Below are 55,220 nucleotides of genomic sequence, written 5' to 3'. Positions count from 1 at the left end.
TTGGGTGGTGGGAAGGGGCCGGCGGGACGGACATGCAAGCCCGATAGAATCCAAGTCAAGATTCTAAGGGTTCACCCCTGTCCGCCTGCATGCAATTTACTTCGACCCAAAAACGTACAGCCGCCTGGTGCCTGATCGCTGCCCTGGTGATGCTGGCGTTGTGGCTGCTGGGACCGGTACTGACGCCGTTTGTAGTGGCGTCGGTGCTTGCTTACGTGCTCAATCCGGTGGTCAACCGGCTTGATGCCCTGGGCCGCGGACGGATGCCGCGCGTGCTGGCCGTCCTGATCGTGGAGACCCTGTTCCTGCTGATCCTCCTGTCCATCCTGCTGCTGGTGGTGCCGATTTTTGCCAAGGAACTGCCGCTGCTGCGCGAACAGTTGCCGCTGCTGGCCGATCGCGTCAACACGTCGCTGGGGCCGTGGCTGGCGCAGTTCGGCATCACGGTGTCGCTGGATGTGGGCAGCATCAAGGCCTTTGTCGTCAAGTACCTCAGTGCCAACTTTGAGGACGCCTTTGGCTCGGTCCTGTCCTCGCTCAAGCTCGGGGGCAGCGTGGCGCTGGCCATCGTGGGCAATGCGGTGCTGATTCCGGTGGCCCTGTTCTTTCTGCTCAAGGACTGGGACCGCTTTGTGGCTCTGCTGATGGAACTGGTGCCGCCCAAGCTGCGTGTTTCGTTTGACAGTTTCATGGACGAGGCGGATACGGTGCTGGGCCAGTACCTGCGTGGCCAACTGCTCGTGATGGGGGTGCTGGCGATTTATTTCAGCGTGGCCCTGACGCTGTTCGGGTTCGATCTGGCCGTGCCGGTGGGTGTTTTCACCGGCCTGGCGTTTTTCATCCCTTACCTGGGCTTCGGGCTGGGGCTGGTGCTGGCGCTGCTGGCCGGCGTTCTCCAGTTTGGCGGCCTGTATGGCGTGCTGGTGGTCGCCGGCGTGTACGGTGCGGGGCAACTGGTCGAGAGTTTTTACCTGACCCCGCGGCTGGTCGGTGAGCGTATCGGCCTGCACCCGCTGGCCGTCATTTTTGCCCTGCTGGCTTTCGGGCAGCTGTTCGGCTTTCTCGGCGTGCTGATTGCCCTGCCGGCCAGCGCCGTGCTGTTGGTGGCGATTCGCCGCCTGCGGGCCAGCTACATGCTCAGCAAGCTGTACCAGAATTGATATGGCCCCCACGCTTGTCACTTCGTGTACTGCGCTGCCCCCCGGGGGGGCGCTGCGCCTGCGGCCCGGCAAAGCCGGTTCCGCGGCCCGTGCTGGTGAAGAGGGAATTCCTATGCTCTCTACTGCGTTTCTGCCTCGTGCCATGAACCGCGCCAAAGGGGGTCAAAGATGAAGCAGATTGCCCTGGACATCGGGCTCGCATCGCCGCCGTCGTTCGCCAATTTTTTTGCCGGCCCCAATGAGGCGGCGCTCAGGCATCTTGAACTATGGGCTGGCAACAGCCTGCGCTCCCCGGTGCCGACGTATCTGTGGGGGGAACCCGGCAGCGGCAAGACCCATCTGCTGAAGGCGGTCAGCGAGGCGCTGCGCGAACAGGGTGCGGCGGTGGGCTGGCTGGATGCCTCCATGCTGGAGCCGCCCGAGTTCAATGAAAAATGGGCGGCGGTGATCATGGACGACTGCCACCTGTACACCGCGGTGCAGCAGCAGGCGGCCTTCAACTGGTTCGTCAATGCGCTCAATGCCGCCGACGGTCACCCGCGCTGGGTGCTGGCAGCCGGCAACGCGCCACCGGCCGACCTGGCCCTGCGCGAGGATCTGCGCACGCGTCTGGGCTGGGGCCATGTGTTTGCGTTGCAGGCCCTGACCGAGACCGAGCGCCGTGCGGTGCTGCGCCAGGAGGCCGACGCGCGTGGCGTGTTCCTCAGCGACGAGGCCATGGATTTCATCCTGAGCCGCTTCTCGCGCGACCTCGGCAACCTGATGCAGCTGCTGGACCAGCTTGACGCCTACGCGCTGCAGACCCAGCGCGCGATCACGATTCCGCTGATCAAATCCATGCTGGAGAATTCATGACTTCTGTCCCAGCCGCGGACGAGCGTTTTTCCGCCGGGCCGCCCCAAGGAAAAACAGCCCCCTTGGGGGGCAGCGTATTACACGAAGTGAAAAGCGTGGGGGCACGTCGTATCGCCCTGTTCGACCTCGACCACACCCTGATTCCCATCGATTCCGACTATGAATGGGGCGAGTTCACGATTGCGCTGGGCTGGTGTGATGGCCACGAATTCAAGCGCCGCAACGCCGAGTTTTTTGCCCACTACCAGGCGGGTACGCTCGACATCCATGACTATGTGCGGTTTGCCACGCAGGCCATCCGGGAGCAGGGCGCTACAAAATCAATAGCTGCTCACGCCCGGTTCATGAGCGAAATCGTGCAAAAAGGCATACAAACCGCGGCGCTGGAGCTGGTCCGCAGCCACCAGGCAGCGGGGGACGACACCGTCATCGTCACCGCCACCAATGAATTTGTGACCCGGCCGATCGCCAAGGCCTTCGGGGTGGCCGAGTTGATTGCGGTGGAACTCGATCGTGACGCCGCCGGCCTGCTGACCGGCGAAATCCGTGGCACCCCGTCTTTTCGCGAAGGCAAGGTGGCCCGGGTCGAGCAGTGGCTGGCTGACCGCGGGCTGCACTGGACCGCGGTGGAAAGCACTTTTTACAGCGATTCCATGAACGATCTGCCTTTGCTGGAAAAAGTCACCCACCCTGTCGCCACCAACCCCGACGAGCGCCTGCGCGCGCTCGCCACCGAGCGCGGATGGCGCATACTTGAGCTGTTCTAACTGCCGGAGACCGTGCCCCTTGCCCTGCAAGCGCGGCCAGCCCGGCAAAATCTCCTGATTCCATGATCAAAAAATTTATCGACAAGCTGTTTGGCAAGTCTGCCAGTCCCGCCAGCGGTGCCACCCGGTCCAAAAAATCAGTTTTCGGGGAGCGCCGCGAAGTCGGCCCGCAGGACCATGCGATCAACCCCAAACTGGTCGATGAACGCGCGATGGACGTGGTGCACACCCTCAAGCGGGCCGGCTACGAGGCCTTCATCGTGGGCGGTGCGGTGCGCGACCTGCTGGTCGGCCTGCGCCCCAAGGACTTCGATGTGGCCACCGACGCCACGCCCGAGCAGGTCAAATCGCTGTTCCGCCGCGCCTTCATCATCGGCCGGCGCTTTCGCATCGTGCACGTGATCTACGGCCGCGGCCGCGAGCACGAGGTGATCGAGGTCTCGACCTTCCGCGCCCATCTGGACAGCAGCCTGGCCGAGCAGGTCGGCGGCAACGAGCGCACCAGCAAAAGCGAACTCGCCGGCATGAAACACGCGGTGGACGCCTCCGGCCGCGTGCTGCGCGACAACGTCTGGGGCCCGATGGAGGAAGATGCCGCGCGGCGCGACTTCACCATCAACGCCATGTATTACGACCCGGAGACGCAGATCGTGGTTGACTACCACCACGGCATTCGGGACGCGAAGAAAAAAATCATCCGCATGATCGGCGATCCGGCCACGCGTTACCGCGAAGACCCCGTGCGCATCATCCGCGCCGTGCGTTTTGCCGCCAAGCTCAGCGACCTGGGCTTCAAGTTTGAAGACAAGACCGTGGCACCGCTCAAGACCATGAAAGGCCTGCTGGCCGATGTGCCGCAGTCGCGCCTGTTTGACGAAATGCTCAAGCTGCTGCAAACCGGCCACTCGCTGGCCAGCATCGAGCAACTCAAGTTCCTGGGCCTGAACACCGGCATCTACCCCCTGCTGGATGTGGTGGTGGATACGTCGGAAGAGCCCTTCCTGCAGCTGGCCCTGCTCGACACCGACCGCCGTGTCGGTGAAGGCAAGCCGGTCGCGCCCAGCTTTCTGCTGTCCTGCGTGCTCTGGGCCGATGTGCGCGAAGGCTGGGCCCGGCGCCTCAAACGCGGCGAGCACACCATGCCCGCGCTGCAGGACGCGATCGACGATGCCTTCAACGCCAAGATCGGCGACGTCTCGGGCCGAGGCAAGCTGGGCACCGACATGCGCGAGATCTGGACCATGCAGCCACGTTTTGAAAAACGCACCGGCAGCTCGCCTTATTCGTTGCTGGAGCAGCCGCGTTTTCGGGCGGGCTTTGACTTCCTGCGCCTGCGCGCGCAGACCGGCGAAATTGATCTGGAGCTGTCCGAGTGGTGGGAAAAATTCAGCACCGCTTACGACGACGAGCGTCATGAAATGATCGAGCAGATGCGGCTGGCGCAATCACAAAAGCCGCAGCAGTCACGCAGCCGCGTCAAGCGGGCAGAGCCGGACGATCCGCGCAACCTGGAAGCGGCAGAGGCAACGGCGCCGTCCCACCCATCCACGGAGTCTGGTGAAGCAGCGCCCGCCAAAAAACGCAGGCGCCGCCGCAAGCCGGCCAACCGCGAAGGCGGAGCGGTGGCCGGCCCGCCCTCCGACGCCCCGACCGACTATTGAGCGAGGCGGCCATGGCGACGGCCCTGCACGCTGATTCGCCCCGTCCTGTCACGGCTTACGTGGCGCTGGGGGCCAACCTCGGTGATGCCGGCGCGGCAGTGCGGACGGCCATGGAGGCCCTGGCACACCTGCCGCTGACCGAGGTCACCGGCCGCTCCAGCCTGTACCGGACCGCGCCGCTGGCCGACGCGGGCGACCCGCCCGGCCCGGCTGCGGGCGGTGACTACATCAATGCGGTGGCGGAAGTACAGACGGCCCTGAGTGCACCCGAACTGCTGGCGCAGTTGCAGGCCCTGGAGCAGGCCGCCGGCCGCGAGCGGCCCTACCGCAACGCGCCGCGCACGCTGGACCTTGATCTTCTTTTGTATGGCAGCGGGCGCATCGACTCGGCGCAGCTGGTGCTGCCGCATCCGCGCATGAATCAGCGCGCTTTTGTGCTGGTGCCGCTGGCGCAACTCGCGCCGGCGCTGGTGCCGCAGGCGTTGCTTGATGCGGTGGCGAATCAGTCAATCCAGCGTCTGGATCCCTGACGGTCGCCGGATTCAGGGCGCCAGGCGCTCGCGCAGCCAGCCCGCCCCGTCCTGGGTGTAGCGCAGGCGGTCATGCAGCCGGCTCTTGCGGCCTTGCCAGAACTGCCAGTTGTCGGGTTTGAGCCGGTAGCCGCCCCAGTGCGGCGGACGCGGCGGCTGCAGCAAAAATTTGGCGCCATATTTGGCCGCATTGGCCACCAGCACGCTGCGGCCAGAAATCACTTCGCTCTGCGGGCTGGCCCAGGCGCCAATGCGCGAATCCAGCGGCCGGCTGTGGAAATACTCGTCGCTTTCCTCGGCAGACACTTTTTCGACCTGACCTTCAATGCGCACCACACGCTCGAGCTCGACCCAGTGAAACTGCAGCGCGGCGAAGGGGTTGGTGGCCAGTTCCTGGCCCTTGCGGCTGTCGTAATTGGTGTACCAGACCATGCCGCGCTCGTCATAGCCTTTGATCAGCACCACCCGGGTGGAGGGGCGTCCATTGCCGGCCACCGTGGCCAGGGTCATCGCATTCGGCTCAGGCACCTTGGCAGCGATGGCTTCCTTGAGCCACTGGTCAAATTGCTGCATCGGATCGGCATGTGAGGCGTCTTCGTTGAGTTCGGCGCGTTCGTAGCTTTTGCGCAGGTCGGCGATGTTTTGGTTGGGCTCTGACATACTGGAAGTATAGGTAGTCCCCCATGCCCCTGTTTCCATCGCCCGTATCCCCCCCGCCCTCTGCACTGCCCACTGTCCTCGTGCTGGCAGCCGGTCGCGGTGAACGTTTTATCGCCAGTGGAGGCCGCACGCACAAGCTGGCAGCACTGCTGGCGGGCAAGCCGGTGCTGCAGCATGTGCTTGACGCAGTTCACGCCAGTGGCTTGCCACACCATGTGGTGCAGGCCGATGTTTCGCGTCCCGGCATGGGTGACTCCATTGCCGAGGGGGTGCGTTCCACGCCCGATGCGGCCGGCTGGTTGATCCTGCCGGCCGATCTGCCCTTGGTGCGGGGTGATTCACTGCTGGCGGTGGCCGAGGCCCTGAAGCGGCACGCGGTGGTGATGGCCTCGTACCAGGGCATTCGCGGTCACCCGGTCGGGTTTTCGCCGGTGTGCCGCGACCAGCTGCTGGCTTTGAAGGGAAATCAGGGTGCAGCCCCCGTCGTTCGTGCGCAAGCAGCTATGAATTCAGTAGCGGTTCTTGAGCTGGACGATGTGGGTGTGGTGACCGATATCGACACGCTGGACGATCTGGCACGCGCCGAAAAGTTACTGGCGGCGCGCTGACTGGTTCCACTCAAGCCGGGGCCGCGGAACCGGCTTTGCAGGGCCGCATGCGCAGCGGCCCCCTGGGTAGGGCAGGGCGCGACACGAAGTGCGCCACCGTGGGGGTGCTAGCTGATCACCGCACAGGCGAGTCGCGGTCCGGCGTTGCCGGTCGGCTGGGTTTTGTAGTCATCGGGGTCACGGTGAACAATCAGGCCGCGGCCGACGATGTTGGTCACGCCGCTGCCGACAGCCAGGGAGCCTGATTCGAAGTTGAAGCGCGCGACGCCGCCGGCATCGGCTTTCAGGCTGGGCAGGTCGCCGGTGTGGTGCATGCCCATGCCGTGGCTGCCGTGCGGCGCGCCGGTGGGGTTGAAATGCCCGCCCGCACTCATGCCGTCGCCGCTGGAGCAGTCGCCTTTTTCATGCACATGAAAGCCGTGTTCGGCATTCGGCTTGAGGCCGCGGATTTCGCCGCTGACCAGGACTTTGTTGCCCGACTGGACAAAACTGACGCTGCCGCTGGCGGTATTGCCGATGGTGGGCTGCAGCTGCGCGGTGGCGCGCGGGCCGCTGGGGGTACTGGCGCAGGCGACCAGCAGGGCGGCGGTCGCCACGAGAAGAAGGGCTGTTTTCATGAGGTCTCCAGAGTGGGGCGTTGCGGAAGAAATGGTTTGACTTTAGGCCTGCGGCCCGTCGCTGGCAATCCCTGCCTGCGAGAGTTTGAGCAGGCGCGCCAGCCGGGCATCTGAAATGCCGTGGTTGTGCAGGCTTTCGAGCGTCTGGCGTGCATAGTCGTGCGTGGTGCCGTAGCGGCCGCAGGCGTTCGAGAAAATCTGCCGGTAGTGCGTTTCGCTGAGTTCGCCGGTGAAACTGGGGCTGCCCCGTGACAGGGTGAAGGCCAGCGCCTGGACCGATCCTTTGTCGGTGTTGCAACGCAGCAGGCGCGGGTCATACACCGCAGTGACCATTTCGCGCAGCCAGAGCCTGGCGACCACCTCCGGGACTTCGTGCTTCGGTACGCGGTACACCACACCGTGGCAGCTGCCGCCCGAGAGCAGGGCAAACACCAGCCCCGGACACTCGGGCGTGCCGCGGTTGATGCGGCTCCACATCTTCAGTGCCCTGTGCCAGCCGTGCACCCGCGCGCGCCGCAGTTCGGCAAAGTCGAAATCGGGACGCCAGATCAGCGAGGCGTAGCCGAATATCCAGAGGTCCTCGCGGCCGCCCCACTGGTGCAGAAAACGATCAAGCATGGGCGCCGGATCACGCATGTGGCGCAGGGCAGGAGGCGGGGGAGTATCCACAGCCAGACTTTACAATGAGCGGCTCTCACCGGCGACACTGCCGGTTATTTTTTGCAGCCGGCACAGGCGGCTTCGCCAGTGCCGTTTCACGGAGTTTTACCCATGCCTTCCTCGTCGGATGATGAACAGCTGGGCCTGGTGCTGGGCCTTGTTTTTGCCATCGTTGCCCTGGTGATCGCGCTCGTGATGAGCCTCGCGCTGCAGCGCCGGGGCACACCGCCCTTGCCCGCCCCGGCAGGGGCTGCCGGGCTGCCGGTGTTGGCCGCGCCGGTGGCCCCTGCGGCAGCGCCCCTGGCGCCGGCGGCACCCGCGCTGTCGGCTCGGGATGTATCGGATGCCGCGAGCATCACGGTGGAATACGGTGTGGTGAAGTTCTATTTTGCGTCCGGCAAGGCCGACCTGGCGCCTGGCGCCGGTGCGGCCCTGGTCGATGTGGTCCGGGCTGCCAAAACCGGCAAGAAGGTGGTCATTGCCGGTTTTCACGATCCGAAGGGCAATGCCGCAGCCAATGCAGAACTGGCCCGCCAGCGCGCACTGGCGGTCCGTGATTCGCTGAGGGCCGCAGGTGTGGCAGACAGCCAGATCACGCTGCAAAAACCCGAGCAGGTGCCTGGCACCGGGAGCGACGCAGAGGCGCGCCGGGTCGAGATCACCCTGCAATAGGGATCAGCGTGGAGCACTGGGGTGCGCATTGGGGCCGCGGTAGCCGCGCTTTTTGTCCCTGCTTGGTACCCGGTCTGTAATCCGCGTCTTTCCAAAAGAGGGGTAAACAAGTACGATGAACGTCGTAATAAAGTTACCGACTCATCTTCAGCCACCTGTTTGGCCCACATCCCCCATGACCCTTCATTCCACCGTCGCGGACGTCACCGCGCGTATCCGCGAGCGCAGCCTTGCGACGCGCAGCGCCTACCTTCAGCGTCTGGACGGCGCGGCCACGCGGGCCATCAGCGTGGACCGCATGGGCTGCGGCAACATCGCCCATGCGGTGGCCGGCATGCCGCTGGACGACCGTTTCAAAGTGGTCACCGAACGCGCCCCCAACATCGGCATCGTCACCGCTTACAACGACATGTTGTCGGCGCACACGCCGCTGCAGCCGTATCCGGACCTGATCAAGCGGGAAGCGCGCCTGTACGGCGCCACGGCGCAGGTGGCCGGCGGCGTGCCCGCCATGTGTGACGGCGTCACGCAGGGGACGCCGGGCATGGAGCTCAGCCTGTTCAGCCGCGACGTGATTGCCATGGCGACGGCCGTATCGCTAAGCCATGACATGTTTGACGCCGCGCTGATGCTGGGCGTGTGCGACAAGATCGTGCCGGGCCTGCTGATAGGCGCGCTGCATTTCGGCCACCTGCCCATGGTGTTTGTGCCGGCCGGCCCCATGACCTCGGGCCTGCCGAACAAGGAGAAAGCCCGTGTGCGCGAGCAGGCCGCGCAGGGCCTGGTCGGGCGCGCGGAGCTGCTCGAGGCTGAACTCAAGTCCTACCACAGCCCCGGCACCTGCACCTTTTATGGCACGGCCAACAGCAACCAGATGTTGCTCGAAGCCATGGGCCTGCATGTGCCCGGCACTGCTTTTGTGAACCCCGGCGGCGACCTGCGCGACGAACTCACGCGCGAGGCGGCGCGTACGGTGCTGGGCATCGTGAAGTCGTCGAAACGTTTTTCGCCGATAGGACGCATCGTGGATGAAAAGGCCATCGTCAATGCCATGGTCGCACTGCTGGCCACCGGCGGCTCTACCAACCACCTGATCCACTGGGTGGCGGTCGCGCATTCGGCCGGCATCGTGATCGACTGGGATGATTTTTCCGCCTTGTCTGCGGTGGTGCCCCTGCTGACCCATGTCTATCCCAACGGCAGCGCCGACGTGAACCAGTTCCAGGCGGCCGGCGGCACGGGTTTTGTGATCCGCGAGCTGCTCGACGCCGGCTTCATGCATGAGGATGTGCTGACGGTGCGCGCGGGCGGCCTGCGGGAGTACACGCGCGAGCCGGCCATGGTGGACGGCAAGCTGGCGTGGCACGAGATGGGTGCGAGCAAGGACGAAGCCATCGTGCGTCCGGCCGCTGCACCCTTCAGTGCCAGCGGCGGCCTCAAGCTGCTGCAGGGCAACCTGGGGCGCAGCGTGATCAAGGTCTCTGCCGTGCCCGATGATCGCCATGTCATCGAGGCGCCTGCACGTGTCTTTGATTCGCAGGAAGACCTGCATATGGCTTTCCGTGCCGGTGAGCTGGATCGCGATGTGGTCTGTGTGGTGCGCTGGCAGGGACCACAGGCCAACGGCATGCCCGAACTGCACAAACTTACGCCACCACTGGCGGTGTTGCAGGGCAAAGGCTTCAGGGTGGCGCTGGTGACCGACGGGCGCATGAGCGGCGCCTCGGGCAGGGTGCCGGCGGCCATCCATGTGTCACCGGAGGCGGCGGCCGGCGGGCCGCTGGCAAAGGTGCGCGACGGTGACATCGTGCGGGTCGATGCACTCGGCGGCACGCTGGAGGTCATTGTTGCGGCCGATGAGTGGGCGGCGCGGCCGATTGCGGTGATGCCGCAGGCGCTGCGGGATGCCAACGGTCAGGGGCTGGGGCGCGAACTGTTTGCCGGCATGCGCCGGCACGCGCTGACCGCCGAAGAAGGAGCCTTATCGTGGATGTGAGTATCGATACCCAGGGCCCGCTAACGGCCCGGCAGGTGATGCAGGATGCGGCGGTTATTCCGGTGATTGTGCTGACCGACGTCGCGCACGCTGTCCCGCTGGCGCGTGCGCTGGTGCTAGGGGGAATCCGCATGCTGGAAGTCACCCTGCGCACGCCGCAGGCGCTGGCCTGCATTGAAGCCATTGCGCGTGATGTGCCCGAAGCCGTGGTCGGCGCTGGCACCGCGCGCAGTGCGGCCGATGTGCAGGCCTGCGCCATGGCCGGCGCGTGTTTCATCGTGAGTCCGGGCTACACGCATGCGGTGGGTGCGGCCTGCCGCGATGCACACCTGCCGCTGTTGCCCGGTGTGGCCACGGCCAGTGAAATCATGGCGGCGCAGGAGGACGGCTTCACCGAACTCAAGTTTTTCCCGGCCCTCCAAGCCGGCGGCCTGGCCATGCTCAAAGCCTGGAGCGGCCCCTTCGGCGACGTGACCTTCTGCCCCACGGGCGGGATCTCCGTCGCCAATGCCGCAGAGTTTCTGTCGCTGCCCAACGTCGCCTGTGTCGGCGGTTCGTGGCTGGTGCCGGCCGAGGCGCTGGCGCGCGGTGACTGGAGCCGCGTCACGGAGCTGGCGCGGCAGGCGGCCAGCTTGCCGAGATAGCTGTCTTTGTACGTCGAATTGACCTCTGGCCCTTTCCTGGCGAGCGTCGAGCGCTATTGAATTTATAGCGACAACCGCATGGCGTGTCATCCCGGACTTGATCCGGGATCCATGTTGGGTGATTTGTGCTGCGGGAATCCCACGAGCCGGCCATGTCTGCACGCGAACGTAGCGGACCGGCCAGATGAAGTCCCCTCTCCCGCCCAGCGGGGCGAGGGGTCAGGGTCGGGAGTGGGGAGTTGAGAGCGGGTGTCCAGCGCGGGCCGACGCCTCAGCGGAATTCAGAAGGCTTCGATCCACTAGCGCAGGCCAGAGCCACCCACATCGCCTTTGCGCTCAATCAGCTCGATCTTGTAGCCATCCGGATCAGTCACAAAAGCAATCACCGTGGTGCCGCCCTTGACCGGTCCGGCTTCGCGCGTGACATTGCCGCCGGCGGCCTTGATTTTTTCGCAGGCCGCGTAGGCATCGGGCACACCCAGCGCGATATGGCCATAGGCCGTGCCCATCTCGTAGCTGTCGGTATCCCAGTTCCAGGTCAGCTCGATTTCGGCCTGGCCCGGGTTGCCGCCTTCGTAGCCGACAAAGGCCAGGCTGTATTTGTACTCGGGGTTCTCGGACGTGCGCAGCAGCGTCATGCCCAGCACCTGGGTGTAGAAATTGATCGAGCGTTGCAGGTTGCTAACGCGCAGCATGGTATGCAGGAGTCTCATCGTGTCTCGCTTCCTTGTGAACAGATGCTGGCATTGTCCGGCAATCCAGAACACCCGCAGCCGCAGGGGAAATTCAACAACAGCGGGGCGGCATAATGGCCGGCAATTCACATCAGCCCGACCCCTCCCTGCATGCCCCTGTCTTCCCTGACCGACCAGCCCCACGACTGGCTGTGCTCCACCCGCCTGCTCGATCTTGATGATCCCAAACTCCGTATCCAGGCCATGCGCATCACGCAGCTGGCGACCACGCCGACCCGGAAAGCCGTGGCGCTTCATGACTTCGTCAAGTCGCTGCCTTTTGGCTGCGTGGCCGGTTTTGACCATATACCGGCGGCGGCCGTGCTTAAGGCCGCGCGCGGCGACTGCCACACCAAGGGCACGCTATTTGTGGCCATGCTGCGCTCGGTCGGTGTGCCCGCCCGGCTGCGTTTCGTGACCCTGTCCAGTGCTTTCCTCAAGGGCATTATCGATGTGCCCCAGAGCACCATCACCCATGCCGTGGCGGAGGTTTACCTCGATGGCCGCTGGATACAGACCGACACCTATGTGACGGATTCCCTGCTGGAGGCGCGGGCCGCGGAGTTGCTGAGCCAGACGGGTTGCCAGGTGGGCTACGGCATCCACCTCAGGGGCCTGCATTTCTGGGATGGCCGGCATGCTGCGCACGCACAGTACAACGTCTCCGACCCGGCCAGCCTGCCGCTGCATGACTGGGGCGTGGCCCACGACCCCGAGCACTTCTACAGCAGCAAGGAACATGCGGATCTGGCACTCGGCTGGCTGACGCGCGCCAAATGGATGCTCGCCGCTGCGCTGGTGAACCGGCGTGTGGAACAGGTCCGCGCCCAGCCGAAGCCGTCGGGGCAGTCCGCATAACATCCATAGCCCCCGGGAACACTATTCCGGCTGGAATTCAGGCTGCTTGGGTGGCGCCCCCTCAAACACCAGGCAGGTGGTGGTGGCGTGGGCATACAGCTTGCCGTCCGGCCCGACGATGCGGGCCTCGGCGGTGGCCAGCTGCCGGCCGCAGTGGATGACGGTGCCGATGGCCCGCAGCGGCCCGGTTTGATGCGACGCTGCCCGCACGATGTTCACGCCGAGTTCCGCCGTTGTGTAGGCGCGTCCGGCCGGCATCATGGTGTGTACGGCGCAGCCCAGCGCGGAGTCCAGCAGCGTGGCATACCAGCCACCGTGCACCGTGCCCAGCGGGTTGTAATGCTTGAGCTGCGGCGTGCCCTGGAACACGGCTTTGCCGGGGCCGACCTCCACCAGCGAAAAGTCAAGCGTGTCGGCAATGTGCGGAAAGGGCAGCTCGCCGGCCAGCATGGCCTGCATGATCTCCAGCCCGGTCTTGCCGGCCACCATGGACGGGTGGGCCAGACCCGGTTTTCCGCCGCCGGCCAGCATGCGTTCGACGACAGCGCGACGTTCTTCGTTCCATAAAGCCAATGTTTCTTCCGGGGTCATTGTTTCTCCTGTTAATTGCATCTACAACAATTGCATCTACAATTATCGCATGCCCAAAAAATCCGCTGCCTCCACCCTGGTCGAACTCAAGGCCCTGGGCTGCACCAACCTGAAGTTGCGTCAGCTGATGCGGCGGGTCGCGTCTTACTACGACCTCGAGATGGCAAAAGCGGGACTCAAAACCACCCAGTATTCGCTGTTGTCCCATGTCGTCAAACTCGGCCCCCTGCGCCCCGGCGAGCTTGCCCACAGCATGAAGGTCAGCGCCTCCACCCTGACGCGCAATCTCAAACCCCTGATTGATGCCGGCTGGATCGAACTGGCCGCCGGCACCGATGCGCGCAGCCGCAGTGTGGCCATCACCGAGGCGGGCCGTGCCAAACGCGAGGAGGCCCGCCATCGCTGGAAAGTGGCCCAGGAAGGCCTGAACCACCTGCTGGGTGGCGAGCGCGTGCTGGCGCTGCATGCCCTGATCAATGAGTCGATGGAATTGCTGTCCCCTGTTGAAACCGGATCCGGAGCCGATGATGAGTAAACCTTCCCATTCTTTCCCTTCAGCCAGGCGGCACACCGCGCTGTGGCTGGTGCTGCTGGCCGCGGCCGGCACCTTTGCATTGACGATGGGTGTGCGCCAGACCATGGGCCTGTTCCTGTCGGCGCTCAATACTTCGACCGCGCTGGGCATAGGCAGCATCAGCCTGGCCTTCGCTTTCGGCCAGTTGTGGTGGGGTTTGACCCAGCCGTTTGCCGGCGCCGTGGCCGACCGCATCGGCACCGGTCGGGTGATCTTCCTGGGTGTGGTGCTGGTGGCCACGGGCACCATCCTCACGCCGCTGATGACCAGCACGGCGGGGCTGATTTTTGCCATTGGCGTGCTCGCCGCTGGCGGCGCCGGCATGGCCGGCCCGTCGGTGCTGATGGCCGCCACCGCGCGCCTGGTGCCGCTGGAAAAACGCGGTTTTGCCAGTGGCATCGTCAATGCAGGCGGCTCATTCGGCCAGTTTGCGATGGCGCCGCTGGCGATTGGCCTGACGGCGGCGGTCGGCTGGGCCAACGCGATGCAGTGGCTGGGTGTGCTGATCTTGCTGGCGCTGCCGGCGGTGTGGGTGCTCAAGGGAAACTCGAACGCCCTCGCCGCGCAGGCGGCGGCAGCTTCCGGCAAGAAGGCACTGAGCGCCCGCCAGGCGATCGGGCAGGCGTTGGCCACGCCCAGTTACCGTTACCTGAGCCTGGGTTTTCTCGTGTGCGGATTCCACGTCGCCTTTCTGGCCACACATCTGCCGGGTGTGATCGCCGCCTGCGGCCTGCCGCCTGAAATCGGCGGCTGGTCGCTGGCCATGATCGGCCTGTTCAACATTGTCGGCAGCCTGGCCATGGGCTGGGCGGTGGGCCGCTGGCGCATGAAGTCGCTGCTGGCGCTGCTGTACGCGACGCGTGGCATCGCAGTGCTGGTGTTCCTGCTGGCGCCGAAAACACCGGCCGTGATGCTGATTTTTGCCGCTGTCATGGGCGTGACTTTTCTCTCGACGGTGCCGCCAACCGTGGGCCTGGTGGCCAAGATGTTCGGCACGGCCAACATGGCCATGCTGTTCGGCATTGTGATGCTGGCGCACCAGATCGGCGGCTTCTTCGGCGCCTTTCTCGGCGGTTATGTGTTCCAGGCGACTGGCAGCTACGACTGGGTCTGGTACATCGACATCGTGCTGGCCGCGGGCGCCGCGCTGGTGAACCTGCCGATCCGCGAGTCCCTGGTGCCGCGTCAAACGAAAGCGACAACATGATTTGGCTCAACGCGAAGGCCGCTGACTCTTCACCCAAGCAGGGGCCGTGGATCTGGCTCTGCCAGTCCGCAGGCGCAGCGGCCCCCCCGGGGGGCAGAGAGTTACAAGGAGTGAACGAACGTGGGGGCTGATCTGGACGCGCGCACGCGGCTGCTGCTGGAGGCACCAATTGCGCCTACCCTGCTGCGCCTGGCCGCACCCAATGTGCTGGTCATGCTGGCGCAGGCCGGCGTCGGCCTGATTGAAACCTGGTTTGTCGGCAAACTCGGCACCGACGCGCTGGCCGGCATGGCCCTGGTGTTTCCGGTGGTGATGCTGATGCAGATGACCTCGGCCGGTGCCATGGGCGGCGGCATTGCTTCGGCGATTGCCCGTGCCCTCGGCGCGCGGCGCAAGGGCGATGCCGACGCGCTGGTGTTGCACGCCATCGTGATTGCCGCGGTGTTCGCGCTGCTGTTCACGGTGGCGGTGCTCAGCGGCGGGCGCTGGCTGTACGCCCGCATGGGCGGCACCGGTGGCGCGCTCGAGGCGGCCATGGTGTATTCCAATTGGGTGTTTGCCGGCGCGGTGCTGGTCTGGCTGTTCAACACGCTGTCGGCGGTGATTCGCGGGACCGGCAACATGGCGGTCCCGGCCAATGTGACGGTGCTGGGCGCGCTGGTGCTGCTGCCGCTGTCGCCGCTGCTGATTTTCGGCTGGGGGCCGATGCCGGGCCTGGGTATTGCCGGCGGGGCTATCGCGCTGCTGGCCTACTACCTGGTCGGCAGCGTGGTGCTGGCCATCTACCTGTGGTCACCGAAAAGCCTGTTGAGACCCTCGTTTGCGCACGTGCGTTTTCGCTGGGCGCTGTTCAAGGACATCCTGCGTGTCGGCCTGGTCGGTACGGTGTCCACCGTGGCTACCAACCTGGCCATCGGCATCACCACCGCGCTGGTGGGCGGCTTTGGCACCGCGGCGATAGCCGGTTACGGCACGGCGTCCCGACTGGAATACCTGCTGGTGCCGCTGGTGTTCGGTCTTGGTGCCCCGCTGGTCGCCATGGTCGGCACCTGCATGGGTGCCGGCCAGCGCGAGCGCGCGCTGCAAGCCACCTGGATAGGCGCGGGCATGGCCTTCGTGATGACCGAAGTCATCGGCCTGTGGGCCGCTGCATTTCCGAAGGCCTGGCTGTCGCTGTTCAACAACGACCCGGCGATGATCGAAGCCGGCAGCGCCTACCTGCGGGTGGTGGGGCCGGTGTATGGTTTTTTTGGACTCGGCCTGGCGCTTTACTTTGCATCGCAGGGGGCCGGGCGGCTGCTCTGGCCGGTGCTCGGCAACCTGGCGCGTCTGGCGGTAGCCATCACGGGTGGCTGGCTGGCCTTGCGCTGGGGCGGCGGCCTGTCGGGTGTTTTTCTGGCGCAGGCCGTGGCGCTGGTGATTTACGGCGTGCTCAATGCCTGGGCAGTGGCCGGTGGCGCCTGGTTTGGCCGCATCGGCTGGCCGCGCAGCACGGCGGGCTTGTTGAAAAGAAGGTCGATCGTCCGAGTTTGAAGCGAAAAAGGCCCACAGCCCTTTAGCCACGGGCGCAAACAGCTATGTATTCAGTAGCACTCGACCGCCGGCTTCAAACCGGTGGCGTGAAGGCCTCTCGGGCCGCCATCGCCTTCGCACGGCTGGTACAACCCTCCAGGTGATCATTCACCAGACCCATGGCCTGCATGAAGGCGTACATCGTGGTCGGTCCGACAAAGGTCCAGCCCCGCTTCTTCAGGTCCTGGGACAGCGCTGCCGAGGCGGGCGAGTGGGGCAGAGCGCGTAAGGCGTCCAGGGTGATGGATGCAGGCCGGTTCGCGGCGCCCGGCTCCAGCCGCCAGACATAGGTGGCCAGCGAACCATACTCGCGGCGCAGCTCCAGCACGCGGCGGGCGTTGTTGATGGCCGAGGCGATCTTGCCTGCGTGTCGCACGATGCCTGCATCGCTGAGCAGGCGCTGGATGTCAGCGGCGTCAAAGTGCGTCATCTGCTCCGCATCGAAGTTGGCGAACGCGCTGCGAAAGGCTTCGCGCTTGTTCAGGATGGTCAGCCAGCTCAGGCCGGCCTGAAAACCTTCGAGGCAGATCTTTTCAAACAACCTGCGTTCATCGGCCACCGGAAAACCCCATTCGGTGTCGTGGTAGTGGCGGTACAGCGGCGTGGCCTGGCACCAGGCGCAGCGTGTGGGGCCGGCCGCCTCGGAGAACAGGCCCGGCGCGTCGGCGGGCAGGGCAGTGGGCATGGCAGGCATGTCCTGGCGGCCCACTCAGGGCGTTGGGGTGCGCAGCAGTTCCTGGCGAAAGGCCGCCAGTTTGGCCTTGAGCCGGCGTTCATGGGCCGGACCGACACGCAGCATGATTTTCTGTCCTGACGACAGCGACTCAAGCGCCGGATCAGCGAACTCGTAACGCACCCACGGCCGCACCGGGGCGATCGGTCCCTTGACCTCTGTCAGCCGCACCGGCACCGGGCCGGCCGGCTCCGGCGTGGCGAGCAACAGGTCGATCACCGCGATCAGCCTGTCGTTGAAATAGCGCTTGGGGTAACCCAGTTCTTCATAGGCCTGTTGCAGCAAAGGGTACATCTGGATGTACAGCCCCACCGCCCGCGCAGGCGAGACGCTGTCGGCCAGGGCCACGAGCGGCGCATAACGCAGGCTGTTGTTCGCGGCGATGAAGCTACCGCCACCGGCGGGCTCCTCGACCGTGAAGCGGCCTGCTGTCGGCTGAACCGGCCAGAGCAGCGGCGGCGCGTGGGCACGGCCCAGGTTGTCCACGGTGGCCACAAAGCGGCGCGGGAAGTCCTCGACCTGGAAAAAGGTGGCCATGGCCGGCTGGCCCAGCAAGGCGGTCAGCGCCGCGCCTATACCCGAGGCCGCCAGGGGCGGCTCTGCGGCAGATGGCGTGACCGGGTGCAGGATGGGCGGCGCCGGCTCGTCCGGCGGGGGCTGGGCCGGCGCAGGCAGGGCAGGCGCTGCGGCCACTGGTACCGCGGTCGGCTTGGGCGCCGGGGTACGCGAGCTCCACCACAGGGCAGCGGTGGCCAGCGTGGCCACAAGGACGGCAGCGAACAAGAGGCGTGAGCGCGTGCTCATCGCGGACCGGGGGTGTACGCAACACGCAGGTGCCGCGGCTGAGGTTGAAGCGCCGGCATGTCTGGGCGCGGTGTGGATTGCTTGACCATGTTTTTACCTTAACACGCGTACAAGGCATGGTGCGTGTCAGGGTTTTCGGGATGCGGCCTTAAGACAGCCAGACACCGAGCCAGACCGCCGCGATGACCAGCACCAGCCCCGGCACGATACGCACCGCATAGGCGGCGCCCCCGGCGTGGAAGGCCACAACGGCCTTCATCAGGGAATTGGTGCTCAGGCCGGCCAGGATGGGCCACAGTGCGGCTTCCGGCGGCAGCTTGCCGGCTGCCACCAGCGAGGCGACCGAGGCAGCGGTGGCGTGGGCATCCACCAACCCCGTGGCTGCGGCCGCCAGAAGGGTACCGCGTTCACCCAGCCAGGCGCTGAGCCCCGCCGACACCACCAGCACCACACCGACGATGGCGGCAAACGCCAGCGCGGTCTTGAGGTCGAAGGCCCGGCCCAGGTCCTGTTGTCCCGGATGGTTGGCCACCGCCTGGGCCACTGGTGCGCCGCGCGGAAAGAACAGCAGGCTGTAGGCGCATGCCGCGCCACCGCCCAGAACCAGCGGCCACATCAGCGCGTCGAGCAGCGCCGGTTGCACCGCGGCCACGACGACGGCCAACTGCACCATGGTCGCCAGGCTGGAGAGCACCGCACCGGCGACGGCGCCGTCCGCTTGCGCGCGCGATCCGGCCGCGCGCGTGCCCATGGCATGAATGGTGGCGGTGCTCGAAATGAAACCCGCCGCAAACCCGGCCAGCGGCAGGCCGTAACGCGGGCCCAGCGCGCGCGTGGCCACGTAGCCGAGCGCGCTGACAGCCATCACCAGCACAACCAGCTGGGTGATGGCATGGGGGTTGACCGCGCCGAAGGGGCCCAGGAAGCGGTCCGGGGCGAGCGGCAGGGCAATCAGGGCCGCTGCCGAAAACAGCAGGGCATCGTGCAGCTCGCGCTCGGTCAGCACGCTGCGCACGAAATGGTGCAGGCGGTTGCGTGCCGCCAGCAGCGCTGCCAGTGCCGCACCCACGCCGGCGGCCAGGGCCGCGTTGCGCATGGACAGCCCGCCGAGCAGGCAGGTCAGCAGCAGGGCGATTTCGGTGGTCATGCCCGGGTCCTGCTCCCGCGTGCGCTGGTAGGACACAACCGCCAGTGCGCCTATGAACAGGGCTATCGCCGCCAGCAACAGGCCGCCGCCCAGCAACACCCCGACAGCGCCCAGCACCGAGGCCACCGCAAACGTGCGAATGCCAGCGGCGCCACGCGTCGGCCCGCTGCCTTTGCGGCGCTCACGTTCAGCGCCGACCAGCAGGCCGATGCCCAGCGCCACGCTCAGGCCCAGCAGGGTGGAGAAGTCAGGCAGGGAAGGCATGGCGGCAGTGTAAAGGCGCGGCCATGCCCCACAGGCTGGGGTGTCGCGTGCAGACCCATCACGCAGAGGCGGGCAGACGTGCCTTGCGCAGCCTCAGCGCGTTGCTGATCACGGACACCGAGCTCAGGCTCATCGCCAGGGCCGCAATCATTGGCGATAGCAGCCAGCCGGTGAAGGGGAAGAGCAGGCCCGCGGCCAGCGGCACGCCCAGGGCGTTGTACACAAAGGCAAAGCCGAGGTTCTGCTTCATGTTGGCGATGGTGGCCTCCGAGATCGCCCGGGCCTGAGCGATGCCGCGCAGGTCGCCCTTGACCAGCGTCACCTGGGCGCTGTTCATGGCCACGTCGGTCCCCGTGCCCATCGCGATGCCTACATTGGCCTGGGCCAGGGCCGGCGCGTCATTGATGCCATCGCCTGCCATGGCCACGATGTGGCCTTCCTCCTGCAGGCGCTTGACCAGCACCAGCTTGTCGGCGGGCTGCACCCCGCCGTGGAACTCGTCAATGCCCAGGCGACCAGCCACTGCGCGCGCGGTGGTCAGGCCGTCGCCGGTGGCCATGATCACGCGCAGGCCTGCGGCCTTCAGCGTCGCCAGCGCCTCGGGCGTGCTGGCCTTGACCGGGTCGGCCACGGCCAGCAGGCCGGCGAGCTGGCCGTCCACGGCGAGGTACATCACGCTGGCGCCCTCGGCACGCAACGCTTCGGCCTGGTCCAGCAAGTCGCCTACAGTCACACCGGCCTGCTCCATCAGCGCCGTGTTGCCGAGAGCGAGTGCCCGGCCGGCGACACGCCCGCTGACACCGATGCCGCTGGCCGACTCGAAACCCTCTGCTTTGTCCAGCGCCAGCCCGCGCTCGCGTGCCGCATTCACGATGGCGTCTGCCAGCGGGTGTTCGCTGCCCTGGTCCAGACTGGCGGCCAGGCGCAACACCTCGTCGGCGCTGAAACCGGCAGCCGGCACCGCGCGGTCGAAGGCCGGCTTGCCGGCCGTCAGCGTGCCGGTCTTGTCGACGATCAGCACATCGACGGTGCGCAGGTGTTCAATTGCTGCCGCATCGCGAAAAAGAATGCCCTGGCCGGCCGCCTTGCCGGTGGCCACCATGATGGACATCGGCGTGGCCAGCCCCAGCGCGCAGGGGCAGGCGATGATCAGTACCGCCACCGCGTTGATCAGGCCATAAACCCAGCTCGGCTGCGGTCCGAAAAACCCCCAACCGAAGAATGTCAACACGGCCATCGTCACCACAGCCATGACGAACCAGCCCGCCACCTGGTCGGCCATGCGCTGCATGGGCGCCTTCGAACGCTGGGCCTGCGCCACCATCTGGACGATTTGCGACAGCATGGTCTGTGCGCCCACACGTTCAGAGCGCATCACCAGTGCCCCGCTGGTATTGAGCGTCGCGCCAATGAGTTTGTCGCCCGACCGTTTGCTCACAGGCAGGGGTTCGCCGGTCAGCATCGATTCATCGACCGCGCTGCTGCCTTCGGTGACAACACCATCGACCGGCACCTTCTCGCCGGGGCGCACGCGCAGGCTGTCGCCCACATGCACATGGGTCAGCGGCACGTCTTCTTCCGTGCCGTCGGCCCGGATGCGCCGCGCGGTCCTGGGCGCCAGCCCCAGCAGGGACTTGATCGCGGCCGAGGTCTGCGAACGTGCTTTCAACTCCAGCATCTGGCCGAGCAGCGTCAGCGAAATGATGACGGCGGCCGCCTCAAAATAGACGGCCACACGTCCCATGGAAATGAACGAGTCGGGGAACACGCCGGGCGCCACCGTGGCCACCACGCTGTAAACAAATGCGGCGCCCGTCCCCAGGCCGATCAGGGTCCACATGTTGGGACTGCGGTGGACGACCGACTGCGCACCCCGCACGAAAAACGGCCAGCCCGCCCACAGCACCACGGGCAGGGTCAGCACCAGCTCGATCCAGCTCTGGGTGGCCATGTCGAACCACCCCAACTGGTGGCCGAACATCGCCAGCACGGTAACCACCACCGTCAGCGGCAGCGTCCACCAGAAACGGCGGGTGAAGGATTGGAGCTCCGGGTTCTCGTCCTCGTCGAGACTGGGCATGACCGGCTCCAGCGTCATGCCGCAGATCGGACAGTTGCCGGGATGGTCCTGCCGGATCTCCGGGTGCATGGGACAGGTGTAGACGGTGGCCCCGGCCTGGTCATCGGCGGCTGCGTCTTTGGCTGCTGGCAGGGGTGCGGCTGTCGGCCCGTCGATATAGGCCGACGGATGGGCGGCGAATTTCCCGCGGCAACCGGCGCTGCAGAAATACCAGGACCTGCCTTCATGCTCAAGTTGATGCCCTGACGAGGTGGTGACAGTCATGCCGCAGACAGGGTCCTTGAGACCGGTCGGGTCGTCAGTGTGGGTATGACCGTGGTCATGTCCGGCGCCATGCGCTGAGTCCGCGGCTACGTCATCCGGGTGCGGGTGGGGGTGAGGTGTGTGGTTCATGGAAAACATCCTTTTATCGAAGGCCTGAACAGCTTCCTGAAAAGGATAAACCTTCCCATGATGGAAAGGTCAAGCCGCCGGCAGCCTTAACCCTGCCCGCAGGAGGGGTAGCGACGCGGATCGTGCCTCAGGTCGACCGGCCGCCGTCGCGATCGAGAACGGCCTTGCGCTCTTCGTATGCCGCCACGGTGATGTCGCCACTGGCCAGCCGCCTGCGCAACATCTCGTGTGGCGTTTCGCGCCGGTCATCTTCGCGGTCCGCGTAGCGGCCCCGGCCGAAAAGAAAAACCCCCGCGAGAATCACCAGCAGTACCAGCAGAACCAGCCACCCCAGCCCGTGCATGCCCATCATGTAGCCACCGTCATGAAACAGGCCGGGCATATGCTGACCTGCTCAGGTTTTCGCGGCGGCGCCGGTCGCCACCGTCAGCGCCGAGCGAACCCGCTCGAGGCGGCTACGCACCTCGTCGGCCACCCGGGCCACCTCGGGGTCGTCGGTCATCTGCATCACCGCCACCGGGTCCATGAAACCCACGGTGAAGCTGCCGTCGTCGTCTTCACGGACGATGACGTTGCAGGGCAGCAGCAACCCGATATCGGGCTGTGCGGTCAGGGCGCGATGCGCCAGCGGCGGATTGCAGGCGCCCAGGATGCGGTAGGGCCGCACATCGACCCCCAGCTTGGTTTTCATGGTCGCCTGCACGTCGATGTCGGTCAGCACGCCGAAACCTTCGGCTTTGAGGGCATCGGTGACACGGCTCACCACGTGGGCAAAACTGTTGTCGTCCGGCTTGCAGTAAAAGCCGTAAGCTGCGCCGGCGGAGGACGTGGTGCTGGAGCTCATGGTGTCTTTCAGGGTTTGGCCGGTGTCGGGGGCAGGCGGTCCATCATCATCTGCATCATGGACTGCATCATCTCCATGCGTTTTTCCATCCATTGCTGGCGCGCCGCCGGGTCACCGGCCATGGGGCCCGGACCGGCTCCCATCATGCCGCCCATGCCCCCCATACCGCCCGAGACGCCGGGCCCCATGCCGCCCATCATGCCCATGCCGTCCTGCATGAGTTTTTGGTGCTCGGCCATCAGGGCGTTGCGCTCTTCCGGCGTCCTGGCGCGCGACATCCTGTCGTGCATGGCTCGCATGGCGGTCATCTGTTCGTCCATGCGCGCCATCGGCATGCCTTGACCCGGAGCGGGCGCCGACGCGCCGGGGTGGTGTGCCGCGTGGCCAGGGGGCATCTGGGCGCAGCCGGCCAGGCCGAGGACTGTGGTGGCTGCGAGAATGGAAATCAGGCGAATTGACATGGAAGACTCCAGAAATGGAGTTCCCAGTCTATTGAATACCGGCCCCTTCTGGAATGCGTTCTGCAGCCTGCATGATCCATGTCAATGGCGGGGGTCATCTGCCCCCGTTCTGACACGAAAGGGGTGGAGTCCTACACCGTCACGGTGTAGTTCAGCGTCATGCGCCCGCCGTCGACCACCACGATCTCGCCGGTGATGTAACTCGCCGCATCGCTGGCCAGGTACGCCACGGTGTCGGCGATTTCGGAGGGTTCCCCCAGGCGTTTCATGGGCGTGCGGCTCATGATGCGGGCGGTGGCCTCGGGGCTGGTCAGCACCGCTTTGGCCGCCAGCTCGGTGGCGATGGTGCCGGGGGCGACGGCGTTCACGCGCACACCCTTGTCGGCCAGCGCCAGCGCCATCACGCGGGTCAGCTGGTTGATGCCGCCCTTGCTGACGTTGTAGCTGGCAATCGTGGGAATGGTCAGCACGGCGTTGACCGAACTCATGTTGATGATGCTGCCCTTGCCCGCGCTGGCCATCACACGCGCCACGGCCTGGCCCACCAGAAAAGAGCCTTTGAGGTTGATGCGCAGCACGGTGTCGAAGTCGGCTTCGGTGATCTCCAGAAAATCGGAGGCCCTGAAGATGCCGGCATTGTTGACCAGCACGTCGATGCGGCCGTGGGCGGCCAGGGTCTGTGCCACCAGCGCATCGACCTGGGCCTTGTCGCCGACGTCGCAATGGATGTACAGGCCACCGAGTTCACTGGCCAGTGCCGCACCGCGGCCATCGTCAATGTCGGCAATGACGACCTGGGCGCCCTCGCGCGCAAAGCGCCGTATACACGCCTCGCCGATGCCCTGGGCGCCGCCGGTGACGATGCAGACGCGGTCCGCCAGTCCGAATGAAATGCCTGTGGAAGAGGGTGGTGAAAGTGTGCTCATCCGGGGATGTTACCAGCGCAGGCAGCTATGAATTTTGTAGCGTTTTCGGCGACTTCCGCGGCCGCCATGCCGGGCTTGTAGAGTGCCGAGCCGATGCCGAAGCCGCTGGCGCCCGCTGCGAAATAAGCCCCCATGTTGTCCGGCGTGATACCACCCACAGGCAGCACGCTGGTTGCGGCCGGCAGCACAGCGCGCAGCGCTTTGAGTACGGCGGGGGTGATCATCTCTGCCGGGAAAATCTTCAGGCCGGTGGCGCCGCATTCAAGCGCGGCAAAGGCCTCGCTCGCGGTCATCACGCCGGGCAGGCAGACCAGACCCAGCCGCACGGCCTCGCGTACGACGGCCGGGTTGAAGTTGGGCGAGACGATCAGCTGGCCGCCCGCGGCCCGCACATTGCGCACGTCTTCCACGCTCAGCACCGTGCCGGCGCCGACCAGGGCCTGGGGACAGGCCGCGGCCATGGCCGCAATGCTGTCCAGCGGCTGCGGTGAATTGAGCGGAACTTCGATCAGCGTCCAGCCGCTGGACAGCAGTGCCTGCCCCACCGGGATGGCCTCTGCAGGCCGCAGGCCGCGCAGGATCGCGACCAGCGGCAGGGCGTTCAGGGCAGCGGCAAACTTATGGGAGGCGTTCATGGGTTTAGGCAGGAGGGGTGACGGACAAGGTATCGGCAATGGCGCGCAGGCCGCGCCAGGTGGCACTGGCGCCCACGCGGCTGACCGTCACGCCCAACTGCTGCAGCGCCTGTTCGTATCGCCCTGTCAGCGCCTCTGCACCCATGAGCACGACGGACTCGCCGCGCTGCAGGTTCTGGCCTTTGAGTTCTTCGCCGATCACGAGTCCCGACAGGTAGCTGGGCAGGGCCTCGGGCGCCACGCGCTGGAACAGGGACAGGGTGCGCGTGCTGAAAGCCGTGTGCAGCAGGCCGGGGCCAGCCAGCGCGCGGGCCACGCCCTGCCCGAAGGCGGCCGTGTCCGCTGGCGGCTCCCCGGCAGGCAGGCTGCGCGCCAGAATCGAGTGCTGGCGCAGCAGCGCATAAAACTCGCCGGTCATCCAGGTGGAAAAATCCGTGATGCGACCGCCGGTGACGGTGACCCATTTGCTGTGGGTGCCCGGCAGCACCAGGCGCGCATCGGCGATACCCAGCAGCAACAGGGCGCCCACAATCTGCGTTTCCTCGCCACGCATGACATCGGGGATGCCTTCCGCGCTGATGCTCAGGCCGGGCACGATGGCGATGCGACCGGGCTCCAGCCATTCCAGCCGGGCGGCAATGTCGCTGAAGCCGGCCGGACAGGCGCAGTAGGGTGCTTCCCGCCATCCCTGCTGGCTGCCGGCCATGCCCGAGATCAGGCACAAGGTGCCGGCCGTCATCCAGTCGCCAAACGAACTTTCAAAAACCGCCGGAAAATCGCCTGCCGCCACGCTGAGGATGCCGCGTGCCAGGGCGCGTTCCTCCAGCACCTGGCCATCGGGCGCGACCAGCGCCCCGCGCAGTGACGAGGTGCCCCAGTCCACCGCCAGCAATCGTCGGTTGTTCATGCGGGCCGTGTGCGGAGAGTGGGACCAGGCATGCCGGTGGGCTTGGGTCAGGACATGCCCTGCAGGGCACCCGCCGGGTAGGCGGGGCTGCGGCAATCCTCGATGTACTGTTCAATGATGGCCTTGAAGGAAACGTCGGGCTTCAGGCCCAGCGCATGCGCCCGATCGGCGCTGGCACCGCGCGCCCAGTTGGCCACGATGCCGGCGATGCGTTCGTCGCGTTCGAAGCGCACCCGCTTGCGAACTGCGGGACCGGCGACCTCTTCCAGGGCCTGCAGCATCTCGCCGACGCTGACATTGAGGCCCGGCAGATTGAGCGCCAGCCGTCCGCCCATGGCTTGCTGGCTGGCCTCGAACACGGTGATCAGCCCCTGCACCGTGTTCGACGGCGATGACACCGGGTGCGTGACGCCCGCATCCACCGGGCAGGTGGTTTCCACACCGGCCAGGGGCTCGCGGATGATGCCGCTGAAAAATGAGGAGGCCGCGCCGTTGGGTTTGCCCGGGCGCACCGTGACGGTCATCAGGCGCGCCGAGCGGCCATCGACAAAACCCTTGCGGGTGTAGTCGGCGATCAGGTGTTCACACACCAGCTTGTGCATGCCGTAGGAGGTCTGCGGCGACGGCAGCGTGTGGTCGCTCACGAGGTCGGGCAACGGGTTGGACGCGTCCGGACCGAACACTGCCACCGAACTGGCGAACACCAGTCGCGGGGCATTGCCGGCCCGGCGCAGGCCGTCGAGCAGAAGGCGGGTGCTGTCGAGGTTGGAATGCAGGCCCAGGTCGAAGTCGAGCTCGCACTCGCCCGACACCGCCGAGGCCAGATGAAAAACGGCGTCGAAGCCGCTGGCAAACAGGGCCGCCTGGTTCAGCAGCGGACCGGTGTGCACCCGCACCCGCTGGTCGGCCGCCAGATCGGCGGGCGGCGCAAACATGTCGGCAATATGCAGTTCGGCAATCGCCTGGCCATCGAGCCGGCCCTTTTGCAGAATCGCGCGGGCCAGCCTGGCGCCGACAAAACCAGCGCCCCCCGTGATGAGTAATTTCATGTCAGCCCTTGTGAATCAATGGTTGTCGCGCGGCACGAAAGAGCCGCGTTTGCCGACCAGGAAGTCCAGGTCCACGCCTTCGTCGGCCTGCAGCACATGGTCGACATACAGCTTCCAGTAGCCCGAGGACAGCGGTGGCGGTGGTGCTTTCCATTCGGCCAGGCGGCGCGCCAGTTCCTCGTCGCTGATATGCAGATGCAGCTTGCGCTCGGGCACGTTGAGTTCGATCATGTCGCCGTTTTGCACAATCGCCAGCGGGCCGCCGGCCGCCGCTTCGGGCGCGGTGTGCAAGACCACGGTGCCGTAGGCCGTGCCGCTCATGCGCGCGTCGCTGATGCGCACCATGTCGGTGATGCCCTTTTTGAGAATCTTGGGCGGCAGCGGCATGTTGCCGACCTCGGCCATGCCGGGGTAACCCTTGGGGCCGCAGTTTTTCAGCACCATGACGCAGGTTTCATCGATGTCCAGGCCGTCGTCGTCGATGCGTGCGTGGAAGTCCTCGATGTTTTCAAACACCACCGCGCGGCCGGTGTGCACCATCAGCGCAGGCGTGGCGGCACTCGGCTTGATGACCGCGCCGCGCGGCGACAGGTTGCCGCGCAGCACGGCAATTCCGGCCTTGTCCTTGAAAGGCGTGGCCAGCGGCCGGATCACCTCGGTGTTGTAGTTCTGCGCGTCGGCGATGTTCGCGCCAATGGTCTGGCCGTTGGCGGTGATCGCGTCCAGGTGCAGGTGCTGCGCGATTTCCTTCATGACCACCGGCAGGCCGCCGGCGTAACAGAAGTCTTCCATCAGGAACTTGCCCGAGGGCTGCAGATTGACCAGGCAGGGCAATTCGCTGGCCAGGCGGTCGAAATCGTCTACCGTGAGTTTCACGCCAATGCGGCCGGCCATCGCGATCAGGTGGATCACCGCATTGGTCGAACCGCCAATCGCGGCCAGGGTCTTGATGGCGTTTTCAAAGGCCTCGCGCGTCAGGATTTTCGAGAGCAGCAGGTCCTCATGCACCATCTCGACCGCGCGGCGTCCGGCCATGCGCGCCAGCACATTGCGCCGGCCGTCCACAGCCGGGTAGGCGGCGTTGCCGGGCAGGCCGATGCCCAGCGCCTCGACCATGCTGGCCATGGTGCTGGCGGTGCCCATGGTCATGCAGTGGCCGTGGCTGCGGTGCATGCAGCTTTCGGCTTCAAAAAAATCGGCGAGCTTGAGCGTGCCGGCGCGCACCTGCTCGCTCATGCTCCAGACGCCGGTGCCCGAGCCCAGCTCCTGGCCACGCCATTTGCCGCTGAGCATGGGGCCACCGCTGACACCTACCGTCGGCAGGTCCACGCTGGCTGCGCCCATGACCAGTGAAGGGGTGGTCTTGTCGCAGCCCATCAGCAGCACCACGCCGTCGATCGGGTTGCCGCGAATGCTTTCCTCCACGTCCATGCTGGCCAGGTTGCGGTACAGCATGGCGGTCGGGCGCAGCAGGGTTTCGCCCAGCGACATGACCGGGAACTCCAGCGGGAAGCCGCCGGCCTCGTACACGCCGATCTTCACCTGCTCGGCAATCGTGCGGAAGTGGCAGTTGCAGGGCGTCAGTTCGCTGAAGGTGTTGCAGATGCCGATGACGGGCCGGCCGTCGAACTGGTCATGCGGCACGCCCTTGCCCTTGACCCAGCTGCGGTAGGCGAAACCGTCGCGGTCCTGGCGGCCAAACCATTGCTGGCTGCGCAGCTCTTCGGGTTTCTTCCGGAGGGTCTTGGGGGCGGTCATAGGGAAAATCCTTAATTGATAAACATATTATCGTCATACCATTGCGCCGCGAATCCTAGTAATAACCATTAAAAGGACGGCAATGATCAAAAACGTTCACGGCAACACGGTTGACCACCTTGGCGAAGCCATTGTTGCGGGCCGGTATGCCGTGGGTGCGTCGATCCCGCCCGAGCCGGTGCTGTGCCAGGAGCTTGGTGTCAGCCGCACGGTGGTGCGCGAAGCGGTGAAGTCGCTGATTGCCAAGGGCCTGATGACCACCGGCCCCAAGGTGGGCACCCGTGTGTTGCCCCCGGACCACTGGAACTGGTTCGATCCCGACGTCATCATCTGGCAGTCCAAGGCCGGACTGACGCCCGAATTCTTGCGCGACCTGCAGGACCTGCGCCGCGTGGTCGAGCCCGCCGCGATGCGCCTGGCGGCAGAGCGCGCCACCGCACAGGACATTGCCGAGGTCGAGGCCGCTTACGCCGGCATGAAACACGCCGTCGAGGCGGGCGGCGACTACGTCACGCACGACCTGCGGTTCCACCAGGGACTGCTGCGCGCCAGCCGCAACCGCATGCTGGTGCAGATGAGCAAGGCGCTGGGTGCGCTGCTGCGCACCAGCTTTGAAATTTCCACACGCCGCAAGGACGGCCCGGCCCACTCCCTGCCGCTGCACCGGGCCGTGCTGGATGCGGTGATCGCGCACCAGCCCGACGAGGCCGAGCGCGCCATACGCGTGCTGATCGACGGCGCGAAAGAAGACATCGAAGAGGTGCTGGCCTCGCGCCGCCGGCTGCCCGTCCTGAGCAGCCCCGCGCGGCAGCTCAAGGCGGCCTGAGCCCTCCCACCAGACAACAGGCGGAAAAATGAATTTGCAAAAGGCAATGGATGCGGCGATTTTCTGGTTCTTCAAGTTCCTGGAACTGCTGGTGGTCGTCTGCATGGTAGCCATGGTTTTCATGGTGTTCGGCAACGTCGTGCTGCGGTATGCCTTCAATTCGGGCATCTCCGTCTCAGACGAGATGTCGCGGTATTTCTTCATCTGGCTGACCTATATCGGTGCAATGCTGGCCATGCACGAAGGCGGGCATCTGGGCGTGGACACCCTGGTCAAGCACCTGCCGGTGCTTGGCAAGAAACTCTGCCTGTTCCTGAGCGAGGCACTGATGCTGTTCTGCAATGTGCTCTTTTTCATGGGAACCTATGAAATGCATGAACTGCAGGTCAGCAATGTCTCGCCGGTGGTCGGCATTTCCATGATCTGGATTTACGGCATTGGCTACATCGTCAGCGTGGTGATGGCCATCATCAATCTCAATGTGCTGTTCAGGCTGGTGACGGGGCGCATCAGTGAGGCCGAGCTGGTACAGGTGGTCGAAACCGAAGGCCTGGCCGACGTCGAAAAACAAATGCAGGGAAGCAAGTCATGACCGTCAGCGTTTTCATTCTCAGCCTGCTGGCCGCCATGGCGATCGGCATGCCTATCGCCTATGCGCTGCTGGTCTGCGGCGTCACGCTGATGGCTTTCCTGGCCGCCACCAGCGGCCTGGTGACATTTGACAGCCAGATTCTGGCCCAGCGTTTTGTCGACGGTGCCGACAACTTCCCGCTGCTGGCCGTGCCGTTTTTCCTGCTGGCCGGCGAATTCATGAATGCCGGTGGCATCAGCCGCCGCATTGTCAACCTGGCGATGGCCTGGGTCGGCCACTACCGCGGCGGCCTCGGTTATGTCACGGTCATCGCCGCCGTGATCATGGCTTCGCTGTCGGGTTCGGCGATTGCCGACACCGCCGCTCTGGCCGCGCTGCTGATTCCCATGATGCGGGCTGCTGGCTACAACGTGGGCCGGGCTTCTGGCCTGATCGCGTCGGGCGGCATCATTGCGCCGGTGATTCCCCCGTCAATCGGCCTGATCATTTTCGGTGTGGCCGGCAACGTCTCCATCACCAAGTTGTTCCTGGCCGGCATCGTGCCGGGCATCCTGATGGGCGCGGCGATCGGCTTGACCTGGTGGTGGATTGCCCGCAAGGAAAATGTGCGCCCCGCACCCAAGCTCTCCATGGCGGGGCGTCTGCACATCACGGCCCAGGGCGGGTTTGCGCTGACCCTGCCCATTGTCATCATCGGCGGCATGAAGTTCGGCATCTTCACGCCGACCGAGGCCGCCGTGGTGGCTGCGGTCTACAGCTTTGTGGTTGGCATGTTCATCTACCGCGAGCTCAAGTGGTCGGAGCTGTATGGACTGATCCTGGCGGCCGGAAAAACCACCGCCGTGGTGATGTTCCTGGTGGCTGCGGCCATGGTCAGCGCCTGGCTGATCACGGTGGCCAACATTCCCACGGAAGTCGCCGGCCTGATGTCGCCTTTCATGGACAACAAGATCCTGCTGATGCTGGTGATGATGGTGCTGATCGTGGTGGTCGGCACCGCACTGGACTTCACCCCGACCGTGCTGATTCTCACGCCGGTGCTGATGCCGGTGGTGCTCAAGGCCGGCATTGATCCGGTGTATTTCGGCATCATGTTCATCATGAACAATGCCATCGGCCTGATCACGCCACCGGTGGGCACCGTGCTCAACGTGGTCTGTGGCGTCGCCAAAATCAGCATGGACGAGGCCTTCAAGGGGGTGCTGCCCTTTCTGATGGCCCAATTGGCCGTGCTTTTTCTGCTGGTGCTTTTTCCCTCCATCGTGACCGAGCCACTCAAGTGGTGGATGCGATGAGGGGCATTTTCATAAATCCATTTTTCGGGCGAATTGCGTCGTTGCGCGGTGCTCGCAATCCTCATGTACTTCAGTACATTCCGGTTGCTGCGCTCCGTGCGCCTTGCACTTCATTCCGAAAAGCTGGATTTCTGGAAGTGCCCCAGCATTTTTTTTAACCAAGTCGTTTTTATAAAAGGAGACAACCATGTTCAAACGCAGAACCCTGGCCCTGGCCGCAGCCGCCTTGCTGGTGGCCACTTCGAGCTTCGCGCAGTTTGCCGATCGCACGATCAAGTTCACCAATGGCGTGAACGAAGACCATCCGGTCGGCGTCGGCGTCAAGAAGATGCAGGAAGTGCTGGCCGCCAAGACCGGCGGCAAGATGAAGATCAATGCCTTCTGGGGCGGCGCCGCGGGCGGCGATCTGCCGGCCACGCAGGCGCTGCGCGCCGGCACCCAGGAGATGGTGTGCACGTCCAGCTCGCCGCTGGTGGGCATCGTCAAGGAGCTGGGCGCCTTCGATCTGCCCTTCCTGTTTGCCAATGAAAAGGAAGCCGATGCGGTGCTGGATGGCCCCGCAGGCGCCTACTTCAACAAAAAGCTGGAAGAAGCCGGCCTGATCAACCTCGCTTACTGGGAAAACGGTTTCCGCAACCTGACCAACAGCAAGCGGCCGGTCGCCAAGGCGGAAGACTTTGAAGGTGTCAAGGTTCGCGTGATGCAGAACAACATCTTCCTGGACACCTTCAAGACGCTGGGCACCAACGCCGTGCCCATGGCTTTTGGCGAGGTCTTCACCGCGCTGGAAACCAAAACCATCGACGGCCAGGAAAATCCGTTCGTGACCATCGAGACCTCGAAGTTCAGCGAAGTGCAGAAGTACCTGAGCGTCACGCGCCATGCCTACACCCCCTTCCTGATCCTGTACAGCAAGAAGCTCTGGGACCAGCTCAACCCGCAGGAGCAGGCTGTGCTGCGTGAAGCCGCCATGGAAGGCCAGAAAGTAGAACGTGCAGCCAACCGTGCACTCAACGAAAAATCGCTGGCCAATCTGCGAAAGACCATGACCGTCAATGACGTGTCACCGGCCGAGCAGAAGCGCATGTTCGACAAGGTCAAACCTGTTTACGACAAGAACATCCCTATCATTGGCGCTGAGCCGGTGAAGATGGTGATGGACGCGTTGAAGAAGGCGCGCGGCGGCTAAACGGCGCTTCGGCAGCATCGTCACAAGGCCGCAGGGGTTGACTCTTGCGGCCTTTTTTTTTCGGAGCCACGCTTGAAAATCACCAAAGTCGAAACCCTGAGACTCGGCGAGTTTCCCAACATCATCTGGGTCCGCATTTATACCGACGAAGGCCTGGTTGGTCTCGGCGAGACCTTCATGGGCGCAGCGGCCGTGGAAGCCTACATCCACGAGTGGGCCGGTCCCAAGCTGCTGGGCAAGGACCCGCTGGCCATCGAGGCGCGCAACAAGGACATCACCGGTTACCTCGGCTGGCGTGGCTCCGGCGTGGAAACCCGGGGCAATTCGGCCATCGACATTGCGCTGTGGGATATTTTCGGCAAGGCGGCCAACATGCCGCTGTACACCGCGCTGGGCGGCAAGAGCCGCGACAGCATACGCATCTACAACACCTGCGCGGGTTACCAGTACGTGCGCAGCACCGTCAACCAGACCAGCGCCAACTGGGGCATTGGCCAGGCGAAGAAAGCCAACGCGGGGCCGTATGAGGATCTCGAAGGTTTCCTGCATCGCGCCGATGAACTGGCCGAGTCGCTGCTGAGCGAAGGCGTGACGGCGATGAAGATCTGGCCCTTCGACCCGGCGGCCGAGAAAAGCGACGGGCAGTACATCAGCAATTCCGACCTGGACCTCGCGCTGGAACCGTTCCGCAAGATCCGCTCGGCAGTCGGCGAGCAGATGGACATCATGGTGGAGTTTCACAGCTTGTGGCGGTTGCCGATGGCGCAGAAGATTGCGCGCGCGCTCAAGCCCTTCAATACCTTCTGGCACGAAGACGCCATCCGCATGGATTCGCTGGACCTGCTCAAACAGTATTCGAAAGACTGCGACGCGCTGATCTGCGCGAGCGAAACATTGAGCTACAAATGGGGCTTCAAGGACTACCTGCAGACCGGCGTGGCCGGTGTCGCCATGCTGGACCTGAGCTGGTGCGGCGGCCTGACCGAAGCGCGCAAGATTGCGGCCATGGCCGACGCCTGGCAATTGCCCGTCGCGCCGCACGACTGCACCGGACCGGTGGTCTGGGCGGCCTCCAGCCACCTGTCCCTGCATGCGCCCAATGCCCTGATCCAGGAAAGCGTGCGCGCCTTTTACACCGGCTGGTACAAGGAACTGGTGACCGAGCTGCCCACCGTGACCCAGGGCATGCTCAGCCTGAACGGCAAACCCGGACTGGGGCTGGAACTGCTGCCCGATCTGCACCAACGCCCTGACGCCACGGTGCGCTGGTCGGCCTAGGTGTTGGCAGGGAAGGCAGAATGTGGCGCAGATGAATGCTGATATTTTTGTCGTCATGGGCGTCAGCGGCTGCGGCAAGAGCACCGTGGGCGCCCAGCTGGCGGCCGCACTCGGCCTGGAGTTTCTGGAGGGCGACGGCCTGCATCCCGCCAGCAACGTGGCGCGCATGGCGGCCGGAGTGGCGCTGGGCGACGAGGATCGGGAAGGCTGGCTGCAAACGCTGGCCGAACGGCTCGCGCAGGCCCGTGCGGCCGGGCGCGGCCTGGTGCTGTCGTGCTCGGCACTCAAGCGTTCCTACCGCGACATCCTGCGGCGCGGGGCGCCCGACGTCCGTTTTATTCATCTGCAGGGCGACTACCCCTTGCTCGCGGCGCGCATGGCCGCGCGAACCGGCCATTACATGCCGCTGTCGCTGCTGGCCAGCCAGCTCAGCACGCTGGAAGCACCCGGCCCGGAGGAAAATGCACAGAGCTTCGATCTCGCCAGCCCGCCCGAAGAGATCGTGGCCGCTGTGCTGGCCTGGCGGCGAGCTGCTGGTGCCTGAGCACCCCCTTGTTTACTTCTGACGGATTTTCCATGACTGCTTTCACCAAAATCACGCTCTACACCGGCCCCGACGGCCGCGCCGGATTTCGCGAGGAGCCGCTGGCGCTGACCGAAGGCTCGCCGCAAGCGCTGTTGTCCCCCTTGACGCCGTCGACCGGCTACCAGCTGCGGCATAGCCCGGTGGGTTTTCGCAGCCAGTTTCATTGCACGGTGACACCGCAATGGGTGGTCATTCTCGGCGGCCAGATGGAAATTGGCCTGCAGGATGGAACCTCGCGCGTGTTCAAGCCCGGGGAGCACTTCTATTCGGCCGATCTGCTCCCGACTGGCGCAGCGTTTGATGCGGCCGTCCACGGCCACTGGAGCCGCCAGGTCGGGCCGGACCCGCTGGTGACGCTGTTCGTGCAAGGCTGAAAACCGCACCGGCAACGGTTGATTGCTATCGAATCAATAGCTGGTTGCGCACGAAGGCAAAGGGCTGGAGGCCAAAAAGGCCATGAAGTTTCAGACGGGCTGGAGCTCGCCCGAGAGCAGCACGCGGCGTCCCGGCTGGCCGGCCTGCACCGCGCTCACCAGAGCCGCGGCGACGTTGGCTGCTGCAACCACGCGGTAGTTGCGCGGGATCAGCGGCTTGAACAGGCGCATGGCAACCAGCGCGAGCTGTTCACCGGGGCGGGTGGCTTGTGCCAGGGCCGCGCGGTTGCCTGCCAGGACCGAGGGCCGTGCGAAGACCACGCTGTCGTAGCCGAGCCGGCTGACAGCGTCTTCCATGTCGCCCTTGACGCGGTTGTAAAAAACGGGGGAGGTCGTGTCGGCGCCCATGGCGCTGACGATGCCCAGGCGCTTAGCGCCGGCGGCACGCGCCGATCTGGCCAGCGCCACGACAGCGTCGAAATCGACGGCCCGGAAAGCCTGCTGGCTGCCGGCCACCTTGATCGTGGTGCCCAGCGCGATGAACACGTCGTCCACCGCAGGCGCCTCGAATGTTGCGAGGTCCGTGATGACGTGAGTCACCAGTTTGGGGTGTTCTGTCCCGGGTTTTCGGCGGCCCACGCAGTGGACCGCCGAATAACTTTTATCGGCCAGTAAACGAGCCAGAATTTCCCGACCGACCAGACCCGTTGCTCCGGCCACCAGGGCCACCCGAGCGTCCGCCGCCACCGCCACCGCCGGCTGGCCGGCCGCCGCCGCGGTAGTTGCCGCGGTTGCCGCCGGTGGGCTGGCCGGAGGAAGGGAAGCCTGAGGAAACATGGCTGGCGGGTTGGGCATCATCGTCGCGCTCCTGGGTGTTGCGTGGACGGGGAGGCTGGGCATTCGGGTTGCGCGCCTGCTGCTGCGCAGGCTGGCCGCCTTGTGCGTAGCCGGAATTCTGGCGCGGCTGGCCGCCCTGAGGCTGGCTGCGGCCACCATTGCCGCCTCCGCTGCTGCGGCCGCGGCCGCCGCCATTGTTCCCACCACCGTTGCCGCCGCCGCCATTGCCGGCGCCTCGGCCGCCCTGGGGCTTGTTCTCGCGGATACGCGTCATCATTTCGCTGCGGGCGGCCTTGGCGGCTGCCTGCATCACGTCACGGCTCGGCGGTTTGCCCAGGCCACCCCAGATGGTCTGGCGACCCATGGCCAGCGGCTCGGCTTTTTCGCCGGGTTCGGCTTCAAAACCGGGCACGATGACTTTTTCGATGTTCTGCTTGGTGAAGCGCTCGATGTCCTGCATGAAGCCTTCTTCGTCCAGACAGACCAGGCTGACGGCTTCACCGCTGTTGCCGGCGCGGCCGGTGCGGCCGATGCGGTGCACATAGTCTTCGCTGACATTGGGGATTTCATAGTTGACGACGTGTGGCAGCTCGTCGATGTCGATGCCGCGCGCGGCAATGTCGGTGGCCACCAGCGCGCGGATGCTGCCGCTCTTGAAGTCGGCCAGCGCCTGTGTGCGGGCGGTCTGGCTCTTGTTGCCGTGCAGGGCCATCGCGGGGATGCCGTTTTTTGTCAGGTGTTCGGCTACATTGTTGGCGCCGAACTTGGTGCGGGTGAACACCAGCACCTGGCTCCAGTTGTGCTCGTTGATGATGTGCGTGAGCAGTGCTTTTTTCTTGCCGCGGCCGACCGGATGGATCGTCTGCGTGATGCGCTGCACCGTGGTGTTGCGCGGTGTCACCTGGATGTGCAGCGGGTCGCGCAGCAGGCCGTTGGCCAGGTCGCGGATCTCGTCGCTGAAGGTGGCGGAAAACAGCAGCGTCTGCTTCTGCTTGGGCACCAGGGCCAGCACCTTCTTGATGTCGTGGATGAAGCCCATGTCCAGCATGCGATCGGCTTCGTCGAGCACCAGGATCTGCACCTGGCTCAGGTCCAGCGTGCCCTGGCTGGCGTGGTCCAGCAGGCGGCCGGGGGTGGCCACCAGGATGTCGACGCCGCGGCGCAGTTTGTCAATCTGCGCGCCCATGCCGACACCGCCGAACATCACCATGGAGGAGAGTTCGAGGTATTTGCCGTAGAGGCGAACGCTTTCCTCGACCTGGGCGGCGAGTTCGCGTGTCGGGGTCATGATGAGGGCGCGCACGGCGCTGACGCCGCGCTTGTTTTTCAGGGACGGCTCGGACGACAGGCGCTGCAGCATGGGCAGCACGAAGGCCGCGGTTTTGCCGGTGCCGGTCTGGGCGCCGCCGAGGAGGTCGCCGCCGGCCAGCACGGCAGGAATGGCCTGGGCCTGGATCGGGGTGGGAACGGTATAGCCCTGCTCAAGCACGGCTTTAAGAATGGCCGGGGCCAGATTCAGATTTTCAAAAGTCATTGATGGTGCACGCGAAGGTGCCAAAGATCGGCCAGTCGGGGGCTGGTAAAGCCTCCGCCAGTGAAAGGCAGACGGGTAAAAAAGTCAGGCTGGGCACCCAAACTGTCACCGAAGGTGTGCCTAATTGCGGCTGGCAACTGGAGCCAGCAACCCGTGTATTGTCGCATGGAACGATAATCGGGGTATTCACGCCGGACCCGTGCCTTGATATGAGGTGCCCGCCCCCCAGCTACGGTGTGTGCTTTTCGTACGCGAGGAGATCCGCAAAAATCCTGCAAGAATCCTGTCTGCAGGCCGCACGCGCCGCATTTTTCCTTGCGTTGTCTTTTCCTTTTTAGAAGTTGAATCCCGATGGCCCAGTACGTATTTACCATGAACAAGGTCGGCAAGATCGTGCCGCCCAAGCGTCAGATTCTCAAGGACGTTTCCCTCAGCTTTTTCCCGGGCGCCAAGATCGGCGTGCTCGGCACCAACGGTTCCGGCAAGTCCACGCTGCTCAAGATCATGGCCGGGCTGGACAAAGAGTACGAAGGCGAGGCCATGCCCATGCCGGGCCTGAACATCGGTTACCTGCCGCAGGAGCCCAAGCTGGACCCCGAGCACACGGTGCGCGAGAGTGTCGAAGCCGGCATGGGTGCGGTGTTTGCCGCCAAGGCCCAGCTCGAGGCCGTGTACACCGCTTACGGTGAGCCCGATGCCGACTTTGACGCGCTGGCCGCCGAGCAGGCACGTCTTGAAGCCATCATCGCCACCTCGGGCACCGACTCCGAACACCAGCTCGAAATCGCCGCCGACGCGCTGCGCCTGCCGCCCTGGGACGCCAAGGTCGGCGTTCTTTCGGGCGGCGAAAAACGCCGCGTGGCCCTGTGCAGCCTGCTGCTGTCCAAGCCCGACATGCTGCTGCTCGACGAGCCGACCAACCACCTGGACGCCGAATCGGTGGACTGGCTTGAGCAGTTCCTGCAGCGTTACCCCGGCACCGTGGTGGCCATCACCCATGACCGCTACTTCCTGGACAACGCCGCCGAGTGGATTCTGGAGCTGGACCGCGGCCGCGGCATCCCCTGGAAAGGCAACTACAGCACCTGGCTGGAACAAAAGGGCGAACGCCTGGCGCAGGAGCAAAAGGGCGAGGAGGCCAGAGCCAAGGCCCTGAAGAAAGAGCTCGAATGGTCACGCCAGAACCCGAAAGCGCGTCAGGCCAAGAGCAAGTCGCGTCTGGCCCGCTTTGAAGAGCTGTCCGACTTCGAATACCAGCAGCGCAACGAAACCCAGGAGATTTTCATTCCCGTGGCCGAGCGCCTGGGCAATGAAGTCATCGAGTTCAAGAACGTCAGCAAGTCCTTTGGCGACCGCCTGCTGATCGACAACCTGAGCTTCAAGATTCCGGCCGGCGCCATTGTCGGCATCATCGGTCCCAACGGTGCGGGTAAATCCACGCTGTTCAAGCTGATCGCCGGCAAGGAGCAGCCCGACAGCGGCGAGGTGGCAATTGGCAAGACCGTCCGCATGGCGTTTGTCGACCAGCACCGCGATGACCTGGCCAACGAAAAAACCGTCTGGGAAGACATCTCCGGCGGGCTCGACATGTTGACGGTCGGCAAGTTCACCATGCCCAGCCGTGCTTATGCCGGACGCTTCAACTTCAACGGCGCCGACCAGCAAAAACGCGTGGGCACGCTGTCGGGTGGTGAGCGCGGGCGCCTGCACCTGGCCAAGACCCTGATTGCCGGCGGCAACGTGCTGATGCTCGACGAACCGTCCAACGACCTCGACGTGGAAACGCTGCGTTCGCTGGAAGACGCTTTGCTCGAATTCGCCGGCTCCATCATGGTGATCAGCCATGACCGCTGGTTCCTGGACCGCATCGCCACGCACATCCTGGCGGCCGAAGGCGACAGCCAGTGGACCTTCTTCGACGGCAACTACCAGGAGTACGAAGCCGACAAGAAGAAACGCCTGGGCGAAGAGGGTGCCAAGCCCAAACGCATGCGGTTCAAGGCATTGCACTAGCCCCCACGCTTTTCAATTCGTGTAATGCGCTGCCCCCCGAGGGGGCCGCTGCGCCTGCGGCCCGGCGAAGCCGGTTCCGCGGCCCTTGCTGGCCTTAAGAGCTCATGGCGGTAGTTCTCTGGAGATGGTTATGACCGACGACGAAGTCCTCAATCAAACCCGTCACTGGCTCGAAAAAGCCGTGATCGGGCTGAACCTGTGCCCGTTTGCCAAGGCGGTGTATGTCAAGAACCAGGTGCGCCTGGTGGTCAGCCATGCGCGACACGCTGACGACTTGCTTGAGGAGCTCGACAGGGAACTTGACCTGCTGGTGGCAACGCCGGCTGAAGAGATCGACACCACGCTGCTGATCCACCCGACGCTGTTCGATGATTTCCTGGATTTCAATGATTTCCTGGAGATTGCCGAAGGCGTCGTCGATGAACATGGCCTTGAAGGCGTGGTTCAACTCGCCAGTTTTCACCCCAAGTTCCAGTTCGAAGGCACCGAGCCCGACGACATCGGCAACTTCACCAACCGCGCACCGTTTTCCATCCTGCATTTACTGCGCGAAGACAGTGTGGAACGCGCAGTTGAAGCCTTCCCGCAAGCCGATGCAATTTTCGAGACGAACATTGCAACGCTGGAAAAACTGGGCCATGCAGGCTGGAAGTCTCTTGGACTTTAGGCACCTAGTCCGTTCCCAGGACCTCGGCCTCTGACCTTCTCAGAAGCGTCTTGAGCAGCGGCGGCTCAAAGTGCCGCTGCACGGTGATGGCGTAAAAATTTTCATGCAACTGCGGTACCACGCAGTACTCCTGCAGTTTGCCGCTGCGCAGTTCGTCCTGCACCACCACCGTGGGCAGCAAGGCCACGTTCCCGGAGTCACGCGCCAGCAGCCGCAGCATGGCCATGTCGTCGACCTCGGCCAGCACCTGGTAGCGCAGGCCGAGGTGTTCGCAGAGCACATCAAAGCCCGCGCGGATGTCGCTGTCACGGCCTGGCAGCAGCAGGGGTTGTTCGGCCAGCTCCTGGGGAAAACGAAACGCCTTGCCTTTGCTGCGCGGTTTGCCGACCAGGCTGACCGGTTGGCGTGCAATACGCCTGCAGCGCCACGGGTGCTGACTGTCGGCGTGGACTTTGCGGTTGGACAGCACCACATCCAGGTTGTGCACCGCCAGGCGCGTCAGCAGTTCGTCCAGCCCGCCGGACTGCAACACCAGTTCAACATCTGTGCGCTTGAGCAGCGGCTTGACAAAGTTCTCCTGAAAATTTCTTGACAGCGTGGCCACGCCGCCAATGCGCAGCACCTGACGCGCCAGCCTCTGGCCATCACGCAGCAGGGAGGTCAGTTCATTGCCGGTTTCAAAAATGGTTTCGGCATAGGTCAGCGCCACACGCCCGGCCTCGGTCAGTTGCAGTACCCGTCCATCACGGCTGAACAGTGCCTGACCCAGCTGGTCTTCAAGCTGTTTGATTTGTGTGGACAGCGCCGACTGCGAGACATGCAACTGTGCGGCGGCGCGGGTCAGGTTGCCTTCCTTGGCAACTGCCCAGAAGTAGTGCAGGTGGTGGTAGTTCAGGCGTGACACACAGGACCTTTTTGGAGAATAAACAATCTGTTTAAAAGAACATTAGCATGCGTAATATGTATTTTACAGAATTGATTGAACCCGGCAAAGTCACGCCATCCGATAGAAAAAGGAGCGTGTCTTGCTTGTTTCACCTGACTATGTGCAGCCGCTGCGGGGGGCCTTGCTTCTGGCTGTTCCCTTGCTGTATGCCTTGGCGGCCTTCACGGCCAGCTGGCGTCTGGCGCGCGCCTGTGCCGCGCTCGCTGTCGGGTTGACGGTCGCATCCGGGGTCTTGCTGGCTCTGGGAGAACCATTGATCGTCCATGGCCTGCGCGCTGATGTGCTCGGTTGCGGTGTGCTGCTGCTGGTCAGTTTTATTGGCTGGGTCATCACCCGGTATTCACAGACCTACCTGGCCGGCGACGCAGGGCAAGCCCGCTACGTCCGCTGGTTGATGGCCACGCTTGCTGCCGTTTCTGTCGTCGTCCTGACCAACAACCTGGCCGTGCTGGCACTGGCCTGGTTGGCCACGTCTTTGTGTCTGCACCAGTTGCTCACCTATTTCAGCCACAGACCAGCGGCTGTGATCGCAGCGCATAAAAAGTTTCTGGCCAGCAGGCTGGGGGATGTCTGTCTGTTTGCAGGTGTGGCGCTGGTGGGCGCGAGCCTTGGCAGCCTGGAGATGGACGTGGTCATTGCCAAAGCCCAGGCCCTGACGGCGTACCCCCTGAGCCTGAAGACGGCGGTGTTTCTGATCGTCATCAGCGCGCTGCTCAAGTGTGCGCAGTTGCCGGTGCATGGATGGTTGATTCAGGTCATGGAAGCGCCCACACCCGTGTCTGCCTTGCTGCATGCGGGCATTGTCAATCTGGGCGGCTTCCTGATGATTCGCCTGAGCCCGCTGGTCTCCGAGGTGGCGGGTGCGCAAACCCTGCTGGTCGTGGTGGGCAGTCTGACGGCCGTACTCGCTGCACTGGTGATGATGACCCGCATCAGCGTGAAGGTGATGCTGGCCTGGTCTACCTGCGCGCAGATGGGCTTCATGTTGATGCAGTGCGGCCTGGGTGCTTATGACCTGGCACTGCTGCACCTGGTGGCCCATTCGCTTTACAAGGCGCACGCGTTTCTGGGAGCAGGTGGCGCGGTGGAGCTCGCGCGGCTGAAGGCCATGTCTGCACCGCAGGCAGATGTCAGCGTGAGCATGTTGGTGGTGGGTGCTGTCAGCGGCCTGGTCCTGGTGCTGGTGGCCGGGATGTTGTGGGGCGTGGCCTTTGACAAGCCCACGGCACTGTGGGTGTTGGCGGCCATTGTTTCCCTGGCCATCGCGCCGCTGCTGACTGCACAGGCCCTGCATCGGGGCGGCCTGTGGCCGCTGGGCATGATGCTGGGCGCGTTTGGGGTGGCGTTTGCGTATTTTGGCTTGCACCACCTTGTTGGCGGGTGGCTGAGCCTGCCCAAGGGCATTGCCGTCAATGGCTTTGATCTGGCCTGGGTGATGGTGTGTTTTGTTCTGCTGTTCGTCATGCAATGCCTGATACACGCACGACCACACGGTGCGTGGGCCAGCCGTTTGTACCCCTGGTTTTATGCCGGTCTGTACCTGGACGAATGGTTCACCCGCTTGACGTTTCGCTTCTGGCCCGCCCGTCTGACCCGCACAGCGCCACCCCTCCCCACAGGAAGTAACAGAGGACTTGTGAAATGAATACTGTCGTTGAAAAAAATGAGCTCGGCCAGGCGTCCGATTTGGCGCAGCTTCAAGCCAGCGTCACGCAAGCCTGCCAGCGTATTGCACCTACCTGGCCGCTGGACCAGTTCATTGCCGTCAACCCGTACTGGGGGTTTGTGGAGCAGCCCATCGCGGACGCCGCCAGGCGGCTGGGTCGGCTCTCGGGCACGCCGTTGCTCATGCCGCGTTCCTTTTACCGGTCGGAATGGCAGGCCGGGCGGTTGACGCAGGTGCATTTGCAGGACGCCATCCGTGCCGCTCATGCCGACTGCAGCGTCGATGAGCTGGTGGACAGCCTGACGGAGGAACGCGAGGGCGCGCCAGCACACCCGCTGGTCACCACGCTGGCGGACAGCCGGCGCGACTTGAGCCACGCCATGGCCTGGGTTGACTTTGTCACGCATCAGATCAGCCAGCACTGCGCCGCCTACTTTGATGTGAGTCAGGCCGCCTGGAACCCCGAACGTGTGGGTTTGTACGCCAGCTGGGCCGGGCAATTGACCGGCGACCACAGCACCGCGCTGCTGATGGGTTACGCAGGCTTTGGCCGGAAAGCAGCCGGCCTGCCGCAGGAGCCACGCGCACTGATTGCCGCCGCTACCCGGGCCTTGGGGTTGAAACCAGCACAATGTGCCGACTACTACACCGCGCTCCTGATGAGCATCAATGGCTGGGCCTCATGGTGTGCCTACGAGCGCTGGCAGGCGCGCCTGGGCACTGTGCCCGGCAAAACAGATGACGACGACATCATCGAGCTGCTGGCCATCCGGCTCGGCTGGGAATGGCTGCTGCTGGAGAACCCGGGTCAGCCGCAGCTTGCTCCTGAATGGATAGCTGCTTGCGCCCGTCCAGACTGGGCTGAGGACCGATTTGATGCTGAAAACAAGCACGACTGGCTGCTGCAGGATGCGCTGGAGCTGGCGTACCAGCAGCCGCTGTGTGAGGGGTTGAAGAACGCGCCTGCCGTCTCTTTGCCACCGACCGTTCAAGCCGTTTTCTGCATCGATGTGCGCTCTGAAGTCTTTCGACGCGCGCTGGAGGCCAGCAGCGCCACCGTCCAGACGCGCGGCTTTGCCGGTTTTTTTGGTTTGTTCATAGCGTACTCGCCCGTGGGTACAGCCATGACGCGGCCGCAGCTGCCCGGTCTGCTGGCCGCCAGCCGCTGCGTGACGGACGAATGGGACAGGTCCGATTCGCAGTCGCTCGGTCAGGTGATTGCGCAACGCCGTCAGCGGCGCAAGCAGGGTTTGCAGTGGCGCAGCACCTGGCAGACATTTCGCGGCTCGGCCAGCAGCGGCTTCAGTTTTGTCGAAACCTGCGGCCTGTGGTACGCGGGCAAGCTTCTTAAAAGGAGCTTGCCCAGTCAGGCCACCCCGCACCCGGTAGAACAAACCGGTTTGTCCGGTGAGGAGATCCGTACCAGTCGGCCACGCCTGCAAAACCTGCCCGGTGCCACGCCAGAGGCGGAGCTGCAATCACGCTGCGACATGGCTGCCGGAATCCTGGGCGCGATGGGCCTGACGAAAGACTTCGCCCGCATCGTGCTGCTGGCGGGCCACGGTAGCCAGACGGCCAACAACCCCCACGCCGCGGGGCTGGACTGCGGCGCATGTGGTGGCCAGACCGGTGAGGTCAATGCACGGGCCCTGGCGGCCCTGCTCAATGACGGGGCGGTGCGCACCGCGCTGCGTGCGAAAGACATTGTCATCCCCGGCAGCACGTGTTTCCTGGGTGGCCTGCACAACACCACGACGGACGAGCTGGTGCTGTATGACACCGACTTGCTGCCCGCCAGTCATGCCGCTGATCTGCAGCAACTCAAGGTCACCCTGACTCTGGCAGGCCAGCGTGCGCGCGCAGAACGGGCACCCGCGCTGGGGCTGGCCCATCTGGTGACTGAAGCTGGTCGGCTTGAGAAAGCCATCCAGTCCCGCGCCAATGACTGGGCCCAGGTGCGGCCTGAATGGGGCCTGGCCAACAACGCTGCCTTCATCGTCGCACCCCGTACCCGCAGCCAGCATCTGAACCTGGCGGGCCGGGCGTTTCTGCATGACTACGACCACGCCCAGGACACCACCGGGAGCGTGCTGGAACTCATCATGACCGCACCCATGGTGGTGACCAACTGGATCAACATGCAGTACTACGCCAGCGTGGTCGACAACGCCAGATACGGCAGCGGCAACAAGCTGCTGCACAACGTGGTGGGCGGCAGGCTGGGCGTCTTTGAAGGCAATGGCGGCGACTTGCGCACAGGCCTGCCCATGCAGTCACTGCACGATGGCAGCCAATGGCGTCATGCGCCGCTGCGGCTCAGTGTGTTCATTGAAGCACCGCAGGCCGCAATTGACGGCATCATTGCCCGGCACGCGGTGGTCAGGCAACTGGTGCAGAACCAGTGGCTGCATCTGTTTCAGATGCAGGCCGCCGTGGCGGGGGGGGCTGTCTCGATCACGCGTTACAAACCGGCGGCCAGTGGAGCCAGGGACTGGGTGGCGGTCTGATCGCGGGGAAAAGACGCTCAGCTGCGCATCAGCTTCCTGCGCACCAGCTGGATATTGTTTTTGAGCGCGTACAGCTCATCGGTGTAAGACAGCGGCACGGTGACCTTTTCTGCCCGGCCCTCCAGTTCGTCCAGTGCCCGCAGCAGGGTCTGACTGTCTTCGTTTTCACTGCGCAGCTCGATATCACGCAACTGGCCGTACCACCTGAAAATGCGTGAGCGCACACGGAACTCGTACAGCGGGGGCACGATACGTGACAGCGGCAGCATGACTGCAATGATGATGCCCATCACCAGCCACATGCGCTCCACGAGATTGGCTACCCAGAAGGGCAGGTAGCGCTGCATCAGCGGCGCATCGTTCTTGATTGCGCGTTCGGCCTCTTTGGAGATGGGCAACTCGCTGTTGTCGCGATTGGGAAACTCGCGCGCTGCCTTGAACCAGCCCGCAGGACCGTGGATCACGTTGCCAGCCTGAGCGAAGAGCTGCACCAGCGCCGGGTGGGTGGTGCTGCGGGCGATCAGTGAGGTGGTCGGCGCCACCAGACTGACATCTTCGGGCGGAATGTTGCGTGCCAGGTCCACCACGCCCTGCGGCAGGCGAACCGTGCTCAGGAAGGAAAACCGCTTTGAATACGCCTCGCTCTGCGTGAAGTTCATGAGTTTGACGCCCGGTGTCTGCAGCAACATCTGCACCATCAGTGATTCGGGTGCCGAGGCAAAAACAATCGCATCGAGCTCACCACCAAGAAACGCAACCGTGGCAGGGGTTTGATCCAGCGTGCTGATGGTCAGACTGGTGGCTTCGATCCGGTTGCTTTCGAGCAGTTTGCCCATCAGGCTGGGTACGCCGCTGCCTTCCGTCCCTACATTGACACGCAGGCCCTGCAGTTGAACCAATGAGTTCAGGGCCTTGCTTTTTCCGGCTTTTCGTACGCCTTCTTCGCGATAAAAAAGCCACAGCGGCTCGACAAACAGGCTACCCAGGGAGGTCAGGTTTTCAGCATCTTCGGCACTGTAGTCGCTGGTACCGCCTTGCACAAAACCCAGGTCGGCCTTGCCTTCGCGCAGCAACTGCAGGTTGTGGGCCGAGCCCTGCGACGGCAGCAGGTCCACGGTGATCCCGTCCTTCGCCAGGATGCCGGCGTAACGCTTGCCGAATTCCTCGTAGGCACTTTGCGCCGGACCGGTGGCCAGCGTGACACGTTTGGGCGGGTTCGGGTCCAGCCACCAGTAAGCCAGTATCAGCAAGGTCACCGCCAGCACCACAAAAGGTCCGGCGGAGACGGCCAGATCGCGCAGGGACAGCAAGGTGTAGCGTATGGTTTTTGGCATGCCGGCACCTTAACATGGCGCCGCCAACATCGAGCGGCATGCGCTGTTCAATATAAAACAGGCTGCAGCCCAGTACCCATCTGCGCCGTCAGATGCATTATTGATAGCGTCAGGAGCCGCCGTGCAGGAACACCAGCACCGCATTGAGCAGGTAGGTGGCCAGCAGCCCGACGCTGACCCAGCTCGCAAAACGCAGCACGCGCCCTTGGGGCCGCATCACCAGCCCGATCATCACCAGCCCGCTCATGACCACGGCGGCGACTGCCGTGCCCGCATGCACGGGCGCGGCGTCGGCGAGCAGCGGGCCGCGGGTGTAAAAGAGGTCGTCGATCGCCAGCATGGTCACGTTGAACAGGTTGCTGCCGAGCAGGTTGCCGATGGCCATGTCGAGCGCACGCAGGCGCAACGCCGACAGCGTGACCGCGATTTCGGGCAGTGTGGTCACCAGCGCCATGAACAGCGTGCCGACAAAGCTGCGGCTCCAGCCCATGGCCTGGGCCAACTGGTCGGCGATGGCGGGCAGCCAGCTGCCGGCCGCCAGCACCACCAGCGCCGCAAGCCCGAAGCGGATCCACTGCCGCCTCAGTGCTGGCGCCGGCCCGGAGCTCCCATCAGGGCCAGGCGTCTGCCGCAGCGACTGCTCGTGTGCGAAGACGCTGCGCAGGGCCAGCAGGTAAAGCGCCAGCAGCACCGGGCTGTACAGCCCCAGATGCAGCATGGCCGGTGTCACGGCGGGCAGCAGCAGGCTCATGGCGACAAAGCCCAGCATCACCACGCCAAAGGCTGCAGACAGCAGGTGCGCCGCGCTGGCGTGGCGATAGATCGGCTGGCGCGGCTGCAACGCGTCGATCACCACCAGGAACACGAGGTTGAACACACAGGCGCCGAGCGCGTTGCCCACGGCCAGGTTGGGCGCACCGATGACCGTGACGGCGCTGATGCCCGAGGCGAGCTCGGGCAGCGAGGTCACGGTGGCCAGCAGCGCCAGGCCCATCCAGCCGCCCGTGAGCCCGGTTGCTTTGGCGATCTGGTCGGCACTCTGGCACAACACGTAACCCGCGCCGGCGATCAGCACCGCGCACAGCAGGAACTGCGGGACGAGCAGGATCAGGTTCATGCAGCCCGCTTCTGGCGCAGGCGCACGAGGAGCTTGCGCAGCTCTTCCGCCCACAACACGCTGCTGGCCAGCAACAACAAGGGCAGCAGCGAGGCGGGCGCCAGCGGCACCGTGTAGAACAGCGTGTTCATGAACGGGGCATAGAGCACCAGCACCTGCAGCGCGATGCTCAGGGCCAGGCCGCCGAGCAGCCAGGGGTTTTTCAGCAGCCCCAGCCGCAACGCCGAGCGGGTGGCCGACTGGCAGTTGAGCACGTTGAACCACTGGCACATGGCCAGCACGGTGAAGGTTTCGGTACGTACCAGATCCATGGGCAAGCCCTGCTCGAGGCGCCAGACAAACCAGCCGAAAGTGACCAGCACGGCCGTGGCCGACATCAGCAGCACCCGGCCCAGCATGGTGCGGTCCAACAGCCGGTCGTTGCGCGGCACGGGCGTGCGTTTCATCTCGTCGCCGTCAGCCGGGTCCATCACCAGATTCACGGTCAGGGTGCCCTCGGTCACGATGTTGATCCACAGGATCTGCACCGCCGCCAGCGGCAGCGGGTAGCCGGCCAGCAAAGCCAGCAGCAGCACCACGACCTCGTCGATCGAGGTGGCGAACAGGTAGAGGATGACCTTTTTCAGGTTGCCGTAAACCACGCGTCCCTGCTCAACCGCCGCGACAATGGTGGCGAAGTTGTCGTCGGTGATGATGATCTTGGCCGCGCTTTTGGCCACTTCGGTGCCGGTGATGCCCATGGCCACACCGACATCGGCGCGCGCCAGCGCCGGTGCGTCGTTGACGCCGTCGCCGGTCATCGCCACCACCTCGCCGTTGGCCTGCAGGGCTTCGACGATGCGCAGCTTTTGCGCCGGATGGACACGGGCAAAGACGGAAATGCGGGCCAGCCCGTCGCGCAGGTCCGCCTCGTTCATGTATTCGAGTTCGGTGCCGTCCACGGCCCGGTCCCCGTCACGCGCAATGCCGAGTTCGCGGGCAATCGCCAGGCCAGTGAGTTTGTGGTCACCGGTGACCATGACGGGCCGGATGCCGGCCGCACGGCATTCGGCAACGGCGGTCTTGACCTCCTCGCGCGGCGGGTCGATCTGGCCGGCCAGGCCGAGCAGGCGGGCGCGACCGGCCAGCGCGTCAAAACCGGCGTCCGGGTCCAGCACATCGTCTTCCACCACGGCAAAGGCCAGCACCCGCAGCGCGCGCGCGGCCATGGCGTCGGCGGCCGTACGGGCCGCGTGAATCACCGCCGTTCCGTCGGCCGCGCACAGGTGCAGCAGCACCTCGGGCGCCCCCTTGATGAACACACGGCGCGGCGCACCGGCAAAGCGGTGGCGTGTGGCCATCATTTTGGTATCCGCGTCGAAGGGCAGTTCGGCCTCGCGCGGCGCATCCCGAGCAAGTTTTTCCAGAGCGATACCTGCCTTGGCCGCCAGCACCTTGAGTGCGCCTTCGGTCGGGTCGCCCAGCACCGACCATTGCGTACGCGCTTCCTCGGGGGGCAGCAGCTGCGCGTCGTTGCACAACGCGGCAGCCTGCAGCAACGGCAGCAGGGCGGCATCATTGGAGCTTAACTTTCCCTCCGGTGCATAACCCGTGCCGCTGACGGACACTTCCTGCCCGCCGGGCAGCCACAGCGCGCTGACCGTCATTTCGTTGCGCGTCAGGGTGCCGGTCTTGTCGGTGCAGATCACGGTCGTCGATCCGAGGGTTTCCACAGCCGACAGGCGGCGGATGATGGCGCCGCGCCCCGCCATGCGCTGCATGCCGACGGCCAGGGCGATGGTCATGGCCACAGGCAGACCTTCGGGCACCATGGACACCATCTGGCTGATGGCCACCATCAGTACATCGGCCAGCGGCAGATTCCGGAACATTCCGAGCGCGACCACCGCGACAAACAGCACGAGTGCGGCGACGACCAGCCAGCGGCCGAACTGTTCGATGCGTTGTTCCAGCGGCGTTTTCGGGTCCGCGGCGGCTTCGGTCAGCCCGGCGATGCGGCCGACTTCGGTGTGGCTGCCGATGGCCACGACCACCGCGCGCGCCCGGCCGGCTGTCGCGTAAGTGCCGGAAAACAGCATGTTGTGGCGGTCCGCCAGACCGGTGGAATCCGACAACGGCGCGACCTTCTTGCTGACCGGCACCGATTCGCCGGTCAGGGCGGCCTCGGCAACCTGCAACTGGGCTTCCTCAACCAGGCGGGCATCGGCACCAATCGCATCACCGGCCGCCAGCAGCAGCACGTCGCCAGGCACCAGCTCGCGCGCTTCGATCATGGCCTCCTGCCCGTCGCGCAGCACCCGCACCCGCAGTGCCGCCAGCCGGCGCAGCGAGGCCATCGAACGTTCGGCGCGGCCCTCCTGGAAGGTGCCCACCACGGCATTGACCAGCACCACGGCCAGGATGACCACCGCGTCGCCGTAATGCGCCATGGCGATGGCCAGTATCGCGGCGGCGAACAGGATGTAGATCAGCGGACTCTTGAACTGGCGCGCGAACACGGACAGCATGGAGCGGCGCTGCGTTTCGGGCAGGGCGTTGGCGCCGTCGCGGGCGCGTCTTTGCGTGACCTCTGCGGCGCTGAGCCCCACAGCGGGATCGCAGCCCAGCCGGGTCAGGACCTCGCCAGCGGGCATCGCATGCCACAGCGGTGAAGCGGGCGCAGGCCCGCTGTGTGAGGAGAGGGTCTTGGCGGTCATGGGCAGGAATGGTTGTTCCTGTCAGCGTAACGGAAAAGCCATTCAAACCGGCCACGCCCCGCCGCTTCAGGGCGCGCCATGCCCGGCCGCTTGCGTTAGATCAAGCCCGGTGCCATTGCGGCGCTAACGCCGCCCTGCCGCCCTGCCGCCTTGCACCGCGGCCAGCGACCCTCATCCGGCAGCCGGCCGGCTTTCGGCTGTACAGTGCCTGCGCCGGATCAGCAGATACGCGGCCGGCAGGACAAACATGGACAGCAGGGGAGCGGTGATCATCCCGCCTACCATGGGTGCGGCGATGCGCTGCATGACCTCCGAACCCGTCCCTGCTCCCCACATGATGGGAAACAGGCCGCCCAGAATCACCGCCACGGTCATGGCCTTGGGCCGTACCCTGAGCACCGCGCCCTCGTGGATCGCTTCGACCAGATCGCTGGTGGAAGTGTTCCCTTCTGCCGTGCGCCTGTCCCAGGCCTGTTTCAGGTAGAGCAGCATGATGACGCCGAACTCTGCCGAAACGCCCGCCAGCGCGATAAAACCCACCGCGCCGGCCACCGACAGGTTGTAGTCCAGCAGATAAAGCAGCCAGATGCCGCCTATCAGTGCAAAGGGCAGGGTGGTCATGATCAGGAAGGCATCGTCAAAGCGCCTGAAGGTCAGGTACAGAAGCACAAAGATGATCAACAGCGTGAAGGGAACGACCACCTGCAGGCGTGCAGTTGCCCGCTCCAGGAATTCGAACTGCCCGGACCACGAAATCGAGTAGCCCGGCGGCAAAGAAACCTGCGCTGCCACGGCCGCCTGCATGTCCCTGACCGCCGAGCGGAGGTCGCGGCCGCGAATGTCCACATAAACCCATCCCGACAGCCGCGCGTTTTCGCTGCGCAGCATGGGTGGCCCGTCGGTGATGCGAATATCGGCCACATCGGAGAGCACCAGCCGCGCGCCGCGTTCATTGACGATGGGCAGGCTGCGCAGCTTTTCCAGGGAGTCGCGGATTTCACGCGGATAGCGCACATTGATCGGAAAGCGCTGCAGCCCCAACACCACCTCGCCACCGCTTCCACCCAGGTTTTCGCCGCCCACGGCCGTCGAGATGACCGATTGCACGTCGGCGACGTTCATGCCGTAGCGGGCGGCATCGTCGCGCCGGATGTTGACATCGACATAGCGTCCACCGGTGAGCCGCTCGGCCAGTGCGCTGCTCACCCCGGGAACGCCTTTCAGGATCCGCTCGATCTCGCCGGTTGCCCGGTCGATGGTGGCCAGGTCGGCGCCAGCGACCTTCACCCCCACCGGGCTTTTGATGCCGGTGGCCAGCATGTCAATGCGGTTGCGGATGGGGGGAACCCAGATATTGGCCAGCCCCGGCACCTTCACAATGCGGTCCAGTTCCTCAACGAGCTTGTCCTGCGTCATGCCCGGGCGCCACTCGCCGCGCGGCTTGAACTGGATGGTGGTTTCAAACATTTCCATGGGCGCCGGGTCGGTGGCGGTCTCTGCACGCCCGGCCTTGCCATAGACGCTGAGCACCTCGGGCACGGTCTTGATCAGGCGGTCGGTCTGCTGCAGCAGCTCGGCCGCCTTGCCTGCGGACAGGCCCGGCAGTGCCGACGGCATGTAGAGCAGGTCGCCCTCGTCCAGTCGCGGCATGAATTCGCCGCCTATGTGTTGCAGCGGCCACAGACTCAGTCCCAGCAGCAGCGCCGCGGCACCGAGGGTGAGTTTGGGCCAGCGCAGCACAAGGTCGAGCAGCGGCTCATAAAGCCTGATCAGCAGGCGGTTCAGCGGATTGGCCTTTTCACCCGGGATGTGGCCGCGGATCAGGTAGCCCATCAGCACCGGAATCAGGGTCACGGACAGGCCGGCTGCAGCCGCCATCGCGTAGGTCTTGGTAAATGCCAGCGGCGAGAACAGCCGCCCCTCCTGTGCTTCCAGTGTGAACACCGGGATGAAGGACAGCGTGATGATGAGTAGCGAGAAAAACAGGGCGGGCCCGACTTCTGCCGCAGAGTCGCCAATCACCTTCCAGCGCGCATCCCCGGCAAGCCTGCCGTCAGGATGGTCGTGCGTCCATTGCTCCAGGTGCCGGTGCGCGTTTTCTATCATCACCACCGCCGCATCGACCATGGCCCCGATGGCAATTGCAATACCGCCCAGGGACATGATGTTGGCGTTGACGCCCTGGTAGTGCATGACGATGAAGGCCGCGAGAATGCCCAGCGGCAGCGAGACAATGGCCACCAGCGCCGAACGCAGGTGGAACAGGAAGACCAGGCAGACCAGGGCCACCACGGCAAACTCTTCCAGCAGTTTGAAGCCCAGGTTGTCGATGGCCCGTTCGATCAGGCCTGAACGGTCGTAGACAGGAACAATTTCAACGCCCCGGGGCAGGCTCGTCTGGAGCTGCTGCAGCTTGGCCTTGACCGCTGCGATGGTTTCCAGCGCATTCTTGCCGGAACGCATCACGATCACGCCGCCGGTCGCCTCGCCTTCGCCGTCCAGCTCGCCAATGCCGCGCCGCATCTCGGGACCCAGCTGGATGCGCGCCACGTCACCCAGCCTGACTGAGATGCCCGCCTCGGTGGTCATCAGCGGCACCTTGCGGAAATCGTCCAGCGTCTGCAAATAGCCTGAAGCGCGCACCATGTATTCGGCTTCCCCGAGTTCCAGCACCGAGCCGCCACTTTCCTGGTTGGCCTTCTGCATGGCCTCCAGCACCCGCGTGTGCGGCAGACGGTAGGCCGCCAACTTGTCCGGGTCCAGCACGATCTGGTATTGCCGCACCATGCCGCCTACCGAGGCGACCTCGGCCACGTTGGGCACTGTCTTGAGTTCGTATTTCAGGAACCAGTCCTGCAGCGCGCGCAGCTGCGAGGCGTCCTGCGTGCCGCTGCGGTCGACCAGGGCGTACTGGTAGATCCAGCCGACACCGGTTGCATCGGGGCCGAGCGAGGTTTTGGCGCCGGCCGGCAGGCGCGACTGCACCTGGTTCAGGTACTCCAGGACGCGCGAACGCGCCCAGTAGAGGTCTGTACCGTCCTCAAACAGCACATAGACAAAGGAGTCACCGAAGAAGGAGTAGCCGCGTACCGTTTTGGCTCCCGGCACCGAGAGCATGGTGGTCGTCAGCGGGTAGGTGACCTGGTTTTCCACAATGCGCGGTGCCTGGCCGGGGTAGCTGGTGCGGATGATCACCTGCACATCGGACAGGTCGGGGAGTGCGTCCAGCGGCGTTTTCAGCACAGCGTACACGCCCCAGGCGCTGATGATCAGCGTGGCCAGCAGGACCAGGAAGCGGTTGACGATGGACCAGCGGATCAGGCCGGCAATCATGGTTTGCTCCGTGCTGCCGGTGTAGCCAGCGGGCTGATTCCCGTCAATTGCGCCATGCCTTCGTCATCCATGTAGAACTCGAACGCCACGCGGTCGCCTGGCTTCACGTTACGCGGAGCTCCCGCCTGTGGCGGTTTGAATTCCATCGTCATGGCTCCCCATTTCAGGGAAGCAATCGGGCCGTGCGTCAGGGTCACGGCATCCGGTGCAAGCGCGTCAACGTTGCCTTCCCCCTGATGACGAGGCGCGCTGCTGGCGGCAGCGGCCCTGGCAGGGTCATTGAGCCGGGCTTCCACGCCTTTGAGGCTGGCTTCAGAATCGATCAGGAACTGCGACGACACCACCACCTGCTGGCCGGCCTGCAGTCCGCGCGTGATTTCGGTTTGCCCGCCGCTTTCCATACCTGTTCCCACTTCCACCGGACGGAACCGGCCTTCCTTTTCTGCCAGCATGACCACGCTGCGCTGGCCGGTCTGGATCACCGCTTCGGTGGGAACCAGCAAGACCTTGCCGGCACGCGTGTCCATGAACTGCATCTGCACAAACATGCCGGGTACCAGGCGGTTGCCGGGGTTGGCCAGTTCCAGCCGGGCCTTGAGCGTGCGGGTGTCCGCACTGACCTGCGGCAGGAGCGCCTGGACCTTCCCTTTGAATACTTCTCCCGGCACGGCCGGGCTTCTGGCTTCCACCTTTGCGCCTGGGCGCAGCAAGGCCGCCCGGCTCTCCGGAACCTCGGCATTCGCCCAGACGGTGGACAGGCCATTGATGCGGAACAGCGTCGCACCCGCCATCACTGCCATGCCCTCGCGTGCCGCCAGCTCCGTGACCACACCTGCAATGGGCGCAAACAGCGTGATGCGCGCGCTGGGTCGGCCGCTCGTTTCCACAACGGCAATTTGCGCCTCACTCATGCCGACCTGGCGCATGCGCTGGCGCGCGCCATCAACCAGCTCCGTCAGTTGGGAGCCCTGCATGCGGCGCACCGCCAGGAATTCCTCCTGCGCGGCCACCCAGTCGGGAACATGAAGCTCCGCCAGCGGCTGGCCGCGGGTGACCTTGTCCAGCGTGGCGCGCACATGCAGGCGTTCCACATACGCGGTGGCGCGGGCCTGCACCGTGACCTGGTCGCGTTCGTTGAAGGCGATGCTGCCGACCGCAGCCAGTTCGGGCGAGAGCGTGCCTTCTGTCACCGGTGCGATGCGTACTCCCAGGTTTTGCTGGATACGGGGGCTCACGCTGACTTTGCCCTGATCGCTGTCTCCGCCGGCAAAAACGGGCACCAGCATCATGTCCATGAAGGGGGACTTGGCGGGTTTGTCAAAGCGGTTTCCCGGCACCATGGGGTCGTGGTAGTAAAGGACTTTGCGGCCACTGGCCGGGTCGATATCGCCCGCCTGAATGCCGGCGCCGATGTGCCGGCGGGTGGCCTGCTCGCCGTCCAGGCTTTGCGGGTCCGCAGGCAGGGGAGGTGGTGCATCAGCTGCAGCGCTGGCCGTGTGCCCAGGTGCAGCCATGCCCCGTTTCATGCCGAGCGCATACAGGCCATAACCACCGGCCAGCACGGTCAATGCGATAGCCAGCGATGCGATGAGGGTTTTTCTGGTGGTCATGGCTGGCCTTTCGCGGCTTTCGCGGCGTTCGGGTTTATGGGCGTAGTGACGGCAGCGCTGCTGTCGATGGCGGTGTCCGGCCTCAGATAGTTGAGCCGTGCCCATAACCGGGCAGTGTCACGTTCCAGCGTCAGGGCCTGGAGACGGGTGTTGATTTCAGCCTGGCGTGCTCCCAGCACGCTGTCCAGGTCGCCCTTGCGGACGCGGTAGCTGCTCAGGGCTGCCGCCGAACGCTGGCTGGCCGCGGGGACCATCTGGTGGCTGTAGCGGCTGGCCCGCTCCTTGCTGGTCTGCCAGTCGTTGAGCAGCGTGCGCACTTCGGCTTCGTACGATTGCAGGGCGTCGTCCTGATTGGCGCGGGCTTCATCGAGCTGTGCCAGCCTGGCCGCAATGTCGCGGTTCTGGCGATTTTTCTGGTCCCACTGCAAGGGAATGGAAACGCCGAGGGAAACC

The 55,220-nt window shown here is 64.8% G+C and carries 50 protein-coding genes (1 of these 50 running past the window's edge); 24 read left to right on the top strand and 26 right to left on the bottom strand.

Annotated elements, in window-relative coordinates; genetic code table 11:
* Positions 1-89: 89 nt before the first annotated feature.
* The 5 genes from PSV33_RS12280 to folK all read left to right on the top strand — a co-directional run bounded on the left by PSV33_RS12280 (position 90) and on the right by folK (position 4,973).
* Positions 90-1,160, top strand: a complete 1,071-nt coding sequence (locus PSV33_RS12280) for an AI-2E family transporter (RefSeq protein WP_300562150.1) — start codon at positions 90-92, stop codon at positions 1,158-1,160.
* Between the two features lie 168 nt (positions 1,161-1,328).
* Positions 1,329-2,015: a DnaA regulatory inactivator Hda gene (gene hda, locus PSV33_RS12275; RefSeq protein ID WP_300562147.1), complete on the top strand. Its 687-nt coding sequence runs from the start codon at positions 1,329-1,331 to the stop codon at positions 2,013-2,015.
* On the top strand, positions 2,012-2,782 hold the full coding sequence (locus PSV33_RS12270; protein ID WP_300562144.1) for an HAD family phosphatase: 771 nt from the start codon (positions 2,012-2,014) through the stop codon (positions 2,780-2,782). Before hda ends, PSV33_RS12270 begins: the two co-directional genes overlap by 4 nt.
* Positions 2,783-2,844: 62 nt before the next feature.
* On the top strand, positions 2,845-4,443 hold the full coding sequence (gene pcnB / locus PSV33_RS12265; RefSeq protein WP_300562143.1) for a polynucleotide adenylyltransferase PcnB: 1,599 nt from the start codon (positions 2,845-2,847) through the stop codon (positions 4,441-4,443).
* 11 nt (positions 4,444-4,454) lie between these two features.
* Positions 4,455-4,973, top strand: coding sequence for a 2-amino-4-hydroxy-6-hydroxymethyldihydropteridine diphosphokinase (gene folK / locus PSV33_RS12260; protein WP_300562142.1), 519 nt, complete (start codon positions 4,455-4,457; stop codon positions 4,971-4,973).
* A gap of 12 nt (positions 4,974-4,985) precedes the next feature.
* On the opposite strand, the gene pdxH is transcribed toward folK, so the two are convergent.
* A complete protein-coding gene (gene pdxH / locus PSV33_RS12255) occupies positions 4,986-5,633 on the bottom strand; it encodes a pyridoxamine 5'-phosphate oxidase (RefSeq protein ID WP_300562141.1) in 648 nt (215 codons plus the stop codon).
* Between the two features lie 23 nt (positions 5,634-5,656).
* Between pdxH and PSV33_RS12250 the strand changes: the two genes are divergently transcribed.
* Complete coding sequence (locus tag PSV33_RS12250; protein WP_300562140.1) at positions 5,657-6,241, top strand: NTP transferase domain-containing protein; 585 nt, start codon at positions 5,657-5,659, stop codon at positions 6,239-6,241.
* Between the two features lie 107 nt (positions 6,242-6,348).
* Here PSV33_RS12250 and PSV33_RS12245 read toward each other — a convergent pair whose 3' ends face one another.
* On the bottom strand, positions 6,349-6,858 hold the full coding sequence (locus PSV33_RS12245) for a superoxide dismutase family protein (protein WP_300562138.1): 510 nt from the start codon (positions 6,856-6,858) through the stop codon (positions 6,349-6,351).
* 42 nt (positions 6,859-6,900) lie between these two features.
* The gene (locus PSV33_RS12240; protein WP_300562186.1) at positions 6,901-7,494 is read right to left on the bottom strand and encodes a gamma-glutamylcyclotransferase; all 594 of its coding nucleotides are present in this window, start codon (positions 7,492-7,494) and stop codon (positions 6,901-6,903) included.
* A 135-nt stretch (positions 7,495-7,629) separates the two neighbouring features.
* Here PSV33_RS12240 and PSV33_RS12235 point away from each other — a divergent pair, with 135 nt between their 5' ends.
* The 3 genes from PSV33_RS12235 to eda all read left to right on the top strand — a co-directional run bounded on the left by PSV33_RS12235 (position 7,630) and on the right by eda (position 10,830).
* Entirely contained in the window at positions 7,630-8,190 is a 561-nt protein-coding gene (locus PSV33_RS12235) for an OmpA family protein (protein WP_300562136.1), read from the top strand.
* A 175-nt stretch (positions 8,191-8,365) separates the two neighbouring features.
* On the top strand, positions 8,366-10,186 hold the full coding sequence (edd, locus tag PSV33_RS12230; protein ID WP_300562134.1) for a phosphogluconate dehydratase: 1,821 nt from the start codon (positions 8,366-8,368) through the stop codon (positions 10,184-10,186).
* Positions 10,183-10,830: a bifunctional 4-hydroxy-2-oxoglutarate aldolase/2-dehydro-3-deoxy-phosphogluconate aldolase gene (gene eda / locus PSV33_RS12225; protein ID WP_300562183.1), complete on the top strand. Its 648-nt coding sequence runs from the start codon at positions 10,183-10,185 to the stop codon at positions 10,828-10,830. The genes edd and eda overlap by 4 nt, the downstream gene beginning before the upstream one ends.
* 299 nt (positions 10,831-11,129) lie before the next feature.
* On the opposite strand, the gene gloA is transcribed toward eda, so the two are convergent.
* Positions 11,130-11,543 (bottom strand): lactoylglutathione lyase, encoded by a 414-nt coding sequence (gene gloA / locus PSV33_RS12220; protein ID WP_300562132.1) that lies wholly within the window; start codon positions 11,541-11,543, stop codon positions 11,130-11,132.
* 132 nt (positions 11,544-11,675) lie between these two features.
* Here gloA and PSV33_RS12215 point away from each other — a divergent pair, with 132 nt between their 5' ends.
* The gene (locus PSV33_RS12215) at positions 11,676-12,422 is read left to right on the top strand and encodes a transglutaminase family protein (RefSeq protein ID WP_300562130.1); all 747 of its coding nucleotides are present in this window, start codon (positions 11,676-11,678) and stop codon (positions 12,420-12,422) included.
* Positions 12,423-12,443: 21 nt separating this feature from the next.
* On the opposite strand, the gene PSV33_RS12210 is transcribed toward PSV33_RS12215, so the two are convergent.
* Positions 12,444-13,013 carry a PaaI family thioesterase gene (locus PSV33_RS12210; protein ID WP_300562128.1) on the bottom strand — a complete coding sequence of 190 codons (570 nt, stop codon included), beginning with the start codon at positions 13,011-13,013 and terminating at the stop codon, positions 12,444-12,446.
* Positions 13,014-13,062: 49 nt separating this feature from the next.
* Between PSV33_RS12210 and PSV33_RS12205 the strand changes: the two genes are divergently transcribed.
* From PSV33_RS12205 to PSV33_RS12195, 3 genes are all read left to right on the top strand, one after another.
* Positions 13,063-13,548, top strand: coding sequence for a MarR family winged helix-turn-helix transcriptional regulator (locus PSV33_RS12205; protein ID WP_300562126.1), 486 nt, complete (start codon positions 13,063-13,065; stop codon positions 13,546-13,548).
* Positions 13,541-14,794 carry an MFS transporter gene (locus PSV33_RS12200; protein WP_300562124.1) on the top strand — a complete coding sequence of 418 codons (1,254 nt, stop codon included), beginning with the start codon at positions 13,541-13,543 and terminating at the stop codon, positions 14,792-14,794. The genes PSV33_RS12205 and PSV33_RS12200 overlap by 8 nt, the downstream gene beginning before the upstream one ends.
* 120 nt (positions 14,795-14,914) lie before the next feature.
* A complete protein-coding gene (locus PSV33_RS12195) occupies positions 14,915-16,327 on the top strand; it encodes an MATE family efflux transporter (protein WP_300562123.1) in 1,413 nt (470 codons plus the stop codon).
* Positions 16,328-16,400: 73 nt separating this feature from the next.
* On the opposite strand, the gene PSV33_RS12190 is transcribed toward PSV33_RS12195, so the two are convergent.
* The 12 genes from PSV33_RS12190 to PSV33_RS12135 all read right to left on the bottom strand — a co-directional run bounded on the left by PSV33_RS12190 (position 16,401) and on the right by PSV33_RS12135 (position 28,367).
* Positions 16,401-17,060 carry a DNA-3-methyladenine glycosylase I gene (locus PSV33_RS12190; protein WP_300562122.1) on the bottom strand — a complete coding sequence of 220 codons (660 nt, stop codon included), beginning with the start codon at positions 17,058-17,060 and terminating at the stop codon, positions 16,401-16,403.
* A 15-nt stretch (positions 17,061-17,075) separates the two neighbouring features.
* Positions 17,076-17,903, bottom strand: a complete 828-nt coding sequence (locus PSV33_RS12185) for a DUF3014 domain-containing protein (protein WP_300562121.1) — start codon at positions 17,901-17,903, stop codon at positions 17,076-17,078.
* 148 nt (positions 17,904-18,051) lie between these two features.
* Positions 18,052-19,314 carry an MgtC/SapB family protein gene (locus PSV33_RS12180; RefSeq protein ID WP_300562120.1) on the bottom strand — a complete coding sequence of 421 codons (1,263 nt, stop codon included), beginning with the start codon at positions 19,312-19,314 and terminating at the stop codon, positions 18,052-18,054.
* Between the two features lie 58 nt (positions 19,315-19,372).
* Positions 19,373-21,787, bottom strand: coding sequence for a heavy metal translocating P-type ATPase (locus PSV33_RS12175; protein ID WP_300562119.1), 2,415 nt, complete (start codon positions 21,785-21,787; stop codon positions 19,373-19,375).
* A 127-nt stretch (positions 21,788-21,914) separates the two neighbouring features.
* Complete coding sequence (locus PSV33_RS12170; protein ID WP_300562118.1) at positions 21,915-22,169, bottom strand: SHOCT domain-containing protein; 255 nt, start codon at positions 22,167-22,169, stop codon at positions 21,915-21,917.
* Positions 22,170-22,181: 12 nt separating this feature from the next.
* On the bottom strand, positions 22,182-22,631 hold the full coding sequence (locus tag PSV33_RS12165) for a DUF302 domain-containing protein (RefSeq protein WP_300562117.1): 450 nt from the start codon (positions 22,629-22,631) through the stop codon (positions 22,182-22,184).
* Between the two features lie 8 nt (positions 22,632-22,639).
* Positions 22,640-23,092, bottom strand: a complete 453-nt coding sequence (locus tag PSV33_RS12160) for a hypothetical protein (RefSeq protein WP_300562116.1) — start codon at positions 23,090-23,092, stop codon at positions 22,640-22,642.
* 131 nt (positions 23,093-23,223) lie between these two features.
* Positions 23,224-24,018, bottom strand: a complete 795-nt coding sequence (locus tag PSV33_RS12155; RefSeq protein ID WP_300562115.1) for an SDR family NAD(P)-dependent oxidoreductase — start codon at positions 24,016-24,018, stop codon at positions 23,224-23,226.
* Positions 24,015-24,653, bottom strand: a complete 639-nt coding sequence (locus tag PSV33_RS12150; RefSeq protein WP_300562114.1) for a 2-dehydro-3-deoxy-6-phosphogalactonate aldolase — start codon at positions 24,651-24,653, stop codon at positions 24,015-24,017. Before PSV33_RS12150 ends, PSV33_RS12155 begins: the two co-directional genes overlap by 4 nt.
* 4 nt (positions 24,654-24,657) lie before the next feature.
* On the bottom strand, positions 24,658-25,560 hold the full coding sequence (locus PSV33_RS12145) for a 2-dehydro-3-deoxygalactonokinase (protein ID WP_300562113.1): 903 nt from the start codon (positions 25,558-25,560) through the stop codon (positions 24,658-24,660).
* A gap of 47 nt (positions 25,561-25,607) precedes the next feature.
* Positions 25,608-26,609 carry a D-erythronate dehydrogenase gene (gene denD, locus PSV33_RS12140; protein WP_300562112.1) on the bottom strand — a complete coding sequence of 334 codons (1,002 nt, stop codon included), beginning with the start codon at positions 26,607-26,609 and terminating at the stop codon, positions 25,608-25,610.
* A 15-nt stretch (positions 26,610-26,624) separates the two neighbouring features.
* On the bottom strand, positions 26,625-28,367 hold the full coding sequence (locus tag PSV33_RS12135) for an IlvD/Edd family dehydratase (RefSeq protein WP_300562111.1): 1,743 nt from the start codon (positions 28,365-28,367) through the stop codon (positions 26,625-26,627).
* A gap of 82 nt (positions 28,368-28,449) precedes the next feature.
* Here PSV33_RS12135 and PSV33_RS12130 point away from each other — a divergent pair, with 82 nt between their 5' ends.
* From PSV33_RS12130 to PSV33_RS12100, 7 genes are all read left to right on the top strand, one after another.
* Complete coding sequence (locus tag PSV33_RS12130; RefSeq protein ID WP_300562108.1) at positions 28,450-29,193, top strand: FadR/GntR family transcriptional regulator; 744 nt, start codon at positions 28,450-28,452, stop codon at positions 29,191-29,193.
* 28 nt (positions 29,194-29,221) lie between these two features.
* Positions 29,222-29,785 (top strand): TRAP transporter small permease, encoded by a 564-nt coding sequence (locus tag PSV33_RS12125; protein WP_300562106.1) that lies wholly within the window; start codon positions 29,222-29,224, stop codon positions 29,783-29,785.
* Positions 29,782-31,080 carry a TRAP transporter large permease subunit gene (locus tag PSV33_RS12120; RefSeq protein WP_300562104.1) on the top strand — a complete coding sequence of 433 codons (1,299 nt, stop codon included), beginning with the start codon at positions 29,782-29,784 and terminating at the stop codon, positions 31,078-31,080. Before PSV33_RS12125 ends, PSV33_RS12120 begins: the two co-directional genes overlap by 4 nt.
* Positions 31,081-31,267: 187 nt before the next feature.
* Positions 31,268-32,269 carry a TRAP transporter substrate-binding protein gene (locus PSV33_RS12115; RefSeq protein WP_300562102.1) on the top strand — a complete coding sequence of 334 codons (1,002 nt, stop codon included), beginning with the start codon at positions 31,268-31,270 and terminating at the stop codon, positions 32,267-32,269.
* 72 nt (positions 32,270-32,341) lie between these two features.
* A complete protein-coding gene (locus tag PSV33_RS12110; RefSeq protein ID WP_300562099.1) occupies positions 32,342-33,547 on the top strand; it encodes a mandelate racemase/muconate lactonizing enzyme family protein in 1,206 nt (401 codons plus the stop codon).
* A gap of 31 nt (positions 33,548-33,578) precedes the next feature.
* Positions 33,579-34,091, top strand: coding sequence for a gluconokinase (locus PSV33_RS12105; protein WP_300562097.1), 513 nt, complete (start codon positions 33,579-33,581; stop codon positions 34,089-34,091).
* A gap of 32 nt (positions 34,092-34,123) precedes the next feature.
* On the top strand, positions 34,124-34,507 hold the full coding sequence (locus PSV33_RS12100) for a hypothetical protein (protein ID WP_300562094.1): 384 nt from the start codon (positions 34,124-34,126) through the stop codon (positions 34,505-34,507).
* A gap of 90 nt (positions 34,508-34,597) precedes the next feature.
* Here the strand turns inward: PSV33_RS12100 and PSV33_RS12095 are convergent, their stop codons facing one another.
* Both PSV33_RS12095 and PSV33_RS12090 read right to left on the bottom strand, forming a co-directional pair.
* A complete protein-coding gene (locus PSV33_RS12095) occupies positions 34,598-35,227 on the bottom strand; it encodes an NAD(P)H-binding protein (RefSeq protein ID WP_300562180.1) in 630 nt (209 codons plus the stop codon).
* A complete protein-coding gene (locus PSV33_RS12090) occupies positions 35,169-36,878 on the bottom strand; it encodes a DEAD/DEAH box helicase (protein WP_300562091.1) in 1,710 nt (569 codons plus the stop codon). The genes PSV33_RS12095 and PSV33_RS12090 overlap by 59 nt, the downstream gene beginning before the upstream one ends.
* 351 nt (positions 36,879-37,229) lie before the next feature.
* Between PSV33_RS12090 and ettA the strand changes: the two genes are divergently transcribed.
* Together ettA and PSV33_RS12080 are read left to right on the top strand one after the other, a co-directional pair.
* Complete coding sequence (ettA, locus tag PSV33_RS12085) at positions 37,230-38,891, top strand: energy-dependent translational throttle protein EttA (protein WP_300515039.1); 1,662 nt, start codon at positions 37,230-37,232, stop codon at positions 38,889-38,891.
* A gap of 130 nt (positions 38,892-39,021) precedes the next feature.
* Positions 39,022-39,558: a DUF1415 domain-containing protein gene (locus PSV33_RS12080; protein ID WP_300562088.1), complete on the top strand. Its 537-nt coding sequence runs from the start codon at positions 39,022-39,024 to the stop codon at positions 39,556-39,558.
* A 4-nt stretch (positions 39,559-39,562) separates the two neighbouring features.
* Here the strand turns inward: PSV33_RS12080 and PSV33_RS12075 are convergent, their stop codons facing one another.
* Entirely contained in the window at positions 39,563-40,462 is a 900-nt protein-coding gene (locus tag PSV33_RS12075; protein ID WP_300562086.1) for a LysR family transcriptional regulator, read from the bottom strand.
* A gap of 121 nt (positions 40,463-40,583) precedes the next feature.
* On the opposite strand from PSV33_RS12075, the gene PSV33_RS12070 reads away from it, so the two are divergent.
* Positions 40,584-42,149 (top strand): NADH-quinone oxidoreductase subunit L, encoded by a 1,566-nt coding sequence (locus PSV33_RS12070; RefSeq protein WP_300562083.1) that lies wholly within the window; start codon positions 40,584-40,586, stop codon positions 42,147-42,149.
* Positions 42,146-44,677, top strand: coding sequence for a YbcC family protein (locus tag PSV33_RS12065; protein ID WP_300562081.1), 2,532 nt, complete (start codon positions 42,146-42,148; stop codon positions 44,675-44,677). The genes PSV33_RS12070 and PSV33_RS12065 overlap by 4 nt, the downstream gene beginning before the upstream one ends.
* Before the next feature lie 17 nt (positions 44,678-44,694).
* Here PSV33_RS12065 and PSV33_RS12060 read toward each other — a convergent pair whose 3' ends face one another.
* The 6 genes from PSV33_RS12060 to PSV33_RS12035 form a co-directional block, all read right to left on the bottom strand.
* The gene (locus PSV33_RS12060; protein WP_300562079.1) at positions 44,695-46,011 is read right to left on the bottom strand and encodes a TAXI family TRAP transporter solute-binding subunit; all 1,317 of its coding nucleotides are present in this window, start codon (positions 46,009-46,011) and stop codon (positions 44,695-44,697) included.
* A gap of 109 nt (positions 46,012-46,120) precedes the next feature.
* Positions 46,121-47,128 (bottom strand): sodium:calcium antiporter, encoded by a 1,008-nt coding sequence (locus PSV33_RS12055; protein WP_300562077.1) that lies wholly within the window; start codon positions 47,126-47,128, stop codon positions 46,121-46,123.
* Complete coding sequence (locus PSV33_RS12050; RefSeq protein WP_300562075.1) at positions 47,125-49,824, bottom strand: HAD-IC family P-type ATPase; 2,700 nt, start codon at positions 49,822-49,824, stop codon at positions 47,125-47,127. Before PSV33_RS12050 ends, PSV33_RS12055 begins: the two co-directional genes overlap by 4 nt.
* Positions 49,825-49,995: 171 nt before the next feature.
* Positions 49,996-53,157, bottom strand: coding sequence for an efflux RND transporter permease subunit (locus PSV33_RS12045; RefSeq protein ID WP_300562072.1), 3,162 nt, complete (start codon positions 53,155-53,157; stop codon positions 49,996-49,998).
* On the bottom strand, positions 53,154-54,767 hold the full coding sequence (locus tag PSV33_RS12040; protein ID WP_300562070.1) for an efflux RND transporter periplasmic adaptor subunit: 1,614 nt from the start codon (positions 54,765-54,767) through the stop codon (positions 53,154-53,156). The genes PSV33_RS12045 and PSV33_RS12040 overlap by 4 nt, the downstream gene beginning before the upstream one ends.
* Positions 54,764-55,220 carry the 3' end of a TolC family protein gene (locus tag PSV33_RS12035; RefSeq protein ID WP_300562069.1) on the bottom strand. Its footprint extends 899 nt past the window's final position, so 457 of the gene's 1,356 nt are visible here — the last part of the coding sequence; the start codon falls outside the window, past its right edge; its stop codon occupies positions 54,764-54,766. Before PSV33_RS12035 ends, PSV33_RS12040 begins: the two co-directional genes overlap by 4 nt.

This window comes from Polaromonas sp. (genome assembly GCF_029945895.1).
GTDB lineage: Bacteria > Pseudomonadota > Gammaproteobacteria > Burkholderiales > Burkholderiaceae_C > Polaromonas.
Note: the sequence above shows the minus strand (reverse complement) of the source record. Positions and strands in the feature narration are given on the sequence as shown.

Coding starts and splice junctions, on each gene's coding strand:
- denD (WP_300562112.1), bottom strand. CDS start 26,609: ATGAAATTACTCATCACGGGGGGCGCTGGTTTTGTCGGCGCCAGGCTG.
- pdxH (WP_300562141.1), bottom strand. CDS start 5,633: ATGTCAGAGCCCAACCAAAACATCGCCGACCTGCGCAAAAGCTACGAA.
- PSV33_RS12115 (WP_300562102.1), top strand. CDS start 31,268: ATGTTCAAACGCAGAACCCTGGCCCTGGCCGCAGCCGCCTTGCTGGTG.
- PSV33_RS12150 (WP_300562114.1), bottom strand. CDS start 24,653: ATGAACGCCTCCCATAAGTTTGCCGCTGCCCTGAACGCCCTGCCGCTG.
- PSV33_RS12210 (WP_300562128.1), bottom strand. CDS start 13,013: ATGACCCCGGAAGAAACATTGGCTTTATGGAACGAAGAACGTCGCGCT.
- PSV33_RS12040 (WP_300562070.1), bottom strand. CDS start 54,767: ATGACCACCAGAAAAACCCTCATCGCATCGCTGGCTATCGCATTGACC.
- PSV33_RS12270 (WP_300562144.1), top strand. CDS start 2,012: ATGACTTCTGTCCCAGCCGCGGACGAGCGTTTTTCCGCCGGGCCGCCC.
- PSV33_RS12100 (WP_300562094.1), top strand. CDS start 34,124: ATGACTGCTTTCACCAAAATCACGCTCTACACCGGCCCCGACGGCCGC.
- PSV33_RS12250 (WP_300562140.1), top strand. CDS start 5,657: ATGCCCCTGTTTCCATCGCCCGTATCCCCCCCGCCCTCTGCACTGCCC.
- PSV33_RS12215 (WP_300562130.1), top strand. CDS start 11,676: ATGCCCCTGTCTTCCCTGACCGACCAGCCCCACGACTGGCTGTGCTCC.
- edd (WP_300562134.1), top strand. CDS start 8,366: ATGACCCTTCATTCCACCGTCGCGGACGTCACCGCGCGTATCCGCGAG.
- folK (WP_300562142.1), top strand. CDS start 4,455: ATGGCGACGGCCCTGCACGCTGATTCGCCCCGTCCTGTCACGGCTTAC.
- PSV33_RS12090 (WP_300562091.1), bottom strand. CDS start 36,878: ATGACTTTTGAAAATCTGAATCTGGCCCCGGCCATTCTTAAAGCCGTG.
- PSV33_RS12280 (WP_300562150.1), top strand. CDS start 90: ATGCAATTTACTTCGACCCAAAAACGTACAGCCGCCTGGTGCCTGATC.
- PSV33_RS12045 (WP_300562072.1), bottom strand. CDS start 53,157: ATGATTGCCGGCCTGATCCGCTGGTCCATCGTCAACCGCTTCCTGGTC.
- PSV33_RS12145 (WP_300562113.1), bottom strand. CDS start 25,560: ATGAACAACCGACGATTGCTGGCGGTGGACTGGGGCACCTCGTCACTG.
- PSV33_RS12170 (WP_300562118.1), bottom strand. CDS start 22,169: ATGCCCGGCCTGTTTCATGACGGTGGCTACATGATGGGCATGCACGGG.
- PSV33_RS12240 (WP_300562186.1), bottom strand. CDS start 7,494: ATGCGTGATCCGGCGCCCATGCTTGATCGTTTTCTGCACCAGTGGGGC.
- PSV33_RS12180 (WP_300562120.1), bottom strand. CDS start 19,314: ATGCCTTCCCTGCCTGACTTCTCCACCCTGCTGGGCCTGAGCGTGGCG.
- gloA (WP_300562132.1), bottom strand. CDS start 11,543: ATGAGACTCCTGCATACCATGCTGCGCGTTAGCAACCTGCAACGCTCG.
- pcnB (WP_300562143.1), top strand. CDS start 2,845: ATGATCAAAAAATTTATCGACAAGCTGTTTGGCAAGTCTGCCAGTCCC.
- PSV33_RS12200 (WP_300562124.1), top strand. CDS start 13,541: ATGAGTAAACCTTCCCATTCTTTCCCTTCAGCCAGGCGGCACACCGCG.
- PSV33_RS12245 (WP_300562138.1), bottom strand. CDS start 6,858: ATGAAAACAGCCCTTCTTCTCGTGGCGACCGCCGCCCTGCTGGTCGCC.
- PSV33_RS12105 (WP_300562097.1), top strand. CDS start 33,579: ATGAATGCTGATATTTTTGTCGTCATGGGCGTCAGCGGCTGCGGCAAG.
- PSV33_RS12160 (WP_300562116.1), bottom strand. CDS start 23,092: ATGTCAATTCGCCTGATTTCCATTCTCGCAGCCACCACAGTCCTCGGC.
- PSV33_RS12175 (WP_300562119.1), bottom strand. CDS start 21,787: ATGAACCACACACCTCACCCCCACCCGCACCCGGATGACGTAGCCGCG.
- hda (WP_300562147.1), top strand. CDS start 1,329: ATGAAGCAGATTGCCCTGGACATCGGGCTCGCATCGCCGCCGTCGTTC.
- PSV33_RS12080 (WP_300562088.1), top strand. CDS start 39,022: ATGACCGACGACGAAGTCCTCAATCAAACCCGTCACTGGCTCGAAAAA.
- PSV33_RS12155 (WP_300562115.1), bottom strand. CDS start 24,018: ATGAGCACACTTTCACCACCCTCTTCCACAGGCATTTCATTCGGACTG.
- PSV33_RS12130 (WP_300562108.1), top strand. CDS start 28,450: ATGATCAAAAACGTTCACGGCAACACGGTTGACCACCTTGGCGAAGCC.
- PSV33_RS12135 (WP_300562111.1), bottom strand. CDS start 28,367: ATGACCGCCCCCAAGACCCTCCGGAAGAAACCCGAAGAGCTGCGCAGC.
- PSV33_RS12055 (WP_300562077.1), bottom strand. CDS start 47,128: ATGAACCTGATCCTGCTCGTCCCGCAGTTCCTGCTGTGCGCGGTGCTG.
- PSV33_RS12190 (WP_300562122.1), bottom strand. CDS start 17,060: ATGCCTGCCATGCCCACTGCCCTGCCCGCCGACGCGCCGGGCCTGTTC.
- PSV33_RS12165 (WP_300562117.1), bottom strand. CDS start 22,631: ATGAGCTCCAGCACCACGTCCTCCGCCGGCGCAGCTTACGGCTTTTAC.
- PSV33_RS12125 (WP_300562106.1), top strand. CDS start 29,222: ATGAATTTGCAAAAGGCAATGGATGCGGCGATTTTCTGGTTCTTCAAG.
- PSV33_RS12185 (WP_300562121.1), bottom strand. CDS start 17,903: ATGAGCACGCGCTCACGCCTCTTGTTCGCTGCCGTCCTTGTGGCCACG.
- PSV33_RS12065 (WP_300562081.1), top strand. CDS start 42,146: ATGAATACTGTCGTTGAAAAAAATGAGCTCGGCCAGGCGTCCGATTTG.
- ettA (WP_300515039.1), top strand. CDS start 37,230: ATGGCCCAGTACGTATTTACCATGAACAAGGTCGGCAAGATCGTGCCG.
- PSV33_RS12205 (WP_300562126.1), top strand. CDS start 13,063: ATGCCCAAAAAATCCGCTGCCTCCACCCTGGTCGAACTCAAGGCCCTG.
- PSV33_RS12050 (WP_300562075.1), bottom strand. CDS start 49,824: ATGACCGCCAAGACCCTCTCCTCACACAGCGGGCCTGCGCCCGCTTCA.
- PSV33_RS12060 (WP_300562079.1), bottom strand. CDS start 46,011: ATGCCAAAAACCATACGCTACACCTTGCTGTCCCTGCGCGATCTGGCC.
- PSV33_RS12235 (WP_300562136.1), top strand. CDS start 7,630: ATGCCTTCCTCGTCGGATGATGAACAGCTGGGCCTGGTGCTGGGCCTT.
- PSV33_RS12120 (WP_300562104.1), top strand. CDS start 29,782: ATGACCGTCAGCGTTTTCATTCTCAGCCTGCTGGCCGCCATGGCGATC.